Here is a 57,671-nt window from a genome sequence, read left to right as displayed (position 1 = left end):
AGGCTTGGCCCCTAAGGGTAATTCTTACAGTTGTTTTATAAGAATGGTCCGGTGTTTCTATGGGAAAATAGGTCAGTTCCAGGGATTGGATATTGCGGGCAATGATATTAACCCCTTCATTCAAGCGGCCCGGTGGATCGCCCCGGTTGGGTGTTGCACCATCAAAGCCACTGGCAGGAATGTCATAGATACGGCGAAGCAGTTCACCGTTCTTAACATAATAGGAGATCATCTTATCCCTGGCATAGGTGATCGGTATTCGTTTGTTGGCATCGGTCATGTGGTTGGGCAGACGAAACTTTAGTACGGTAGGACTGGTGTTGGTGGTTAGCCAGCGGGCTTCCCTTAGTTCCCTTTCCAAGCGGTTCATGGCAATTCTCATTTGGGCCAAGTCATCACTGTCACGGCTCAGGCGATGGTAGGAGGACAGGCTGCTTAACAGCAATCCGTAGGCAGCATTGACAACCAACACCAAGATAACCATGGCAATCATTACTTCGATAAGACTAAATCCTCTGTGGTTTAGGATCTTTCTTAGCATCATCGGCGGCATTTTTCGGTGTAAAGGGTCTGCCATTTTTCTTTTCCTGCTTCCTTATAATACACCGTTGCTTCTATGGTATAGCTTAGATTTGTTTCCCCTGGCCATACTTTCACTCGATAGGTAAAATCCCGCTGGGGATCGACCATATACTCAGGACCAAAGGGCAGCGGCTCTATTTCCGTTGGATAAGCAGGATCCGCTAGGTACAAGGCCTTAAATTCCAGCCAACCCAAAGCCTTTATTTCTTCTATTTTGGCCTTAGCTAGATGCAGGGCCGTTAATTTCCCTTGGTTTTCTATATTAGCGCGGTTTGTTTGAAATATGGTTGTATACACGGGCAATAAAACCAGCATTAAAATGAACATAACAACCAGTACTTCTATTAACGAAAAGCCTTTGATTTGATTAATCCCCCTTTGACCTGCCATGGCCTTCCCCCCTAGGTAGTGGCTACTCTAACCCTGCCTGTTAACACTGTGATATGTATGAAATAACCTTTCCCTGATTTTCGGTTTTGGATGGTTATGGTGCCCGCCCTTTGGGGGTTACCCTGAATTGTAAAGGTTAAATATTCTCTCATACCCTGTTGACTCAGGTTTGTATCCACTAAATCCACCTCTGGCGGAAAGTTCACGGTGCTTAATATTTGGTTGCCATGTTTGATCAGGTATTGTTCTTGGAATGGTTTAAATTCAATTTCATAGGAAGCATAGGCATCCTCACTTTTAGTGGCTAGTTGTTGGGTATATTGAATATCGGAGACAAGATTACGCACGGTGGTAATGGTTTGGTAGTGGGCTAAGATGTTGTTGAGCTTTGGAAATGCTATGGCTAAGATTATAGCAATAAAGAGAAGGGAAATAATTACTTCTACTAGGGTAAAAGCCTTTGCGCCAAAATTACCCATCTTTTTTATTAAAGCGAAATTCTGCATAACTTGTCTAGGGTTCCGACGGGGCCTTCTTGTTGCTGGCATAAACATGGTCTGTTGGCATTGCTTCCTCTTCTTCATTACCATAAATCTCTGTATCGTCGTGTTTGGCAAGAATATTGTCTGCTAATTCATTTTCCTTTGGCCCTTGGGACCAAATGGTATATTTTTGACTTTCTATTGAAAGATAATAGGCCTTGCCCCAGGGGTCTAACGCTTTGTCTGTGCCAAACTTCCCGCCAAGTACGCCATGTTCTTCCATAACCTCCGCAATACCCTTTGCATCGGTTGGATAGCTGTTATTTTCCGCATAATAAATATCCAGTGCATTTTTCATCGTTTTTATCTCAATTATCGCCCGGGTTTTCCTGGGTTTATCCAGTTGATTCGTTATTTTAGGGACAAATATAGTTGCCAGGATGCCAATCATGGTTACCACCACCAATACCTCAATCATCGTAAAACCCCGCATGTTTTTTAATTCTTTCAAAACGGAACCCCCTTTATCTATATAAACTACTGGATTGAGTCCATGATGCTAAAAATAGGCATTAGCATAGCGATCATGATCAGGCCGACAATCCCTCCCACCAGACAGATTAAGATCGGCTCCATTAATGTGGTCAGGCGGGTCATGGATCGGTAAACTTCCCTTTCATAAAAGTCTGTAATCCTTTTTAATGCAGCGTCTAATTTACCCGTCTCTTCCCCAACCTCTATCATATTGCTGACCATGGGCGGGAAGTAGGGGCTACCCTTTAAGGGTAGGGATAAGCCATTTCCTGCTTTCAGACTTTCGATCGTCTGGGAGATGACCTCCTTATAAGCTGTATTTTGGGTTTGCGACTGGATCATTTCTAAACCCGTCATCAGGGTAATGCCGCTTTCCAAAAGGATAGCCAGGGTTCTGCATATCCGAACAATATGGATCTGTTTGATAATGGTGCCGTAAACGGGAATGTGCAAGATGAAGTGATCAAATGCCACTTTGTACCGAGGACTGTGGCTAATTTTTTTATAAAGTGCCCCTAACATAAGCGGCAGTAATATTAATAAATACCAACTTTTTTGCAGCCATTCACTAAGTTGAAGAATAATAAAGGTGGGCATGGTAACCGGAGCTTGTAAATCGATGATAATTTGTGCAAAGGTAGGAAGGACAAATATGAAAATACAGCCAATGGTAAACATGGACATCGCCATGACAAACAGGGGATAGGCAATGGCCGTTTTAAACTTAGCCATTAATTCATGGGAACTTTCAAAATAACCAGCCAGACGGTGAAGTACCTGATCCAGAGAACCACTCATTTCACCAGCTTCGATCATGCTGATAAAAAAGGCTGGGAAAAATGCCTTGTGTTTTGCCAGGGCTTGCCCCAGGGAATTACCAGCCTGCAGGCTTTCGGCAATATCCTTTAGGCAGCTTTTTAAAGCCCTTTGCCCTGTCTGTTTTATTAATATATCAATACTTTGGGTAATCGGTAAGCCGGAGCTGTGCAAGGTAGCAAATTGCCGAGAAAATAGGGCTAACTCCTTGATACCTACCCGCCCTGGAAATATTGGAATTTTACCCAAGGGGGTATCTGCATGGGCAATTTGCCTTATCTCCGTAACAAAAAGCCTTTTACTTCTCAAAAGTTTGATCGCTGCATATTTATGGGCAGCTTTGATCTCACCTTGAACCGGATTTCCCGTGTAATCCTTGGCCATAAACTTAAAAAACAAAGGCAAAAGAATCACCTACAGAATTTTAAAAAATTGAAAAATATTTACAATTTAACCTGCATTTCAACAAAAAGCAATAAATTCCTGCCTGCGCAGGAATTTATTTTTAATTTTTTCTTCATTCGACACTGCCAGGCACCTAGTGTCGTTAAAATCCTTCGCCACCGCTCAGGATGACAGGCTGACCTCTGGTCACACGTTTTCGAACTTCTTCAAAGTTTCTCATCTTCTTTTGGTGCCTTGGACTGTTCCTTAACTGCTTAACGATCCTCAGAATAAGCCACCCGTATAATCTCTTGGATACTGGTTAAACCCTGCAGGGCCTTTTCCAGGCCATCAATTTTCAGGGTAGTCATCCCTCCTTGAGCGGCTGCCTTTCTCATGGTATCAAGGGGAAACCTTTCCACTAACAAGGTTCGAAGGGTATTATCTACCCGAAGCACCTCGTGAATCGCCATGCGACCCCGATAGCCAATGTGGTTGCAGCGTACACAACCCTCCGGTTTGTAAAATAAGCTGCCTTGCCAGGGAGTGTCCCTGAGGAAAAGATACTCCGGGGAATTAATTTCTGGCAGGTATTCCTCCCGGCAAAAGGGACAAAGTTTACGAACCAAGCGTTGGGATACCACCCCCAGAACAGAGGAGGCTACCTGAAAGGATGGCAAACCCATGTGGATCAGCCGGTCTAGGGCACTTAAGGCATCATTGGTATGTAAGGTCGATAGCACCAAATGCCCCGTATCGGATGCATTGCTGGCAATTTCAGCGGTCTCCTGATCCCTTATCTCTCCCACCATAATAATATCTGGATCCTGTCGCAAAAGGGCCCTTAACCCCAAAGCAAAGGTCATCCCAGCCTTTACATTGACCTGGGTTTGATTGACACCCTCTAAGCGGTATTCAATCGGGTCTTCGATGGTGCTAAAATTACTTCCTTCATTATTTAGTTCATTTAATACGGCATAGAGGGTTGTTGTTTTACCGCAGCCAGTTGGCCCAGTAATTAACACCATACCACTAGAAGCCCTTAGACATTGGCGAAAGCGTCCCAGATTATGGGGGGAAAAACTAAGTTGGTCAATATTAAATCTTTTTAGGCTATCTGAATTTAAAATCCGAATTACGACCTTTTCTCCGTAGACAGTGGGCATGGTAGAAACCCTTAAATCGTACTGCCAGTTTTCTTTCTCATATTGAATACGGCCATCCTGGGGCAATCGCTTTTCCGCAATATCCAACTGTGACATGATCTTAATTCTGGAAACCACGGACCTTTCAACTTCCGAAGCTAATTCCATAGCCGTCATTAATATGCCGTCAATGCGGTACCTCACCCTTACCCTCATTTCCAAGGGTTCTATGTGAATGTCACTGGCCCCTTGATCAATGGCCCGGTTTATAATTTGGTAAACTAACTGTATAATGGGGATTTCTTTATTTTCTTCCTGAAGCCAAACTGGCTTTATTTCCCTAAGCAAAAGTTCCTTCTTATAACGATCAAAGAAGTGGTCAATGGCTAACTCAATAAGATGCTCCTGGGCCTTCACTGGAACAATCTCACAATTGGATATTACTTTTAAATCATCAATGGCAATGACATTGGCCGGTTCCGCCATGGCCACTGTTAATTTGCAGTCTTTTTTCTCAAGGGGAAATATTTTATATCTGCGCAGGACATGTTCTTGGAACATCTTTAAGAGACTTTGATCAATCTCCTGTAGATTGATAACAGAATCAGATGCTTGCCCCTGGCAATTTAAGGCTTCCCGAAGTTGCTGTGAGTTAATGACACCCTTTTCAACTAAAATATCACCAATCAATGGTTCTCACCAATGGCACCTCTTTCCAAAAGGTATTGGTATATTATGTCAACAATGGCCTCGGGATCTAAATTATCCGTATTAACTGTATAATCCGCCATTTGATAGGCATTTTGCCGTTCCTCCAGCAGCTTCATGACCTTTTCTCTTAAATTTCCCCGGGCCAACAAAGGGCGTGTTCTTTTATTTCTCACTCTTTTGCAGATCGTTTCAGGAGAAGCCTGCAGGCAAATAAAAATACCATTGATTTTAAGCTTTTCAATATTTTGCGGATTAAGTACCAGACCGCCGCCAGTGGCTATAACCAGGTTTTCTCTGTTTGTTAATTTACTTACCAATAATGCTTCCTCGCCCCGAAAGCGTTTCACACCATGTTTAACAAAGATTTGTTCCACTGTAAGTCCAGTAACTTCCTCTATGGCGTAGTCCGTATCTATAAAATCATAGCCAAGCTTACGGGCCAGGCGTCGACCAGTTGAACTTTTTCCAGAACCCATAAAACCCACTAACACAATATTCTTCATAATTTACACCTGCCTAATCCACTGTCTCCAGTGGTTAAGTCTTTCACCATTCCCCTCCACGAGGACTGCCAAAAACAGCCCGTGGGATTCGCCAACTGTCAGAAAGCGCAACCTAAATCACCCTCCTATCTTGGCAAGCTGCTGCTGTAACCCCTGCCTCATGATCTCAACGGGAGCCTTTAAACCTGTCCATAATTGAAAGGCCAAAACTCCCTGGTAAAGTAACATCCCTAAACCGTTCATCGTTCTACTACCCTGGGCAGCAGCTTCTCTAAGGAATCTTGTTTGATCCGGATTATAGATCAAATCACACACCAGGTGTTGAGGTGTTAAGGCCTGAAAAGGAAATGGCGGAACCTGATCAACCTGAGGTGCCATGCCAAGGGGGGTTGCCTGTATCACCAAATCCGCCGTTGCTACACTTTGCTCCAATTCATTGCTTTCCCAGGGGATGGTATTGACAGTGGTGGCAGCAGCCTGGTTAATCTGACAAGCCAATGCTGCCGCTTTCTCCTGGCTGCGGTTGGTTATATCCAGTGCCTTGACACCTGCAAGTGCCAATTGTATCGCCACAGCCCGGGCAGCTCCCCCGACACCAATTAATATTGCTCTTTTACCCTGGGGTTGAAAATTGGCTTCACTGGCCAGAGACTGTACAAAGCCCCTTCCATCCGTATTGTAGCCAATCAATTTGCCATGATGGTTGACAATGGTATTAACCGCACCGATCAGCTTTGCAGCTGGTTCCAGCTCATCCAAGAAGGGTAACACACTTTGTTTATGGGGAACAGTTACATTGACACCAACAATATTTAAAGAGACAATACTGTCCACCGCCTGCTTTATATGATCTGTATGAACTAAAAAAGGTAGGTAAACCCAGTTTAAACCTAAGTGACCAAAGGCTTCATTATGCATAGCCGGGGAAAAGGAGTGCTCCACCGGATAACCAAATAAGCCACATACACGGGTGCTTCCATTAATTTTAGGAGCTTCCATAAATCCCCCTCCTAGATGTGAGAAAAGCTTGGCCTCTGACCAAGCAGTATTTAGTCTCGCCCTGTTTTAATACGTCCCAAAACTAGCTTCTCCAGTTTTCGATTGACCCTGGTTCCAATAAATTCTTTACCAGACAAAGGGGCCACCAGAATGGTATATAAGCCCAGGCGGTTACCTGCTAAAACATCGGTAAAAACTTGATCCCCCACCAAGGCAGTTTCTTGTATACTGGCTCCCAGCAAATCCAGTGCCCGCCTTAACCCTTTACGGCGCGGTTTTGCTGCTTTATGTACTCCTGGTACCTTTAAGGAGCCTGTAAGGGCATTCACTCTTTTTTCATTATTATTGGATACAAAACAAACCTTAAATCCCTGATCAATCAAGCTGCGAAACCATTTTTCAATTTTCGGGTCTAGATCCTTGCTGTCCCAGGGGATTAATGTATTGTCAATATCAAATAGGATAGCTTTGATACCTTGTTTTTTTAGATGACGAATATCAATATCAAACAAGGAGGGTACATATAGCTTGGGATAAAGCTTTGATAACATGATTTCCCCCATTTTACATATTTTTTGCAATCGTATGCTCTGCTTATTTTACCTTTATTTGGGATACCCCGTCAACTTGTGAAAACCAAGGGCAAGGACAAACACCAAATAAATCTGCCCCCCATACCATATATTGTTGAGTCAATTTATTAGGGGGGATTCATGGATGTTACCGGGCCTTTGGACGGTCACTGTCCTTTCGGTTGTAAACGGTGTAATTGCATTAGTTTCCTATATTGCTAACAACACTTTTCCCCAACCCTTAAATGAGGTGGAAGAGGCCCATTATCTGGCATTGCTAGCCAATGGTGACGAACCGGCAAGAAATGTTTTAACCGAAAGAAATCTACGTCTAGTTGCACATATTGTAAAAAAATTTGATTCCACCGGCGAAGATGTAGATGATTTAATCTCCATCGGTACAATTGGATTAATTAAGGCTATCAACACCTTTAAACCCGACAAAGGAACCCGTTTAGCAACCTATGCAGCCAGGTGTATTGAAAATGAAATCCTGATGCATCTGCGTTTTATCAAGAAGGTTAAGGCAGAGGTTTCTTTATACGACCCCATCGGTGTTGACAAAGAGGGTAATGAAATAAGTTTAATCGACATTTTAGGAACAGATCCTGAAATTGTTGCCGATACCGTGGAATTAACCTTTGAAAAAAACCGGCTTTTAGAAAAGGTGCGAAAACTAACAGCCCGTGAAAGAAGAGTATTGGAAATGAGGTTTGGCTTAGGGTCAACGGCTAGGAAAACACAAAGGGAAATTGCCCGTGCCCTAGGAATTTCCCGTTCCTATGTATCTCGGATTGAAAAAAGGGCCTTGAATAAATTAACGAAGGAATTTAACTCAGAAGGCTGCCAATAGGCAGCCTTCTTGTTAATATCCCAATTCTTCGCCAATGATTACTACTATAATATCTGTTAACATCGGTTTCCGTTTGATCACAGAATAGATGCGACAGATCCTGGTGGGACTTTGGCAGTTTGCACAGCTGCCTGTCACAGTACAGGGATTTTCATATTGCAGACGCTTGTTGTTTTTAGGGGCAGCGGTGGACTGTAAGCGATGGTGTGCTGCCTCCACGTCTTGACAAATTTTATTAACCCCCACAACAATAACTACTTTTTTGGGCCCGAAAGTAATAGCGGCTACCCTGTTGCCAACCCCGTCAATATTTACTAAACAACCATCCAGGGTAACAGCATTGGTACTGGCTAGAAAAACATCACAGATCTGTTGCTGCCGCATGACTTCCAGTTTTTCTGCAACGGAAAGCTGCGGATCACTATGTACTAAGGTTATTGCCCCCTTAGCCTTTACCTTTTCCACCAGTCCCAAGTCCTCTGCTAAGGTCATGGAACCACCAAAGCCAACCTTAGCACCGGAATTAATAAATTGTAAAATATGTTCCTCGGCTTCCCCCTTGGTGGCAAAATAAACTGCATCAAACTGATTCTTAATCAAGGCTTGTACTGCCCTTTGCCCCACCGTATCCCTATGCCATTGATGAACTGTCATAAAATCCCTCGTTCCTTTCTTAACGATTTACTTTTCTGCGGAGCAGGCTGCTTCATTGCATAATTGATGCTCCGTTTCGATCATTCGAACAAATAACTTGCTCAACTCGGGATCGTAATGCTTACCCGCTAACATGATAATTTCACTGCAGGCTTCCAGATAAGACTTTCCTTTTTTGTAGGGTCTGTCCGTGGTCATGGCATCAAAACTATCAGCAATGCGAATAATTCTCGCCCCTAAGGGTATATCATTGCCCTTTATCCCCGCTGGGTACCCTGTACCATCGTAGTTTTCATGATGGTATAGAATATAGGGCCTTACGATTTCCAGACTCTTAATCGGTCTTAAAAATTCACTGCCCCAATAGGAGTGCTGCTTTAGGATTTGCCATTCCTTTTCTGAAAGTTTTTCTGTTGTATTTAAGATGTTTATATCCACTTCAATTTTACCGATATCATGCAGGTAGGCCCCGTACTGGATTAATCGGACCTCGTCCTCATCAAGCCCACACCTTTGGGCCAGTTTTGTGGCATATTCCAAGACCCTTTCGGAATGACCATAGGTATAACGGTCCTTGGCATTAATGATGCTGAGCAGGGTTTTGGTAGAACTGAGCAGTCCCAACTCGGATTGGTCACAAATTCCCTTTAGTGAGTCCAAAACGTTAAAATAGAGTTCTATTTTATTCTTGCTGGTCTTCTTGGCCTTGTAAAGTGCTTGATCCGCCAGTTCCAACAGGTCATCCCCTGTTTTACTATGCTCTGGATAACTGGCTAAACCCATGGTAATGCTAAATTTTTCCTCGGGCAACTTCTTAAACTGTTCATTCTCCACAAAGTACTGTTCAATGCTTTCTTTTAGTTTTCGAGCAACCATAACTGCGGCTGCGGAATTGTGCCCCGGCAGCAATATGCAAAATTCATCCCCACCATAACGTGCGGCGATACTAGGCTGTTGAATTTGCTTCTGCAGTATTTGTCCTACTCCCTTTAAAACCGCATCCCCGGAAAGGTGGCCAAAGGTATCATTGTAAAATTTAAAGTAATCTATATCAAAAATCAGAAGGCTAAGAGGACTGTTGGAACCCTTGGACTCTTCCAATATTTTTCTAAAGTAGACATGGAAATAGCGATGATTATAGGTTCCCGTTAAACCATCTTTATTGGCTAACTCTAGCAAGTAATTTCTGCTATCTCTTTCAATACTTGATATACTGCCTATAAGCCAGGCACAAATAAACATGACACCTGTAAAAATGATATCTGATTCAAGGTTAGGGTTGGGAAATGAGTATCCATCGGTCCAAAAACCTCGAATGTATAATAAAATACCGCTTATTATTGCCAGGCAACAACCAAAAAACCTATTTTTTATAAAGGCTATGTAGGCAACAGGAATTATAAGTATTTCTTTAACATAAGTAATATTGTAATAGCCAATAAATGCAAATATTAACAGACTCAGAAATATAAAGCCGGAGTAAATTAAATTTAACTTAATGACCATGATACACACCAGTAAAATAAGTGCAAAACATATAATCAGGATAAAATTATCCAGGTAAAAGGCAAATATATCTTCTATGGACAAAGCCAAAGAAGCTTTCCAAGCTGTCATTAATAAAGCAAAGGTAAACACCATAAAACAAAGGATATAAATAGTTAGGCGAACTTCTTTTAAATTCTCTTCTCGTTTATTTTGCCAATCATTCATAATATCACTCTCTAATTAACGAAAAATATATTAGAAAAACAAAAGAGTGCATAACACTCTTTTGTTTTTCGTTTAGCTATTTTTTTAAAGCGTTGGGTAATTTGGGCTGATAATGGCCTGCTGAACATGCTGAAACAGCATTAACAAGTGCTGACAAGGTGAAGGCCATCGTAATTAGCGTAAACACTAAGGTTTTCAGCCTTTTCATAATATCACCTCCTCCAAAAGCAAAAGGTAAAGAGAAAACGATCTGCTAAATTCATTAGTGCATGTCCCCAGTTAGTAAGCATTAAATATTGCCAAAGCAGAATTATACTGACAGAATAATTAATTAAGGGCTGAAAGTTATTAATACCTGCGAAAAGTTGTAAAATGTAAATTAACCCTACAAAGATTAAAGCCAAAACCCGTAGCGTTTTTCTTTGTTGTTGTCCTAATGGTTTTTGAGGAGATTCAACCGGAGCCTTCAAATAGACTATTACAAGTCCAAGTATGAAAATAGTTGAAACAGTCAATATCATGTGGTTATTTACAATATTTATTGTAAATAATGCAAAGTAAGCAATAACATTATAAATTAATACTGTAATCAGCAAACAATTTAAGGGATCATTACTATGTGCCCCGCCAGCCGTTTTTCTTATAAGCATAGAAGCAACTAGCATAAAAAAGATTTGAAATTGTAAACCCAGTAGAAATCCTATTAGCAGAGTGAAAATGATACCAAAGAAAGTGCCAAAAAACACCTCTGCCCCATAAATAAGTATTTCTTTTTGATCTTGATCCTCGATATTATTATGTTTTATTAGGTATTGAGCTGCCTTTTCCCCTATAGACATTAGACTATCTCCTCAACTTTATTACATAGGCTAGGATTAGTAATAATAGGATATGAGGTAACCCTGAAAGAAACCACCAAAGGGGTTTGCTAAATATTGTTTCAATATAATTTACTAACAGTATCTTGGAAAATATTAACACAACTAAAAGTTCGGAAACATAAATTATGGCGAAAACAATTATTAGACTAATCAACATTATTGAAAGTTTTTGTTTGTAGTAATAACTTAATAAGCCCCCTGTGACACAGATAAGGATCAAAGAATGTATACCAAAGCTAATGGGAAGCTTTCTGATAAGCAGGGTGAAAAATGCGTATATTATAGAAATAATCAGTAGCTCTTTTTTGGTGTGGTTTACTTTGGAAAAGGCAAATGTAAAGATAAATATTCCAAGAGCTTCTAAAAATGCTAATAAAATATATAATATTAACGGTATTTCACTCATAAATTATGTCACCTCTTCCAAAGCTGCTGTTTATTACCGAGTTGTTTATTACCGAGTACTGTTAATTTCGCCAATCCTTACCTAATTCCTTCTTCATTTGCAAGTATTTTACTAATAACCACACTTTATTGTCAAAATATTTCATCTATTGCGATTAATTATGAGATTTGTCAGTAATTACCTTCCATGACCCGTTTGTAGCTTGTTGAAATTTCAATTAAAAAATTGTAAGATGTTCATTGGTGACCCAAGCCACCCTAGGTTGAATTGTTGCTTTTTTCGTACTATTAATTAACTTATATATTTCAAAAGGGGGGATATCTAAGTTATTGATAGTCCTATCAATCAAAATTTTAGCAGAAGGTGAGGCACAACGATGAGGAAAATCGGACTATTAACTAGATTAATTATTGGTTTAACCCTGGGTATTATATTAGGCTATGTATCGAAGGAATTTTTACATTTTGATGCTCTGGTCCGTTTGCTGGCAACCTTTAATGGTCTCTTTGGCGGGTTTTTATCCTATGTAATTCCTCTGATTATTATTGGTTTTGTCGCCCCAGGTATTGCTGAACTGGGTAAGGGTGCCGGGAAACTTCTGGGTATTACTACTCTGTTGGCCTATGCTTCCACTGTTATTGCCGGTACCTTTGCTTTCCTGGTGGGTACTGGATTATTACCAAGGATTGTCAATGCAGTGGGTGGACAAGCTTCTAACCCAGAAGATGCATTGGTGAAGGGCTTTCTCCAAATTGATATGCCACCCATTATGGGCGTAATGACAGCATTGATCACTGCCTTTTTGTTTGGTCTGGGTATGGCTTACATTAAAAGCAAGTCTTTATATCAAGTGACGAAGGATTTCCAAGAAATAATCGAAAAGGTTATTCAAAGTGTGATTATTCCTTTACTGCCCCTCCACATTGCCGGTATTTTTGCCAACATGACCTATGCCGGTGAAGTGGCCAAGATCATGAAAATCTTTGGTTCCGTATTTGCCATCGTTATTATCAGTCATCTGGTAATGCTGTTATTCCAATACACTGTGGCAGGTACTGTTTCCGGCAGAAATCCCTTTACTGCCTTGAAGAACATGGTACCAGCTTATCTAACTGCCATTGGCACTCAGTCTTCCGCAGCTACCATACCGGTAACCCTGCGCAGTGCTAAAAAGAACGGCATCTCGGATGGTGTAGCAGATTTTGCAATTCCCTTGTGCGCGACCATTCACTTATCCGGTAGTACCATTACATTGACCATGTGCGCCATGGCTGTGATGATGATGTCCGGTACAAATGTAAGTTTCGCTATGATGTTCCCTTTCATTTTAATGCTTGGTGTTACCATGGTAGCAGCTCCCGGGGTTCCCGGTGGTGCCGTTATGGCAGCCTTAGGCCTGCTTCAATCCATGCTGGGCTTTAACGAAGCACAATTGGGCCTGATGATTGCTTTATACCTCACCCAGGATAGCTTTGGTACTGCCTGCAACGTAACGGGCGACGGTGCCATCGCCCTACTGGCTGACAAATTTGCTAAGGGAACAGCAACAGAAACCCTGCAAGAAAAGTTTGCCTAATAGAAGGATTAAAGGAGCCGCTTGGCTCCTTTTTTGTTCATAAACTTTAATGATTAAAGAAATAATACTATAAGCACTACAAAAGGAGTGATGTGGATGGATATTCGTGAGGTAAAGGTGAATGCGGCAGGTGAAGTTACAGATGTAATGATCAACGGAAATACATATAGTATGGAAAAGGCAGTTGAGTTTGCAAAGTCAGGAAAAATTAAAGGAGCCAAAATTGAGGCCAGACACAATGGCGAGCATTATATTTCCCACCTAGGAGATATGGAACTAACTCAATTGCCCCGGTTTGTTTAGCAAACCCCAGGCTAATCACCAAGGCCACCACAAAACAAGAGGAGCAAGCGCTCCTCTTGTTAATTATTACGGTAGCTGGCTTTGTGGGAAACCCGGGTCATCAGGGTGGCCAATGTCTTTCTTTCTTCATCGTTTCCTTCGTCCCACAATTCTTTCATTAAACGCTGTTCATGATTCGCTGGATCCATGTTATTTGCAAAAAAATCGCCTAGTCGAAAAGCTGCGTTGTTAATGGTCTCTTCTTCCATACCGACTCTTTCCCCTAAACCCACTGCATCTCCTAATATTTCCTTCCATTTGTGCCAGTTGTGTCCAAGCTCCATGAATTTCACCTCCCGCCCATTATTTTATCCGATAATTAAAATCAAATTCCTTGGAAAAAGAAAAAAGAGGCTAAAGCCTCTAACCTAAACGCAATTTATATTCCGAACACACTATGAAGATACAGAATTTAACTAGAGGGTCTATATTCATCAAGCCGGGGCCTGACGGCTACAGCTAGACCAAAAAGAACATCTTCTAAAGCTAAATTTGGATTTTCCTTGACTTCTTATTAGGGTAGGATTTGTTTTTTTGTTGATTTTGTTGATTTTGTTGATACAGATAACACATTAGACCAAGGGCAACTAGCATTGTTATAACGGAAGATACCTGGGCAGCTTTGAAATCCATTAGGGTTCTTAGGCTATCCCCCCGCCAAAATTCCAGGGTAAATCTGCCCATTGAGTAAAGTACAAAATAACTTAGGGCAATGAACCCCGGAAATAATCTACGCCTATAGACCATTAATAGTATACCTAGGGCCAAGAAATCCCAGGCAGCTTCAAACAGAACGGCTGGAAAAAGAGGCTGGGCACCGAAGGCATAGTAGGCATCGGTGCCTGCCGGATAAACAAGACCGAAATGTTCATGGGGCAGTCCATAACAACAACCATTTAAAAAACAACCAATGCGGCCAATGGCTTGCCCCACTAAGACACCTGGGGCCAAGGTATCCATCATTGCCCACAGGGCTATGTTATGCTTGCGGCAGTACCATATGACTGCCAGCAAACCACCCAATATGGATCCTTGTACAGAAATACCACCCTGCCAAATAGCCGGGATCTCTAGCAAGTGCTCTGAGTAATAGTCCCAACTAAACATGACTTCCCAGACCCTGGCTCCAATTAATCCTCCTAGAATAGCATAAAAAGCTAAATCCATGATTTCTTCAAAATATCTTCCTTGCCACTTAGCCACTGCTAGGGAAACTGCTAAGCCTGCTATAATCGCCAGCGAAAGCATAAGCCCAAAGGAACGAAGGGGGAAATCCCCTATATAGAAAAGTACCGGGTGCAAAAAATCAACTCCTTAGAAAATCGAAGTGGATATTTTATGTAAACTAACTGCCAAGACCCTTCGCTATGGCTCAGGATGACAATGGCCCTAGGTGCCTGGCACCGTCGATTATAACGGCTGCAAACACAAATCCCCCGTCCCAAGAACGGAGGATTTAAGATAGCTATTGAACGGAACAGTCAAGAAAATTCCCTACAAGATAGCGTTTAATTTCTTCTCTAGATCTGCTTTACCAGTAAAACCAATGACCTGATCTGCTTTTTCTCCATTTTTAAAGAAGATAATGGTAGGAATACTCATCACACCATACTGCTGGGCCAGTTCTCTGTTTTCATCCACATTTACCTTGGCAACCTTTACCTTACCAGCAAACTCAGTGGATAATTGCTCCACCACCGGTGCAATGGCACGACAGGGGCCACACCAAGCTGCCCAGAAATCTACTAGTACGGGAATGTCAGATTTAATAACCTCAGCTTCAAAATTAGCACCATTTAGTTCTAATGCCATGAAAATCAGCCTCCTTGTATCATATGTTGCCTTAAGTCTTTTTCACCAAACACATATTTATGATACTATATTCGTTCTTCGCTAGCAATAATATTCTATAAAACTTTTTTAAGTTAGCTCTGATTTCTTAAACATCTGAATAAAGTTCAATATAAATTGCAATTCTTTTTCGTTTAAATTACAAACCAAACCCAAAACGGCTTGAACATTGGGATGGATGAGCAGTTCCCTTAATTCTGGGTTCATTAAACTGACCATCTGATCCACAGCACCGGGCTCCATGATGAAATAGCATGGAGAAACTCCCATCACTTCGGATAACTTTTCAAGCGTCTTTAAAGATGGCTGTACCTTCCCCTGTTCGATTTGCCCGATTAGGCCGGCGGTTACTCCAGCTAAATTAGCAAGTTGGGCTTGGGTCAAACCGTATTCTTCCCTTAGGTGCTTTAATTTATACCCCAGAGAACCCTCATGTCCCATTAAAGCAGTTGCCGGCACACCTAACCCTTCTGATACTCTTTTTAATGTGTTGACAGCTGGATACACCGTACCCCTTTCAATTTCACTTAAGTATGATAGTGAGATCCCTATTTTATCTGCTAGTTCCTGTAGGGATAAACCGCTTTCATTACGGATAATTCTAATTTTCTCTCCCAGTCCAAGACCAGAATCCGTAATTTCACCCTCAACCAATTGAGTCTTAGAGACATTTAAGGCAGAAGCTAATTTGTCTATTGTTTTTAAGGACGGTCTCTTAGATCCTCGTTCTATCTCGCTTAAATAGGATAACGATAGTTTTGCCCGGCGAGCCAGGTCCTGTAACGTATAGCCTCGTTCTTCCCGTAAGGCTCTAATTTGATCCCCCCGCACGATCATGCCTTTATCCCCCATAATCCCAAAAATATACTAACATTCTACGATAATTTTGAAGCAGCGTCAATGAGACGGTAAGAGAATTTCCTCCACGATCTGCCGAAAAACCGGGGCGGCCGAAACACCGCCACTTACCCCTTCTTTAACCAATACAGTCACAATATACTTAGGTTTTTCATAGGGAGCATAGCCAACAAACCAAGCATTGACCTTATCTGATTCAGCAAAAATTTCCGCAGAGCCAGTTTTACCGGCACTGCCAAAGCCTGTTACAAAGGCTTCTTTGCCAACCCCTTGGGTAGTAACAAGTCCTAGTAATCTCTGTAATTCTTTGGCAGTCTCATTGGAAATAACCTTACGGCTTTCCCCCATCGAAAAATGCTGCGTATATTTTCCTTTTTCGTTTTTAATCCCCTTGACCATTCTTGGTTTTATGTAAACTCCATTGTTAACAATGGTATTTAACATCGCCGTTAGCTGGACAGGTGTTGTTAAAACAGGGCCTTGGCCTATGCTGCTGTTAACTAAATTATAAGGTTGAGCGATTAAATCAAGTTGCTGTCTCTTATCCTTTGGCACTGGGTAACCAATAATATCTTGGGATTCCAGACCAAAGGCCCGGGCATAACGAATGAGTTTTTCCGCCCCTAGCTTCAAGCCAAGTTCAACAAATACAGGATTACAAGACTCTGCAAAGGCCTCTTCAAAGGTAATGGGGCCATGGCCGGTTTTGTGCCAACAATTGATCAGGTGGTCATTCCCACCTAGACAAACAAAGGTATCAGTCGGTTTGACAATTTTTTCTTCCAGGGCTGCTGCTGCCACAACCATTTTAAATATAGAGCCTGGTTGATATAAGGCCGTGCATTGATCTAAAAAGGTATCTTCATCCCCCGGTAAGTATAAAGAAACATTCGCTGGGTTAAAGTTTGGCCTACTGGCTAAGGCCAACAAATCCCCGGTCCCGGCATCCATTACTACCACTGCGCCCCGCTCTACCCGCTCAGCCATGATTTTTTCTACCACCTGCTGAATATGGATGTCAAGGGTCGTGACTACATCCTGTCGTCCCGTATCCTGTGTGCTTTCCCTTTGAATGCCCAAACCAGAAATTAAGTTGCGATATACATCAACGTAGGCCCTGGTAATACTGGCTGGTTCATCGGCTTTTAATTGAGCCTCATAATAGTATTCCAAGCCGGTTTTACCGATTAGGTCCGACATGGTATATTTCTTGTTGCCCAAACGATTAAGTTGTTCTAGTTGATCCTGTTCTGAAATTCTCCCCAAGTGTCCTACAACATGGGAAGCCAGTGGTGTTTCCCCATAGCGAAAATAAATATCTTCCACCATAAGTCCAGGAATCTTTAGGTTTTTTATGGCCGTTATTTGTGTTTGGTTAAGCCGATAGGAAAGAAACCCGCTGGTTCCGGTAAAATAAGGTGCCAGTTCCTGGGTTGCACAGCCAAGGATGGTGCTTAATTGCTCGATCACCTCTTCTTTATTTTTAATAACCTGTGGGTAAAGAACAATCCTTGGTATTTTTTCTCCCCTATTGAGGGAATTCACCCCATATCTGTCTAAAACCTGCCCCCTTGGGATCTCTTCCATGGCAACCTTGAGGCTTCGTTGGTCCAGGGCCTTCGTATTGTATTCGTCACCGTGGATTAGTTGAATAACACCAAGATGTACCAGAAGAGGTAGAAATAGAAATAAAATAAGGTAAAAGGTTTTAACCAGTCTTTTTTGCAAAAAATAGCCCATTGGTTAACATTCCTTTGGTGAGTATACTTCCTATTAGCTTCACCAAATTTTGCCATCTTTATCCCTTATTCTATTCTCCTTAACATTGACATGGGCTCAATACCATGCTCAACTGCTAATTCAACAATCTGCTGAGGATGAGGAGCAACCGCCAAGGGTTCTCCGGTCTCTCCATCAAACATTGCCGTCACCTCAAGTAGTTTGTTTTCACCTGCAGGAGTAAGGACTTCTAATTTATCCCCGACTTTAAAGTTATTTCTTTGTTCTACAATAATTCTTTTGGCAGCATCATTATAAGCCAATACCAGACCCACGAAGGCCGCCAGGCGGGTATAGCTTTTTTGTCCCGGCTCAACGGTAGCAGTTTTGCCTTGATCTCCCAACAAAAAACCCGTGGTATATTCTCGGTGGCTTACTTTACGAATTTCATCCAGCCACTTTTGATTCATTTGATAGCTCGATGGATGATGGATAAAGGAATCAAGGGCTTGCCGGTAAGCCTTAACCACGGTGGCCAGATAATGAATGCTCTTCATGCGTCCTTCAATTTTAAAACTGGTGATGCCTGCCTCAACCATCTGAGGCAGATATTCCATGAGACATAGATCCTTACTGCTCATGAAATAAGTTCCCCGTGCATCTTCTTCCACTGGGAAATATTGTCCTGGCCGCTTTTCCTCTACCAAGTGATACTTCCACCGACAGGATTGGGCACAGTCACCCCGGTTGGCATCTCTGCCGGTCAGATAATTGCTGAGTAAACAACGACCTGAGTAAGACATACACATGGCTCCATGAATAAAAGCCTCAAGCTCGATGTCAACCCGCTGGTTTATTTCATGAATTTCCGGTAAGGATAACTCCCGGGCCAAAACAACCCTTTCAACGCCTAACCGTTTCCAAAATGCAGCACTGGCCCAATTGGTTGTATTTGCCTGGGTGCTTAGGTGAATTGGCAGCTTTAGCTGCATCCTTAAAATTGTATCAATAATGCCAGGATCACTAACAATAACTCCATCTGCCCCGGCTATTGCTAAAAACTTTAAATATTCCGGCAGATTTGTCAAATCCGCATTGTGGGCAAGAATGTTGATGGCTACATAAACCTTGACCTGGTGCCGGTGAGCAAACTCGACCCCCTTAAGCAAGGAGTCATTATCAAAATTGGCAGCACCAGCCCTTAAACTAAACTGCTGCCCTCCCAGATAAACTGCATCTGCCCCATAAAGAACGGCAATCTTTAATTTTTCTAAATCTCCTGCCGGAGCCAGGAGTTCTAATTTTCTCAAACGGATCACCTCAAATATTTTTGTTTATTGGCATTATGCTCGGCTAAGGTTTTACTAAAGACGTGGGAACCATCCGGTTTAGCCAGATAATAAAGGTAGTCCGTTTGGGCCGGAGTAACAGACGCCAGCAGTGCTTCCTTACCAGGTGAAGCAATTGGTCCCGGTGGTAACCCAGGAATTTTATAGGTATTATAGGGTGAATCTACCTCTAAATCCTTATAATATATTTTTTCCCTGTGTCCCCCAAGGGCATACTCCACCGTGGCATCGATTTGCAGCCTCATACCAATCCTTAGGCGATTGTGAATAACGCTGGAAATTAACACCCGATCCTGATCTACCTTCGCTTCCCGTTCAATCATGGAGGCAATGGTCACAGCCTGGTGTAAAGACAAATTCATGTTTTGGGCCTTTTCTTCCAATTGAAGATCCTTAATTTGACGCTCCATGCCCGCTAGCATTACGTTAATAATATCTTTCTCCGTGCTATCTAAACCTATATGATAGGTTTCTGGGAATAGATAACCCTCTAATCTCCTTTCTCCAGCTGGTAACTCCTTCATAAAAGAGTATTGGAATTGACCCTGTTTTAATAAATCCTTAAATATTTCTTCCTGGATGAACCCTTTGCTGGCCAATGTATCGGTAATCTTGGCCAAGTTATATCCCTCAGGTATGGTAAAACCCTTGGAAGCGATTTTACCGTGAATCAGAATATGTAAGATTTCCTCCACAGACATGGTTGGATTCAGCACAAAATAACCCGCTCTAATTTGATTATCCAATTTTTGATAGCGGGTATAAAGTTTAAAAGTCTGAGCATTTTGGATCAGACCTTGCTGTTTTAATAATATAGCAACTTGTCCTGTGGTCGTATTAGGGGCAATCCGAACCAAGGTATCCACCGCTTTGCCAGCCGAATCAACTGGTTCCAACGTGCTACGTGCAAAATCAAAACAGGCACCTACCAGTACTAGCAAAACTAAGAAGTATATTCGTTTTTTTGCACGGTATTTTTTAGCCAAAAACAACACAACCTTATATAATTTAACCAATTATATCATTTATCTACTAAATCAGACAAGGAATGCGTTCGCAATGTAAAAAGGGAGTGTCGCTTGCCTACAAATTAGTAGTTTCGCAACATTCCCTTTTCGCTTACTTAATTTATTCTTTTACTGGTTTCCTCTGGCAGGATTGGCTCAAACAAAACCATGGGATCAGCCAATCCCTTAATCACTTCATCCAGGACCAAGTTCATATGAACCCCTTTGGTGGCTACCACTGGTATGATGGGCTTGGTGCGGTAAATCCGCTGCAGCAGTTTTAAGGTGGTAGAGGTAACATCCCGTGGGGTCTCATCAATCTTTGTTACCACCAATACGTCTGCTTCATCTAAAAGAAAGTTACCAGCTTCCATGATAATTTCTCCCTTTAAGCCAGCAGGTATGATGGTTACCAATACATCCGCCAGTTTGCGGCATTCCTCGGACTTATAGCCATCGTTAATGCCCACCGCCTCAATCAAAACCACATCTGGCAGTGCTGCCGTCTGGGGAATATCCCTTTGCGAAAGGTTACCCAATTCCAATACGGAGCGCACCTTATTTAATTCTTCTAAAGCCTTGCGTGCATTTTCAATCAGTTTGTTCTTTTCCTTAATTTGATTAATGGCATTACGGATAACTCTATCAATATCCGAGATAATATCTCTGCCTGGTTCAGGAACAGCAATGGTAAGGTAACTAGGGTCTATTCCTTTATGCAAATAGGGTTTTTCATCCTGTACACCGGAGCCAACTGCCAAGGGCTTGTAATTCCTATTCTTTAAACCTTTATAAAGTTCGCCCAATATGGTTGACTTTCCGCCATCATTCCGACCACAAATTACTATTTTTTTCACTGGGCCCCCTCCTTGACCACAATTATCCTTAGGTAAATTTATATGTCCGAGGGCCGGGAAATTTTCCATTAATTTAAGGAAATTTTTATTAGCTAATGATTATGGCAGTTGTACCAATTGGTGGTGTTTTACATGTATGGTTATAGATGCTACTATACATTTTTAACAAAATTAAGTTGTGCAGTAACCGTTCCTAAATAAACCCATATAATGTCATATATACCAAAAGGGCCTATGTTTTGTAGGTATTAGGAATATTTAGGAGGATGATTTATATGAGTCAATCGGCTGATGTAGTTTATCAAGGATGTACCCAAGTGGTTTGCGAAGCTATCTCCCATGTGAAGCCGCCCATGTCGAAGATAGTGGGAGAAAATTTTGATGCAAAGGTCACTCACTATATCACTTTTTGTGATAAGATCCTAGTCAAAGGAACAATCGAAAGGACCGTATTGTATTTGCATCCACATCATCACAAGGAAAATCAATGCTGCAACCAAAAGGGCCACAATAAAAATGACTGTCATGATGAATGCAAAAACAATAGTATAAACTGCAAGAAATTTTCTTGTAAGCAAGTGGATTGCTATGGAGGTATCGTTCATTTCTTTGAAAATATTTATGAATTTACTGCAGTTGTCAACGTTCCCGGGATTAGGGCCGGAGATATCTGCAAGTTTAATGTCTTTGATGTTAAGATAAAAGATGTCAGCGACTTCTTTGTACTGGATTGTGATAAAAATGGCCTGGTTACCAAAGGTAAAGAATTTTTCTTGTTGGATATAAGAATCAAATGCAAAGGCAAAGGAAAGTGCCACAAATAAATCATACAGCGGTCATGAGCCATGAGCTTACAACTAAGTCTCATGGCTCATGACTTTTTCCATATCCAAGTCCAGCCTAACGGCAATAAAAAAAGCACCTCCCACTATCTAGGAAGTGCATTTTTTGATATTAACATATTTTTAATTTTTTCACCTTATGAGGACATTTAGAACCCTTTGAGCCCTTAGAATGCTTAGGAACTTTCCAACCATTGGAGCATTTACTACCTTTTGACCCTTTGGAACATTTACTACCTTTCGATCCCTTTGACCCTTTAGAGCATTTACAGCCCTTGGATCCCTTCGACCACTTGGGACCCTTGGAGCATTTACTACCTTTCGATCCTTTGGAACCATCCGAATCCTCGCATCCATCACTACCCTTGGAGCCTTTGGAACCATCGGAATTCCAACAGGAATCCCAGGGGTTATTTTTCATAAACATTCTTTTTAGTTCATCAACGTTTTCATCGCAGAATAATTGTCTTAATTCATTCTCATTCAAATCCCTCATCATAACACTCCCTTATGAAAAAATTCCCTATGCGATATAGGTTTTCATACATAATATGGGTTATCTTACGTTTTGTGCTAAATGAGAGAAATGAAATTGAATTATATTCGTTAAACTTCTGTATACTGGGTCACATTCCAATTGATGCTTTATAAAATGTTAATAAGATTTGGTGAAAGGACTGTTGTATTCTATGAATGAAAGTACAGCAAATATACCAGCCTATTCCCTTTTTATTAACCCGAAAGATCTGCAAGAGTTAAATCGCGATATATGGCGTAATGAACATGTGCCAGCCCAGTTAAAAACAAACCAAAACTCTTTTAAAATCGAGATTGCCTATCGGGGTGCCCTCACCCGGGAATTGCCCAAAAAATCCTACCATATCCTTTTTAAAAAACCTGGCCGCTTTTTAGGAGGCAGGGAGATCCATTTAAATGCTGAATACCTTGATCCTTCTTTGCTTCGTAATAAACTGTCTTTTGATTTTTTTAGAGACCTCAACCTACTAAGCCCCGCTGCCAAATTTGTTCTATTAAAGCTAAATGGATCTTTCAAGGGTGTCTACCTTCATTTAGAATCCGTTGATGATCTGTTTCTAAAGAACAGGAATTTACCAGCAGGGGCTATTTACTATGCCCGTAATGATGATGCAAATTTTTCCTTACTCAACCCGGATAACTATGAAGTTAAGAAATCCCTATTGGACGGATACAAACAAAAATATGGCTCCCCATCGGATGATGGCTTTCTCCGTGAACTGATTTTCAAAACCAACACGGTTCCCCGGGCGGATTTTGCCAAAGAAATCGTTAAACATATCGATATTGAAAAATACCTGCGCTGGTTGGCAGGAGTAGTATGCACCCAGAACTACGACGGTTTTATTCAAAATTATGCCCTGTACCGTAATTCTGTCACTGGCTTGTTTGAACTTATCCCCTGGGATTATGACGGCACCTGGGGGCGCAGTTGTCATGGCAAGGAAATGGCCTACCATTACGTTCCAATTCAAGGCTCCAATACCCTTACAGCACGGATCCTTGATATCCCCGCATTTCGTCACAGCTATCGTAGATTATTAGAGGAAATCCTAGAGACTTCCTTTACCAGGAACCTGCTTGAACCAAGAATTACTTCTTTATACCATCTGCTGCGACCCCATATCCCCTTGGACCCGTATAAAAAGGATGATATAGAAGGGTTTGATGCAGAACCTGAGTATATTATTCGTTTTATCGTAAACAGGAACCATTATTTAAAGGAGCAATTCGTGGCATTAAAATAATTTAGAAAGGCTTGGACGATAGAAAATGCATCGTTTTATTGAGTTTTTGTTCCCGCATTTATTAAACTATCTGGTCGATCCCTTTTTCATAAATTTGTCTGATCATCTCATCAATCTCAGGATCACTAATGGCCAGATCCTTAATTTCGTAGCGTTCGGAAATTTGGTTAATTAATTGGGAGGCGGATATTTGCCGGCGGTTAAAGCGCAGCCATTTGCGGTTACCCTCTTCACGGATAACTTCTGCTCCCGCCACAGAAAACCCTGATTCTTCACTCTCCAAGTCAATAATTAGCAGACGATGCTGGCCAAATTTTTCCTTAATCTTGGCCAGTTCACCGTCATACATAACTTGGCCCTTATCAATTAAAATCATGCGCCGGCAGAGTTTTTCTATATCGGACATATCGTGGGTGGTTAAAATAACCGTGACGCCCCGTTCCTGATTAATTTCCTTAATAAAGGTACGCATTCTTTCCTTGGCTACCACATCCAGGCCAATGGTTGGCTCATCCAGAAAGAGGATCGAGGGATCATGCAAAAGGGACGCAGCTATATCTGCCCTCATTCTTTGGCCCAGGGAAAGTTGGCGCACGGGAGTCTGCATAAATTCCCCCAGCCCTAAAATCTCAGCAAAGGTGTCCATGTTTTTCCGATAGCGCTGCTGGGGAATTTGAAATACCTGCTTGAGGAGTTCAAAAGATTCAATGGCAGGCAGATCCCACCAAAGTTGTGTCCGCTGGCCAAAGACTACACCAATTTGCCTGGCATTTTTTTGCCTTTCTTTATAGGGTACGATACCATTGATCAAAATGTCTCCGGAGGTGGGTACTAATATTCCCGTCAACATCTTGATGGTGGTGGATTTGCCGGCACCATTGGGTCCGATATACCCAACCACTTCTCCGGCCTTGATGGTAAAGGAAATATCTTGCACTGCCATTTTGCTTAGATACTCCCGGTGAAAAAGGCTGCGTACAGCCCCCCACATACCCTCTTGCCGCTTGGCCACATCATACTGTTTGTATAAATGCTTAACTTCAATCAAACTCATGATTTCCTCCGTTCTTAGGAGCCAGCACTCTTATAATGATTTAAACCATGCATCCAAAAACGCAAACAGAGCCAAAAGAAAATCGGGCCTACCACCGGACTTAAAAACCCCCAATAGGGTGCATACCCGCCGCCGGTCTTATCCAATAAAAGCAAGGAAGGCAGGTAATTGACAAAGGCAAAGGGAAGGATAAAGGTGACTACCCACTGTACCCCCGGAGGGTAAATGGTCAGGGGATAGTTCATGAGGCTTTTGGCGGGCCACATGACTGCCCAGTATAATCGTTCCGACCGGGTGGTCCAAAAGGCGATGGCTGATATAAGGATTAAAAGTCCACCCTGGATCAGGGTGCCGCCAACCACTGCTCCCCCAAAAACAAGCCATTTCCAGAGGGGCCAGTGCATTTGAAGGTGATGGTAGGCCAATGCCACAGCGATCGTACTAAATAAAAATTGACCAAAGGCACCCACATCAAATTTCATGGCCATGAAATGAAAAAAGGGGTGCATGGGCCTTACTAAAAAACGGTCAAAGGTACCGTTAACAATATATTGATCCAACCCCCTAAAATGAAAGAAAAAAACCATGCATACACCCCAGGATAAAACCGCCAGGGCAAATAAAAAAATCAATTCCCAAAAGGTCCAGCCCTCTATGGCACCAAAGGAATATAGTAACACCCACATGGTAATAGCCGTACCGGCATAGGTCATGGCCCAACCCAAAATATTCATGACAAAGGCATAGCGATACTGCATCTGGGCACGGATGCTGGCACCTACCATATATAAGTACATACGAATGTTCCTCAACCAAATCTGCGGCATGAATCTTAGCCCCCTTGTACGACTACTTTCCTCGATGCCTTTAGCCAAACATAGCGTAAAACTGCATAAAACACAATTAGCCACATCACTTGCCCCAAGAGGGCATGGATCAAAGCCTGTCCAGTAAGTTCACCGATAAAAATAGAGTTGGGTACAAAAAAGATGGCTTGAAAGGGCAGCCATCCGGCCAAAGTGGCCAACCAGCCAGGAAAAAACCACAAGGGAATTACCGAACCAGAGAATAGTGAAATAGAGAAATAAAAAATATCTTCTACCCCACCTGTTTCCACCAGCCAAAAGCTAAACAGGCCAAAAGTTAGTTCAATACAGTAGCGTAACAAATAGCCCAAGACCGCCGACACCACAAACATACTCCATTGGTAAAGGGAGCTGGGCAAGGTGGTATCCAGCAGATAAAACAACAAGCCATAGAGAGGCAAAATTGCCGTTAAAAAATAAAAGGCAATGCTGCCAAAATCAGAAAACAACATACGCAGCGGGTAATCGTAAGGGCGCAGCAGTTCCATAGCAATATCCCCTGTGCGCACCCGCTCCTGTATCTCCCAAAGGGGTGTCCCGGCCCCATGTATCCCCTGCAGGGCTTGACTAATCAAGATATAGCCTAACATGGCCTCAAAGGATACCTCTTCCACTGTATCCTGCCCGCCATATAGCCCATACCAGATAAAACCCCACATGAACAATAACATAATATTTGAAATTACCCTGATCCAGGCATCAAAACGATAGGCCACTGCCCTTTGAAAGGATTTGCGGGAAAATTCCCAGTACAATCTTAAACTTCCCATTGTCTCACCTAATCTAAAGTATACTGATCAAAGAATTCCACGCCGTTAACAGCATCAACAAAAAATGAAAATGGAGGTCCTACCCCCATCCGCTTCGCAGGGTTCAGGATAGCCTCTTTTATTCGTTTCACCCTGTTAACGATTATGTAAAAACTATACTAGTAAAAAGCTAATCCCGTCAATTATTGAATAAAGCACCTTGCCAAAGCAAAGTGCTCTACTTTTCTCTCAGTCTCAGGTTAAATCTGTGCTAAGGTACGCTTTAAAAACTCCCTGGTACGTTCTTGTGTTGGGTTATTAAAGATTTGTTCCGGAGGTCCTTCTTCTGCTATAACTCCCTTGTCCATAAATACTACACGATCAGATACCTCTTTGGCAAATCCCATTTCGTGCGTGACAATTAACATGGTCAGACCAGATTCGGCAAGTTCCTTCATTACTTTCAGGACTTCTCCTACCATCTCAGGATCAAGGGCTGATGTTGGTTCATCAAACAACATCACATCCGGTTCCATAGAGAGTGCCCTGGCAATAGCCACCCGTTGCTTTTGACCACCTGATAATTGTCTTGGTTTGGCGTTAATATATTGATCCATACCAACAACCTTTAAATATTGCATGGCTATTTTTTCCGCTTCTGACCTAGACCGTTTTAGCACCTTTATTTGTCCGACTACACAATTGTTTAAAACGTTGTGATTATTAAATAGGTTAAACTGTTGGAAGACCATACCCAACTTGGTACGGTAAGCATAGATATCATGCTTATCATCCAAAATGTTTTCCCCTTTATAAATAATTTGACCACCACTTGGTTTTTCTAATAAATTAACGCAGCGAAGAAGGGTTGATTTGCCAGATCCAGATGAACCAATGATACAAACTACTTCTCCTTTGCTAACTGAAAAATCTATATCTTTTAAGACTTCGTGGGCCCCAAAGGATTTACTTAAATGTTGAATATCAATTATCTTTTCCATATGCTCCCTCCTCCGTCTATTTAATTTTGTTTTTTACGCAGCTTGTCTTCCGGCCTTTCTAATTGCATTTGATTACCTAACAGAATGTAATCATCGGGACCATCCAACCGCTTCTCAAAATAACGTAAAATTCTCGTTACTGTGTAGGTCATAATAAAGTAAATAATACACGCCACAAAGAATGATTCAAAATATCTAAAGTTGTTTCCTGCAACCGATTTTGTTTGGAAGAATAATTCCGAGACGGAAATTACGTTAAGCACCGAGGTGTCTTTGATATTAATAATAAATTCGTTGCCTGTTGCCGGTAGAATATTACGAATGACCTGTGGTATGACTACATTCGTCATTGTTTGAAAATGATTCATACCGATGGCATGGGCTGCTTCAAATTGTCCTTTATCAATCGATATAATACCACCACGAACGATTTCTGACATATAGGCCCCTGTATTAATCGATACGATAAAAATTGCTGCTACCAATCTGTTCATATCCACACCAAATGCTAAGGCAGAACCATAATAAATTACCATAGCTTGTACAATCATCGGTGTGCCACGGAAGAATTCAATATAAGCAGAAAGTAAAGCATTGATTACTTGGAGAGTGATCCGTTTGGCCCCACGTTCCGGCAGGGGAATGGTACGTATAACTCCTATTAGTAAACCGATGATAGATCCTATAATAGTACCAATAATAGAAATTAATAGTGTTATTCCCGCACCTCGAATGAACATTGGCCCGTAGTCTGCAACAATTTTTACGATCCATTCAAAGCTCATTTTTCTCCCCCTTATGATAAACGTCATAAAACCGGGTGCATTTTAATGCGCCCGGTTTCACTTAATCTTTATTTAGCTGCCGGTTGATTTTTAATAGCAGTATCCATGATGTTTGTACGTTCCTCTTCTGAGATACCTGCTAAGATGTTATTGATTTGTTCGGTTAATTCACTGCCCTTTTTAATACCTACTGCAATTGCTGTATCATCATCGGATGTATTAAAACCTTCATTAAATTCTACCATAGCAAATTTTGGGTTAGCTGCTGAGGCACTAACACCCTCTGGACGTTCCGATACATACCCATCAATAATTCCTGACTCTAAAGCAACCCTCATGGTTGGGAAGTTATCCATTGCCGGCTGTTTGGCTACACCTTCAATTTGATCGATTACTGAATAGTGGAAGGTATTTAATTGGGCCGTTACTTTTGCCCCCTTGAAATCTTGGATGGAGGTAGCAGCTTCATAATTGCCACCTTTTTTAACAACCATAACTAAATCCGATTTATAGTAGATATCTGAAAAATCAATGGTCTTTTTACGTTCCGCTGTTGGTGACATACCTGCAATGATAGCATCAATTTTACCGGATGTTAATGCTGGTACCAGACCATCCCATTCCGTTTTAACAATGACTAATTCTTTACCCAATCCCTCTGCAATCTTTTTAGCAATTTCTACATCGTAACCGCCTGCATACTCGCCACTGCCATCAATCTTAACACCACCGTTGGAATCATTCATTTGTGTCCAGTTGAATGGTGCATATCCACACTCAAGTCCTACCTTAAACGTTCCGCCTGCAGCTGACTCATTATTCGTCTTGGGGCTGCTAGATCCACAGCCTGTTACTAGTAAAAGCATCGACAGAGACATTGCTAATAATAGTAGCACCTTTTTTCTCATAATTACTCTCTCCCCCTATTATAATAAATTAAATATACTATTCGATACTCATTCGGTCAACATAAAGATTTTGAAAAAGTAAATTGCAAAAATATTCTTTACATTTTTTAATATTATCATCATTTATTCGTTAGATCAAGAAAAAAACCAGCCATCATAAACAATTAAATAGGTGCTAGCATTCCATATATATTCCTCTTATCCATAAATTTACATACACAAGAATAACCGCAATGCTTATTGCCTGCGGTTATTCTTATAACAAATTGATAACCTTATTTTAATATAAGCTATCCTATATTTTATGCTACCTATATAGCTTAGCTACTCTCTTAAACTCTCGGTTTAAGGGATATTATTCTGTAGGTCACCGTTAGTCTCACTTGAAGGATCATTGCTCACCTGTAACTTAGGGTCTTTAAGAATGGTTCCCGGCGGTGCTATTCCCTGTGAGATAATTTGATTCCTTGCTTTATAAATACTGGTTGGCAATCTTTCGACCTTAATCACTTTATTGTCTTTCATAACGATGCGTTCTCCAGTGGCCCTAAAACCCTGGCCACCTTGCTGCCGCACCACCCGATCCCCCATGGGTATCCCACGATCCTCTTCAACGATCGTTTTGGGATCGTAGGTCTCCTCAATCCAGCTGCGAATGACTACATCCCTTTTAAAATCTGAATTGCCAAAGATTTTAATGGTTAGAGTACCTCCCTTAACATAGGATTGTATATACAGCCAGTAATCGGTATTATTCTTAAATTTAAAATCAATGGCATCAAATACTACCGTAGCATCCCTGCCAATGGGGATATAGGTAATTGGTATGCTATGATTTTTTCTTTCAATGACCTCTAAGTTAGCCAGCAGCACAGCGTTATAAAGTGTGGTGGAAACCTGACAAACACCGCCACCCAGTCCGTCCACCATCTCATTATTAATAATTACCGGAGCATTTTTATAGCCTGCCTCGGTACTGCGTGGCCCCACAACTTCATTAAAGGAAATAACTTCCTGGGGGCTAACTGTCAACCCATCAAGAGCCGCCGCTGCCACACTCACATTATAGGCTCGATTAACTTTGCTGGGGTCAAATTGGGTAGAAAACATTCCTAATAGCGTATCCACCCCCATGGACTGGATTTCTTCTGTGGTTCGTACTGGCGGTACCTCAATTAATTTCAAATCAATGGGTGATTGACTGCCAGCCAATAACGATTCCTTAATGTTTAATTCTAATTGTTCGATATCAATTAATCTGCCATTATGGCCAGGAGATATTTCCACTGTTTGATCTGAATTTATGATTAAACCAGCCTCCCGGGGTGGTAGAATAATAATCTCTGCTACCTCCGTCACATTTCTTTCCAATAACTCTTTGTCTAAGGAGATTTCTGGTTTTAAATAGATCCCCCGAAAAGCCTGCCTGCGCTCTAAAAACTTTTGCCACGGGGATCCTTGACGTCCAATGGCCATAGCCCGTTGGACCTCTCTTGAACAGTCTATCTTTAATCCCACTTGATCCATCGGCAATACCCAGGTTAAATCGTCGTATTTTACTTTGATTGGCTTTTTAAATTGTTGTTCCAGCTTTTGCATCGAGAGTAAGGCTTGGTTATAACTAAGCAGGGACATGTCCTGATTCTGTATATATATGCCGGGTAATATTTTATTTTGAGGTGCAAAACTCATTTGAGAGGCTATCAAAAAAACGACCATCATCATAATAACTGGTAAGGATATTAAAGCAAATAGCTTTTTTCTTTTTGGCCCCAAAGCAATCCCCCCCTCCGAACGTAGAACTTATCCTAGCTATATCTTACTAGGGACATGCATTTGCTATTCCTATAAAAGTGCTGGAAAATAGAAAAAAACCAGACAGATTAAAATGCCCTTTAAGAGGATCCATTTTAATCCAGTCTGGTTTTCTTTAATATTTTATTTACTCGCCGTCCTCAGCGGTTACCATCTCTTCCCATGCATCGGCAACCTTTTCCCACTCTTCATCACTTTCAATATCTACGAGAATTTCATTATCGTCTTCGTCCTTGGCAAATTTTAGAATAACTGCCTCGTCAGTCTCATCTTCTACAGGTAGTAAAATTGCATACTCGGAACCCTCTACTTCTATAACGTCGATAACGTTAAAATCATGTTCAGCTCCATCTTCATCAATAAGGGTAATTACTTCATCTTGTTCCGGCATAATCTGCACCTCGTTTCCAAAAGTTGTCTGTATTGTATCCAAAAAAACATTTTCTGTCAAGAAATTCCTAATTAATAATGGTTTACTTTGCCCCAGCGTCTAAGTAACCCTGCAAAATAACCGCAGCAGCCATTTTGTCAATGACTTTCTTTCTTTTGCTGCGACTGACATCCGCTTGGATTAACATTCTCTCTGCGGCCACTGTACTCAATCTTTCGTCCCAGGTCTTAATTGGCAAATCAATATTTTCTTTTAAATCTTCAATAAAGGCTAACACCTTTTCACCCTGGGGACCAATGGTGGCATTCATATTTTTGGGCATGCCCACTAAGATTTTCTCCACCGCATATTCGTCTATTATTTGGCATAAACGATTAATATCTTTTTCTAAGGTATTCCGGCGAATAACTTCCAAACCCTGGGCCGTCCAACCCAAAGGATCGCTTAAAGCAACCCCAATGGTTTTGTCACCCACATCCAGGCCCATAATCCTCATCTGCAAATCTCCATTTCTATATAACTTTGATAGCAAAAAGCGGACATACTGCGCCACAGTAACCACATAGGCGACACAGTTCCCCGTCTACTCTTGCCTTCCCCCCGTGTAACTTCAGGGCCCCAGCGCCACACTTTTGGACGCAGGCACCACATCCCTCACACCAATCATCAATATGCAAACGCCGTGGTTGCCTGGCTACCCTTTCCTGTAGATCCTCTGGTATATAAGTTTGGCTAAAAAAGCGAGTATTATAATCTACTTCGTTAAAATTTTGCATACCGACAGCAATGGAAGCCAATTCTGGGATACCCAAGACAAAGTTTAATGCCTCTTGGGAATTGGCAAGTAAATTGCCCCCTCCCAAGGCTTTCATGCCATAAATGCCCTTTCCTGCGGCATGGGCCATTTTTATAGCAGACAGCATCTCCGCTGCACTGCCATCGGCAATACCCACCCCTGCCCTATTAATAATGGGATGAATGACCTCAAGCTCTGGCATGTCCACCGCAGCCCTGACCGCTGCCACATGGTGGGTAGAGATTCCCACAGCCCGTACCAAACCTTTGCTCTTGGCCTCCAGTAGATACTCAATGGCCTCCCAATGCCCCTTGATGGTCAGTAGGGATTCCTGTTCATGAAGCATAAAAATATCAATGTACTCCCGGTCAATGCCTCTAAGGGCAGCCTCCAAGCTTTCCTTCATGCCATCTCTGGTATAGGCATAGCACTTACTGCAAATAATCACTTCTTGTTTTCTATTTTTTATGGCCTCACGAATATATGGATAGGTGCCATACAATTCGGCAGTATCCATAAAATTAACACCCCGGTCCAAGGCACTGGCAATCACTGCCGCTCCTTGCTCCACTGGTAAATTAGCCTGCAAGGGTCCAATGGTCAGAGCCCCGAAACACAAACGGGACACCGTTAACCCTGTGTCCCCAAGCTCTCTATATTCCATATTACACCTCCAACAAAAACAAACCCCTATGAGGGGTTATTTCTGCTCCAGGTAGTTTTTAACAAGTTCTTCTAGCAGCTCGTCTCGTTCCAATCGACGGATCATACTGCGAGCATTCCCATGACTAGTGATATAGGCTGGATCACCAGATAATAAATAACCTACCAATTGGTTTATGGGGTTATAGCCTTTTTCCTTTAATGCGGCATAAACAGCCAGCAGTATTTCACGGGCCTGGTTAACTTCTTCCGCCTGGACTTTAAACATTACTGTTTCTTGTGAAAAATCTTGAGCCACGGCAAAGACCTCCCAGTCCTAATATTTCCTAACATAGAAATATTAATTCAACATTATCTTTCATTTTCCTTTTATATTTCTAAAATAAATTAATATTGTATACCTTATACAAATCCCCCCTAAGCTGACAATAGCGGTAAATACTACTGTCTCCCAGGGGGGATTTGTTTATACTGTAATTAATAGGACATTAATCTAAACAGATGCTGCAGCAGTGGGTTGACGTAGGGTGTTCCCTCTTGCCGCGAGGTTTCCCTTTTGACATCTTTTCCATTTGCAATGGGTTCCTGCATTTTTGCTTTAACCTTGGCATACTCTTGATGAACACTTTCCATTTGCACTGAGATGGTTTCGGCTGCTTCCTGCATCTTCTGCATAAAAAGCATAAACTCTGCCATTTCCTCTTTAAAGCCTGGCCGGCGGTTTAAACCCATCATCAGTAACGTTCCCATAACTTGAATATGATCAACGCTTAAGTTTAAGTTAAGGCCTGGTATACCAGTCTGTACCGGCAACCCCTTTGACGGGGAACCGGGCCTCCTAGGTTGAAAAAACATCAAGACCCCCCCTTCCTAAAAACACAAGATTTCTGATCTTTCATCATATGACTTTTTGGAAGAGAAGGTTACAAGTATAGCCTTCCGCTTGATGGCATGAACCATGGGCCTTGGAGGTCAGGCTGCCGTATTTACATAGTTTATGCAAATACCGCCATACCCCTTTTCTGGGAAAGATAGCCCAACGAATTTGCAGGTGCTATCGTTATCCCCCTCGCGGATGCAACACACCTTCCTTAGCCCTGTATTTTAACAAACATTATAATATAGGAAAGGAGAGACATTCGTCCCTCCTCCAATGTAAATTATATTAAGCCCTTGGCTCTTCACCAAACCATTTTTTATAAATCTCAGCATACTTACCATTCTCTTTTATCTTTTTCAACCCAGCATTAATATCCTCCAAAACTTTCTGCTTATCCTTAGGCACAGCAATACCATATTGCTCAGAAGACATGATATCGCCCACCATTTTCACATCTTTGTTCCCCTGTTGAATAAAATAAGCGGCAACCGGATAGTCAATAATAACCGCATTTGCAGCACCATTTTTCAATTCCTGAAGGGCTTGATCAGCACCAGTAAAGTAAGTCACCTTGCCTTTATCGGTGGCTTTTTCAGCCTCCATGGCACCGGTAGTACCACTCTGTACAGCAATGGTCTTACCTTTTAAGTCCGTAATACTCTTTACATCATTCTTGCTGGTCTGCACAACAACAATTTGCCCGGCTTTATAATAAGGTTCACTAAAATTAACTGCCTTTTGGCGATCGGGTGTAATCGTCATGGCAGTAGCAGCACAGTCAATCTGACTGCTCTGCAATGCAGGAATAATGCCGTCAAAGGCCATACTCTGAAACTCCAATTGATAACCCATTTCCTCTGCAAGGGCTGCAATCAGATCCAGGTCAAACCCCACATACTGCCCACTGGCATCAGCAAACTCAAAGGGCGGAAAAGTTGCATCCGCAGCAGCCACTAACTTCTTCTTACCACCATCCTGGGCAGGTGACTTGGCTTCCTCCTTACCCGTACAACCTACCGCTGCCAAAGCCAAGGTAAGAATAGCCAGGCAAATTATCCCATACTTAAATACCCTCTTCAATACTACTTCCTCCCTAGAGTTATTCTGTTTTTATCAGACAAGACAAAATTCGACAAATTATTACACACTCCTTCTTATGATCTGCAAATCCCATAAGAAATATTCCCTTGGGGGACAAGGGGACAGGTTAAGACCATTGAAAAAGGAAGCACAAGGGGACGGTTCTTTTGTGTTGTTCCATAGAGCAACACAAAAGAACCGTCCCCTTGTGCTCTGTACTCTCTTGGCCAACTGAAAAGCGACAGAGAGAATTTCCCCCTGTCGCTCTTTGCTATTTCATTTGTTTTTCTACTACCTGGTGCACGGTGTCAATGGCTTCCTGTAATTTTTCTGGGTTTTTGCCCCCTGCTTGGGCCATGTCTGGACGACCGCCGCCGCCACCGCCAACCATTTTGGCAATTTCTTTCACTAAATTACCAGCATGCAATCCCTGACCATGGAGGTCTTTGGTCACAGCCGCCACTAAATTCACCTTTTCACCGGCGGTACTTCCCAATAGGATCACACCACTGCCCATTTTATCCCGGAGCATGTCCACCATACCCCTTAAATTGTCCATATCCGGGGCTGCTACCACGGAGGCCAGCACAGACACTCCCTTTACTTGCTTAATGCTGCCTAAAATATCCTGCACCTCGGACTTAGCTAGTTTCGTCCTGAGTGCCTCAATTTCTTGCTCCAGGGCTTTGTTCTGCTGAACCAGGGCCTCTGTACGGCGTACCACTTCCTGTACCGGGCTTTTAATCACAGCAGCGATTTCTTCTAGTTGTGCTTCCTTGGCCCCAAGGTATTTTAATACACCAAGGCCTGTCACTGCTTCAATCCGGCGCAGCCCGGCACCAACACTGGTTTCATTAAAGATTTTAAACAGACCCACTTCGGCAGTGGACGTTAAATGCGTACCACCACAAAGCTCCAGGCTGAATTCACCCATTTTGACTACTCGCACCTGCTTGCCATACTTTTCACCAAAGAGAGCTGCTGCTCCCATTTCCTTGGCCTTGGCCAAAGAAGTTTCAAAGGTTTCGATGGAATAATTAGCTAATACAGCTTGGTTGACAATCTCTTCTATGCGTAGAAGCTCTTCCGGGGTCACAGCTGCATAATGGGTAAAATCAAAGCGCAGGCGATCTGGCTCTACCAGGGAACCGGCTTGATTAACATGTTCACCCAACACTTCTTTTAGTGCTTTATGTAATAGGTGAGTGGCTGAGTGGTTCCTGGCAGTGTCTTGACGCCTTGGTTGCTCAACCTTAACCTTCACCGAGTCGTGCCTCTTGAGTACACCGGAGAGCACCTTGCCACGGTGCACAATTAAACCCTCAACTGGCTTGTTAACGAAGCTAACTTCAACTGACAGGTCGGGTCCTATTAACATGGCATGGTCTGTTATCTGGCCGCCGGACTCTGCATAGCAGGGGGTAACATCCAGGATGATTTCTACTTCCTCACCAGCCACTGCGGATAGCTCTTGCAAGCCATCTTTCAAAATCGCCATGACGTTGGAATCTGTATCTAAGGTACTATAACCGTTAAATCTAGTATCGCCTAACTCTTCCCGTAAGGCCTTATACAAAACACCCCGTTCAGAGATGTACTCAATTTCCTGCCGAGCACTGCGAGCCCGCTTGCGTTGTTCTTCCATGGCGGCATTAAAGCCATCCTCATCCACCGTTAACCCCTGTTCAGCGGCAATTTCCTGGGTAAGTTCCAGGGGGAAACCAAAGGTATCATATAGCCTAAAGGCATCATTACCAATTATTTCACTGGCTCCGCTGGCCTTGGCCTCACTAATCAAGGTAGCAAGGATATCACTGCCTGCGGCCAGAGTTTCCAAAAATCTTTCTTCTTCTGTATGGATTACCCTTATTACATGGCCACTCTTTTGCTTCAGTTCGGGATAGGCATCCTGCATTTGCTCAATGATTGCCTGGGAAACCTTATAAAGAAAGGGTTCATGCACCCCTAAGACTCTGCCAAAACGAACGGCCCGACGCAGCAAACGACGGATTACATAACCACGCCCCTCGTTGCCAGGTAAAGCACCATCGCTAACCGCAAAGGTAACTGCCCGACAGTGATCGGCAATTACTTTTAAAGCTAAATCCGTGTCCGCAGCTTGGCCATATTTATGCCCTGCCAGATTGGCTGTAAAATCCATAATTTCCCTAAAAATATCGGTGTCAAAGTTAGAGGCTACACCCTGCAGTACGGACGCAACACGCTCCAGTCCCATGCCTGTGTCAATACCTTTGCTTTCTAGAGGAGAATAATTTCCCTCTTCGTCCCGGAAGAACTGGATAAAGACAAGGTTCCAAATTTCCAGGAAACGGTCACAATCGCAGCCCACCTGACAATCTGGGGCACCGCAACCCCTGGCTTCCCCTAAATCCACATAGATTTCTGAACAAGGGCCGCAGGGACCAACACCAATCTCCCAGAAGTTGGTATCCTTTCCCAGGCGAACAATTCGTTCGGCAGGTACACCCACCGTCTTATGCCAGATTTCAAAGGCCTCATCATCATCTTGGTAGATGGTAATCCATAATTTATCCTGGGGTAAATTCAGTTCCTTGGTAATAAATTCCCAAGACCAAGGAATGATGCTTTCTTTAAAATAATCACCAAAGGAGAAATTCCCCAACATCTCAAAAAATGTATGGTGTCTGGCTGTACGCCCAACTGACTCAATATCCGGTGTGCGAATACATTTCTGGCAGGTTGTTACCCTTTTATATTCCGGTACGGCTTGTCCCGTAAAGTAGGGTTTGAAAGGTACCATACCTGCAGCAGTCCAAAGAATACTCGGATCATTATGAGGTATCAGTGAAGCACTGGGCAAAATTTGATGGGCATGCTGCTCAAAAAATTTCAGATATTTCTCCCTAATCTCTCTTCCGGTCAACAATTTATATTACCTCCTGTTTGGTGAATAAACCAGGTTAATCGGCATCTTACTACATTATCCTTCAAATATTTATATTATAGCAATTTTATCTAGTGGTCAAGCTAGCGAAGGTGCTTATACACGTTCGTTCAAACTTTTTAGATTTCTTTTCTCTCTAAATTAATTTTTGCCAGACAAAGGAAATCATTATTTTTACCATGGCCGCCAGGGGAACCGCCAATAGCATACCTCCAATGCCAAATAAATGGCCCCCAGCCAGTAAGGCCACAATGATGGCCAGGGGATGTAAACCAACCCGCTGCCCTAAAATTCTAGGAGAAATAATGTTGCCCTCTAATTGCTGAATAATAAAAACAATAACCAATACCTTAAGGACCATCCATTTCGAATGCAACAGTGCCATTGCCAATGCCGGCACAGCACCAATTAGGGGACCAAAATAGGGGATTAGTTCCGTAACTCCTGCTATAATACCAAGCATAGCAGCAAATTCAAGGCCAATCAGCATAAAGGACAGGCTAGTTAAGACACCAATGATCAGCACTACCGTCAAATGTCCCCTGATAAAACTAGCAAAAACAAAGTCTATTTCTTTAGCCAGATAAAAAACATCAGCCGCTATTTCCTTAGGAATAATGGATCGTGCCCAACTTTTCAGCAGATCCAAATCTTTCATTATGTAAAAGGCCAAAACGGGGGCTAATACAACATTAAAAAGGTTACTCAGGATGGTCATCAGTAAATCGATTGATTTTCGAACCACAGCCAATAGCTGTGACTCAACCCAGCGAATTCTTTCATCTACAATCTGCTGCACCCCGGGAGGCACGGAACTGTGGTCAAAGGAATGTTGAATGTTTAGTACCATTAACTTCACTCGGTCTGTGTAAAGGGGAATACTTTCAACCAGCCTTTCCAATTGGTTAACCATTCTAGGAACACCATACATGAGCAAGCTGGTAACAATAATGATGACACCCAAATATAAAATTAATATGGCTGCAACCCTGGAGGCGCCCCGTCTTTGCATACGGTCAACCATAGGGTTTAACATATATACCAACACAACGGCCAAAATAAAAGGGACAAATAGTCCTCGGACGAGATAGAGAAAATATAGAATAAGTGAAATTAACAAAGAAAGAAAAAGATAACGATAGGTACACTTTTCCTTCCACCAGGCCATAGTTTCCTCCTTCGAGCTAAAATAATGGGTCAATGCCCGGTAGTTAGAAAAGCTTGGCTCGTTTGCCCTTAAGGGTGCGCCATACCCTAAAGGGCATCACCTAAAGGTCCCAGGCAAGAGCCTATAGCGCACCCTCTTTAGGGCACAAGCGAGCCTTAGCTTTTCTGTCCTGATAAGGTGCCGACCAGCGGCATGAGAGTCTTATACGATCATCCTTACAATCGGATGCTTTCTGATTAGTATAAAAAAGTGAGGACCGATGTCCCCACTACTTTCATTTACCTGATTATATCATTTACTTTTCTGGACATACCCTTCATCATCCTTTGGGCACGACGACTGGCATTACGGGTACTATTCATTATTAATCGTTCTGGCTTGCGTTGTGGTTTAAATACCATGCCCAGTGCAGCACCAAGCAGACTGCCAGTAATAACTCCCCGCCAAAATCCCATCTTTAACTCACCCCCTAGGACTTAATACAGGCCTGTATTGTGTGGGTCAAAGGAAACCAAACTGCCATCTTCAGCCACTTCGAAAACATCTACACCTTCTCTGTTCATACGGTATTCCACACAGCAGTCCCAGCAATAATACTGATCAATGCCAACTTTTCCGGTGGCTTTACCTCCACAAACCGGGCAATTCACTTTATAGGGCCCCCTTAGCTAACTAAAATCTGCTGTAACTATTATTACCATGTAATCAAGTAATCATGCACTTAACAAAAATTTTAATCGAAGATAGCCAAATTTCTTAAATTAAAGGAATTGTCTAAACTTTTGTATAATTAAAACCATTAACTCATTCCACTTATACACAGAGGTGCTAAGCATGAATGTATTTAAATTTGTGTCCCCGGAAATTATCTTTGGCCCGGATACCATCTGGGAATGTGGTATCCATGCCGTGCGTTTGGGAGCCAAGCGTGTCTTTGTGGTAACCGATAAAGGGGTACGTGCCAGTGGATGGTTGACTTGTGTATTGGAAAGTTTGGCTAAGAACGGTTTGGAATATGTCGTTTGGGGAGATGTCTCCCCAAATCCTAAAGATTATGAAATCAATTGCGGCAGCATTCAATACATCGAAAATAGCTGTGATTCTTTACTGGCTGTGGGGGGAGGCAGTCCGATTGACGCGGCCAAGGCGGTGGCTTTGCTGGTTTCCAATGGGGGCAAGCTTTCGGAATATGAAGAAGTAGATAGTATTACCCGTCCCTTACCGCCCATTATTGCGGTTACCACCACAGCCGGTTCAGGCTCTGAGGTTTCCCAATTTTCCATCATCCTTAACGCACCGGAAAAAAGAAAAATGACCATTGTCTCCAAATCCCTCATACCCTACGTTTCCATTCATGATCCTAATCTTCTAGAAACCCTAAGCAATCAGTCCATGATTTATTCCGGGGTACATGTTTTGACCCATGCGATCGAGTCCTATGTCTCAAAGGGTGCCACCCCCATGACGGATTTATTTGCCATCAATGCCATCAAGCTGTCAGCCAATAGTTTACGTCAGGTCAAGGGTGGTTCCCGCAGCAAAGAGTTAAACCACTGCCTGGCCATGGCCAATCTCAATGCCGGACTGGCTTTTTCCAATGCAATTTTAGGAGCAGCGCATGCCATCACCCATCAGATTAGCGGTTGGTTTGACATACCCGCAGGAATTGTAGATGCCGTGCTGTTGCCCCATGTGGTAAAGTACAACTTGTCAGCCAATCGGGTAAAATATTCCAATATTACGGAAGCCCTGGGGGAAAATATTACTTCCATCGAAGATGGCTCCGATCGGGTTATTGATGCCATCGCGAGTTTATTTAGAGAACTGGAATTACCGGATAAGCTTTCTGATTTGCATGTTAATCTAAATCTCTATCCCATCCTTGCTCAGAATATAATTAAAGACATTTGTTTAGTGGCCAATCCTAAGCAAATGGAATTAAATGATGTCATCGCATTACTAAGAAGGGCTTATTGATATGGATAAAACAGCGTTAAACGAAAAGCTATTAACAAAGTTAACGGGTGTACGATCTACTCGACTTAATCATTATGTTGAACTGAGAAAGACCATCGAAGAAGTAACGAAACAAAACAAAAGATTAGAAATCATCAACGAAATTGCTCGCAACATCACGGTGGCCATGTCCTATGAGGAAATTATTGATCGGACAGCGGAACCACTGAAGGAAGTAATATCTTATGATTTGCTTAGTTTTTGCTTATTGGAAGGAGAACAGCTGATCATTAAGTCTGGCATACCCAAGGATCAGGTCATCCTAGGGGTTGGAACTGTACTAATTAGAGAAAACTCCGCACCCTGGCAAGCCATGGAGGAAAAGAGATGCATTATGCGTCAAAACATCTGGGAAGATCCAGAAGCGTGCAACGAAGATAAGGATTTAATGGCAGTGGGTATCCGTTCCGTAATTATGGCTCCTCTATTAATTAATGATACGGTGATTGGTACACTGAATTTTGGCAGTAAAAAAACCAATGCTTATTCTCCAAATGATTTTATATTTGCCCAGCAATTAGCTGACCAATTGGCGGTATGTTTACAAAACAGCAGGCTTTATCTGGAAGTTCTGAAAAGGCAGGAACAATTGGTGCAAACGGCAAAGCTTGCCGCAGTGGGGGAAATGGCCGCGGGTGTTGCCCATGAGCTCAATAGCCCTCTGACAGCCATTTTGGGGGATGCTCAACTCTTATTAAGAAGACTTGACCAGGAACATCCCGGCTACCACCTATTAGCGGATATTAAAAATTGTGGGACCCGATGCAAAAGGATTATTCAGAGCTTATTAGCTTTTTCCAGGCAGGAACCTTATTCTAAAGATCAAATTTCTCTCAACGAGGTGGTAGAGAACAGCTTGGCTTTGGTCTCTTACCAGATCGAAAAAAATAATACGAGTATTCATACGGACCTTTGCCACGCTTTGCCGCTCGTACTGGGTAATAAGCAACAATTGGAGCAGGTGCTGGTCAATTTTCTACTTAACGCCAAGGATGCCTTGCGTTCCTTGGACCAAGGGGTGATTACCATTCGTACGGGTTGTTCACCTCGGGAAGCTGATACAAAGGAAGTGGTTGTTTCCGTTCAGGATAATGGCTGCGGCATAGAACCAGAAACGATGGGTAAACTCTTCAACCCCTTTTTCACCACCAAGGAACTTACCAAGGGCACCGGACTTGGCTTATCCGTTAGTTTAGGTATTGCCAGAAGTCATGGGGGAAGGATTGTTGTACAAAGTGAACCAGGTCAAGGCAGCACCTTTCGTCTCATTATTCCATATGGCCTAAGGGGGGAGAATAATGGGTAAACCAGTTAAAGTATTGGTGGTTGATGATGAAGTGGAGGTTTGTAATTTCTTTCAATTCCTTCTTGCAGAGAAAGGGTATGAAGTTGTTACCGCCTACTCCGGCAAGGAACTACCTGCCAAGCTTCTCATGCATACCTTTACCTTGGCTTTTGTGGATTTAAGATTAACGGATACGGATGGCATAAAGATATTAGAACAACTTAAAGTCCAACAGCCGGACTGTCGGGTTATCATCATGACAGGTTACAGTACCGTAAAAACAGCTGTGGATGCCATTAAGCTGGGTGCCTATGATTATATTGAAAAACCCTTTGATGACATTACAGATTTAGAGCAACTAATTGCCACCGCGTTGGAGGATCATCAAAAAGCCTCCTTACCAATCGAAGGTTTTGTAGAAGAACTTCAGAAAAACGGCATCATTTGTTCACCAAACAGTCCCTTATTAAATACCTTAACCTTGGCGAAAAAGATTGCTGCAAAAAACATTACCGTACTGATTCAGGGCGAAACAGGTGTTGGAAAAGAGGTTGTGGCTCGCTATCTGCATAGCCAAAGCCTGCGGGCAACGAACCCCTTCATTGCAGTAAACTGTGCTGCATTCACTGAAAATTTATTAGAAAGTGAACTTTTCGGGCACGAAAAGGGTTCCTTTACCGGAGCAACCGGTGTGCGCAAGGGGATTTTCCAAATTGCCAATGGAGGTACCTTGTTATTAGATGAAGTGGGAGATGCCAGTTCAGCCATTCAAGTCAAGCTCTTACGAGTTTTGGAAAACGGGGAATTTTTACCTGTGGGGGGTGAAAAATTTAAGAAGTCGGATGTCCGGGTCATTGCGGCTACCAATGTTCCATTAAAAGATGCAGTGGCTAACAAGCACTTTCGTGAGGATCTTTTTTATCGATTGAATGTAGTAACATTGGATATCCCACCCTTACGAGAGCGAATCTGTGATATTGAGCTTTTAGTTCGCCATTTTATGTGCAAATTTTATGGTCTGGAAAATGGCGAAGCGCTAAAAATAGAGCCAGCCGCCTTCGAACGGCTGCTGCATTACCCTTGGCCGGGTAATGTGAGGGAATTAGCCAATGTGATGGCCCGGGCAACGGCATTGGCAGAGAAGGGCATCATTACAGCAGAGACACTACCTGATCAACTGAGATTTCCAGGAGATCATAAATCTTATGCACAGCTCCATTTATCAGCGGGGGAAGATGTGGAGGAAATCGTGCAGGAATTTTCCTCTATTTTAGGTGACCGCCTGGCCCAGCATCCCATAGACCTTAATGATTTGAGCAAAAAGTTAAAGCATGCACAGTATGCTATTATCAAAAGAGTGGTTCAGGAAGGTTTAGCTAGAGTGCAGGGAAACCGTGTAGAGGCTGCTCATCAGATGAACTGCACCATCCGGGTTTTAAGGTACTATTTAAATGAGAGAGATTGAAGTTTAGCATGGGCCGATAAATCGGCCCATGCCGTTTTTTGGTCCCTTTTTATTGAGTTGAAACATAAGGAATCTTACCTAAACAAGCCATAAATCTATATATTCACTCAATTGAGTATTTTGCGACAATTGGCATAGGAATTGCTTTACTAATTACTAGATAAATTTGATCAAGGCTAAATTGTTCAACAAAAGCACTTTAGTTTTTGAGCGTGGTTAAACAAAGGAGGTAGTGTCGTGTTAAAAGATTACGTACTGGCCACATCGGTAGCCGAAGCCTTGGAAGTTCTCAAAACCTATGACGGGAAGGCCAGGGTTATTGCCGGCGGTACCGACGTCTTGCTGGATCTCAATGCCGGTAAACTGTCTGTCGATTGCCTGGTTGATGTGACGAGGGTTGCTGAATTAAAAAAGCTAGAGAACATGGCTGGGCAAATTGTCATTGGTGCTGCGGTAACCCACAGTGAAGTAAAAAAATCCGATTTAATCCAAAGCAACGCCCCCCTGTTGGCTGATGCCTCTGGGTCAGTTGGCTCCCTGCAGATTCGCAATACCGCTACGGTGGTAGGTAACGTTTTAAACGCACAGCCCGCAGCGGATGCTGCTGTGGCACTGGTTGCCCTGGGTGCTGAGGTAGAAATCCAAGACCCTTCGGGTACCACTTATCGACCCGTCCAAGAACTGTATGCAGGCGTGGGCAAAACCACGATTGATTGTACCAGACAAGTAGTAACCGCCGTAAAATTTCCTGCCTTAAAACCGGGACAAGGTTCCTCCTTTGTTAGACTGGCCCAGCGGGGTGCCTTGGCTCTGCCCATGCTAAACGTAGCGGTTGTGCTTTCTCTGCAAGAAGAAAAAATTGAATGGGTTCGTATTGTTATGGCACCCGTAGCCCCGCAGCCCTTGCGTGCCAGCATGGCTGAAAAAATACTGCAGGGGCAGGTTGTTACAACGGAACTGATCCGCTCAGCGGCTAAAGCAGCCTGTGCTGAGTCAAGTCCCCGGGATAGTGCAATACGCGGTTCTGCTGAATACAGAAAGGAAGTTTTAGAAGTTATCGTCAGACGGGCGTTGGAAAAGGCCCTTGCTGCGGCTCAATAAATTGATTGTAAGGACATTCATTCGATAGGGAGGTATAACGATGCAAAAAAAAGTCTTGCAATTTAAGCTTAACGGGGAATCCTTGGCGGTTCTGGTTTCCCCTGCTGACACATTAGTTGATGTCTTACGAGATCAACTTGGTTTAACCGGCACCAAAAAGGGTTGCGGTAAAGGTGAATGTGGGGCCTGCACCGTAATTATGAACGGTAAAAGTGTCAACTCCTGTATCATTCCCGCTTTACAGGTTATGGATGCTGAAATAGAAACCATTGAGGGTATTGGCAAACCCGAAAAATTACACCCGTTACAGGAATCCTTTATTGATTTAGGTGCCATTCAATGCGGCTTTTGCACGCCGGGAATGATTATGTCAGCTAAAGCATTGTTAGATATTAATCTTTCCCCAACCACAGCGGATATTAAAGAGGCCATTGCAGGTAACATCTGCCGCTGTACCGGCTACACCAAAATTGAAGAGGCTGTGTTGGCTGCCGCTGATAAAATGAAAATTAAAGAGGATCGGTAAGGGAGGGAAAAGAATTGAAAAAAGATTATGCCGTGGTAGGCAAGAGTGTACGTAAATTGGATGCGATGGAAAAAGCCCTCGGTACAGCCACCTATACCACTGATATAAAGCTGCCAGGTATGTTGTACGGCAAGGTTTTACGGAGTCCTCACCCCCACGCCAAAATTGTCAAAATTGATACCCATAAAGCGGAAGCACTGCCGGGTGTCATGGCTGTGGCTACCCATTTGAATACACCCAAGGTAAAATTTAATACATCGGCTACCTCCACCTTCACGATCCCACCCCTACAGCCAGTTGAAGATCAGTATATTTTTGATTCGGTGGTTCGATATGTAGGTGATGAAGTGGCTGCGGTGGCTGCGGTTTCTAAAAGTGTTGCCGCGGCAGCCTTAAAGCTCATTGAAGTGGAGTACCAGTTATTACCCGCTGTGTATGACCCGATAGAAGGCATGCAGGAGGGTGCGCCGGAAATTCATCACTGTGAGGTTGGTAAGAATATTCCCGGCGAAAAAATTCATATGGAAATGGGTGATATTGAAAAGGGGTTTGCAGAAGCAGACTATGTTTTTGAACATACCTTTAAGCTCCCGGTACAAAAGCAAGCCCAACTAGAGACCCAAGCAGCGGTTGCCCAGGTGGCTGTGGATGGCAAAGTAACCGTGTGGTCCACCACCCAAACACCCCACCCAACCAGAAGGATTTTAGCTACTATTTTTAGTTTACCCTATAGCAAAGTGCGTGTGTTAAACCCACCCTATATCGGGGGTGGTTTCGGTGTACGGATTGGTTTATCTGCTAAAGCCGAGCCCATTGCTCTGGCCCTGGCTATGCTGGCTAAAAAACCAGTAAAAGTTGTTTATGATCGGAAAGAAGATTTTACCTCTTCGGATACCCGTCACTCCGGTTATATTACGGTAAAAACCGGTGTAAAAAAGGATGGTATCTTTACTTCTCGTAAAATATCAGCTACCCTTAATACAGGTGCTTATTGCAGTTGGGGTGCGGAATTGCCCGGTGTGTTAGGTGCTATGGGCTTATCCCTGTACTATTGCCCCAACCAAATGTATGACGGCCATAGTGTCTACACCAATATTACACCAGCCGGAGCCATGCGTGGCTTTGGTAGTCCCCAGGCCATTTATGCGGTAGAATCTCAAATGGATATTATCGCAGATGAACTGGGCTTTGATCCTATCGAAATGAGACGCAAAAATATCATGCGTCCAGGTAAGGACTGGGTACTGCCCTATCCATGCCTTAGCTCTGGTTTGGAAGAGTGCATGGATCGGGGTGCGGCAGAAATAGATTGGCAGCGCAGGGGAAAACCAACCCAGCAACACAGTACGAAACGCAGAGGAATTGGCATGGCTGCGGGTACTCACGTCTCCAACTCCTGGCCCTTCTGTGTTGACTATTCCAATGCCTATGTAACCGTGCAACAGGATGGTTCGATTCACCTGGCCAGCGGTGTGCCAGATATGGGTACCGGCACCATAACCACCCTGAGCCAAATGGCTGCAGAAGTAATGGGCGTCGCGTTGGATCAAGTTGGTATTACTATTGCTGATACCGAATCGACCCCCTTTGAAATTGGCAGTCACGCCAGCCGTACCTGTTATGCTTCCGGTACTGCCGTAGTGGCGGCAGCGGAAGATGCTAAAAAACAAATTCTTGAAGATGCGGCTAAAACTTTAAACACCAGTCCGGAAGATTTGTATATTGCAGATGGTATTGTATATTCACGATCTAATTCGGAACTAAAGCTCCCCTTAAGTAAGGTAGCGGTAGAAGCCCACTTACGCGGTAAACAGTTTATTGGTGTGGGGAGAATTATTCCTAAGAATGCACCGCCTTATTTGGCTCACTTTGCTGAGGTAGAAGTAGATATTGAGACAGGAAAAGTAACCGTCCTTAAAATGGTTGCCGCCCACGATGTGGGGAAGGCCATCAATCCAGTCATTGTGGAGGGGCAATTAGAGGGCGGTTTGGCCATGGGCTTAGGCTATGCCATTAGTGAAGAAATTAAATTCGATGGCAAGGGTACACCATTAAATGATGGCTTTCATAAATATATGCTGCCTACAGCCGTGGACATCCCTGAATTGAAAGCAATTATCGTGGAAGCAAATGACCCCAGCGGCCCCTTTGGTGCAAAGGGGGTTGGCGAAACAGGTTTGATCGCCACTGCTGCTGCCATTTCTAATGCTGTTTACGACGCCCTCGGAATCCGCTTCTTTGAGATACCGTTAACGGAGGAGCGGGTCTACAAGGCTCTTAAAGAACGTAAGTAATCAAATATTAAAAAAGGGGCACCTTTTATTCAGGCAGGTGCCCCTGCCTATTACAGCTTGAGAGAGACAAGTAAAAATCAAATCGGATATCCTTGCTGTAGAAAACGCTATAGGAACCGAGATTATTCTGGTCTCCGGCGGCATGTCGGTGGACCCAGGCTGTAACACCTCTGGACATTCGTCAATCTGGTGCTGAGGTGCGGGGGATGAATGGATGTATTTATTGAAAGGTTGATTTAAATGGACAACATTGTACTGGTTAAAGGGGCGGGTGATTTAGCCACAGGTGTTGCTTATCGATTGCATAAATGTGGCATGTCCGTTGTGCTTACAGAAATACCTCGGCCAACGGTGGTAAGGCGCAGCGTTTCCTTTGCCGAGGCAGTATTCGAGGGCAGTCATACCGTGGAAGGAGTTACCGCCAAGTTGGTACAGCATTGGCAGGAGGCTCAAGCTTTGCTGGAACATCAACAAATACCCTTATTAATTGATCCCAATGCTCAAGATGCCCTTAAACTAAAACCAGCCGTACTGGTAGATGCCATCATGGCTAAACGCAACACCGGTACTCAAATAACCGATGCACCCATCGTGCTCGGTCTGGGGCCGGGTTTTGTTGCAGGTGTAGATGTTCATGCCGTGGTAGAAACAAATCGCGGGCATTACTTAGGCAGATTATTACGAAGGGGAACAGCCGAACCCAATACCGGGGTACCCGGTCCAGTAAATGGTTATACCAATGAACGTTTATTAAGGGCACCGGCGGAGGGTACATTTGTTTCTTGTGTAGCCATTAACAGTACCGTACAAGCCGGCGATATCTTAGGTTATGTAGCGTCTCAACCAGTAATAGCAGAAATTAATGGTATCCTGCGGGGGTTAATTAAGGATGGTATTTTTGTTCATAAGGGCATGAAAATTGGCGATATTGACCCGCGGTGCGAAAATAGACATTGTTATACCATTTCAGACAAAGCATTGGCCATAGCTGGGGGAGTGTTGGAAGGAATTCTATATTTTAAAAACAATTCAGTTGCGAAGGAATAAGAGAGGTTCCAACGGCCTGCGGAATAATAACTTAAAATGGTGTGACGAAACCTTGCTTGGGCCCGTCATTATTTTAAATAGCCCCTCACAACAGTGGTGCTGAAATCCATCAGCCATCGGGGTCATCGAGGAGGATTTTGATGAAAAAAATTATCACCACACTCATAACCTGCTGTTTCATCTTGGGCATCACCACCGGCGTATGGGCTGAAGAAGCCAATGAAGTTACCTTTCCAATGAACGCTAAAAAGTATATCGTTAATGGAAATGATAAAATGATGGATAGTACCACCTTTACCGAAGCCGGTAGAATCTACGTCCCCTTTCGTTATTTAGGTTACAGCCTGGGTGCCGACGAAAAAGAGGTTTCCTATGACGCCTCCGGCAACACAGTTTCTCTTCAGCTAAATGGCCAAGCCATTGTGGCCACCCTAGGCAGTAAAATCCTTCAGGTTAATCATATTGATGTCCGGATGGACGTTGCACCCCTCTTGCGCAATGGTCGTGTCTATCTGCCCGCCCGTTACATTGCCGAAGCGCAGGGGTATACTGTCCGCTGGGACGCCAACACCAATAGCGTCTTGCTCTCTAAAGAAGCTCTCTCAGAAAACCAGCCCCAGATTACCACCAAAAAAATTCAATCTGAAACGGATACATTAATCGTAGATATGGAACTACCCGTTATTCGTGGTTTGAAAAATACAGAATTGCAGGAGTCCTTAAATAAAGAAATTCTGCTTAACGCCACCCAAAACCAAGCAGACCATGAAAAACAAGCCCTGGAAGATAAATTAGCCTCACAGTCTGGTGAATATCCCTATCGAACCCATTCCTTGTATTATAAGTATCAAACCTTTCCAACCAAAGATATGCTTGCTTTGATCATTATGTCCAGCGATTATACCGGCGGTGCCCATGGCAGCAACTACCGACAATACATTAATATCGACGTCAAAAATGGCAAACGAATCACTCTCAAAGAATTATTCAAGGATGATGTTGATTACAAACAAATCATTAATCGAGAAGTGGCCAAACAAATTAAGGCCAGTGAGGAAAGGGGCGAATCGTTCTTTTTCCAGGGAGATCTGGCCTTTAAAACCATTCGTGATACCCAGGGCTTCTATATCAAGGGAGATAATCTAGTAATTTGCTTTGATCAATATGAAATTGCACCTTATGCCTCTGGTTTTCCGGAGTTTGAAATCCCCCTTAGTCAATTAAAGTCCTACCTGCATGTAACATAAAAACACAAATGGGTCAGACTTGAACAATTCAAGCCTGACCCAATTTTTTATTTTAATTTTTTTTCAATGGTCCCGCCGCCCACTAAATAATCGCCTTGATAGTAGACAACTGCTTGTCCTGGCGTGATGGAGCGTTGGGGGTTTTTAAAAACTACCTTGACCAAGCCATCCCCAATGGGTTCAATAACAGCCGGGGAAGGTTTACTATTGTAGCGAACCTGGGCCTCCAATTCTCGTGGCTCTGTAAGGTCTGCAAAGAGGATGAAATTATTTTCTGAGGCAATTAGTTCGGTGCCCCAGATGGCATCCTCCGGACCCACTGTCACTACATTATTGACCGGGTCAATATCCACCACGTAGATCCTTTCTCCTGTGGCCAAGCCAAGTCCCCTGCGCTGTCCAATGGTGTAAAAGGGAATTCCTTTATGCTCACCAACAACATTGCCGGCTAAATCCTTAAAGGGACCTGGCTGGATGCCACCCTGGAAACGCTCGTCCAGGAAATTACGGTAGTTATTATCGTGCACAAAACAAATTTCCTGACTCTCCGGTTTGGAGTAAGTGGGCAGTCCCAAATCCTTTGCGATGGCCCGCACCTGTTCCTTGGTATAATCAGCCAAGGGCATCAGTGTATGGGCAATTTGATCCTGTGTAAAGCTATACAGGACATAAGTTTGATCCTTTTTCTCATCCAACGCCTTACGTACGGTATAACGCTGGTACTCTTCACGATAGCCCAATCTGGCATAGTGGCCGGTGGCAATGTAATCAAAACCCATCTGTCTGGCCTTTTGTAATAAGGCCTCAAATTTTACAAAACGATTGCAAGCGATGCATGGGTTTGGTGTACGCCCTTGAAGGTATTCGTCAACAAAGTACTGAATGACCTTTTTTGTAAAAAGGTCCCTGAAATTAAGCACGTAATAGGGAATACCAAGGACATCTGCTACCCTGCGGGCATCATCCACAGCCGTCAGGGAACAGCAACCTACATAATCGTCCCCCACCACTGTGACTTCGGGGTCCCATATTTGCATGGTTACACCAATAATATCATAACCCTGCTGTTGCAAAAGTGCGGCGGTGACCGAACTGTCCACCCCGCCACTCATTGCTACCAGAACTCTTCTTTTGGTTGCCAAAGGGCATCACCTACGCATTTTGTTTTTTCATGTAGTCTTCAATGGCTGCCTTTAAAGCATCTGCAGCTAAGTTGGAACAGTGCATCTTGGCTGGGGGCAGCCCTTCCAAAGCTTCTGCCACGGCCTTATTGGTAATTTTCAGGGCCTCATCAATGGTTTTGCCCATGGCCATTTCGGTTACCATGCTGCTGGTGGCAACGGCCGCGCCACAGCCAAAGGTTTTAAACTTGATATCTTTTATAACATTATCCTCAACCTTAAGGGTTATTTTCATGATGTCACCGCAACTGGGATTGCCAACCTGACCGGCACCATCGGGATTCTCAACTTCACCAACATTACGTGGACTGGTAAAATGATCCATAACCTTTTCAGAATACATAATTAAGTACCTCCTCATTCCCCATTCAAAATATTTTTAGTATTCCTCTTCAAACTCCCCATGGTCATGGTGGTGATCATCATGTACTGTGCAGGTACTGCAAGCACAGGGATTGCATCCCTCGCCAAGTGGGGACATTTCTCTTAATCTCTCAATGATTGGGGGCAGTACTTCCAAGAAATATGCCGCATCTTCTTCCGTATTGTCTTTACCCATGGTCAAACGCAGGGACCCATGGGCCACTTCTTGGGAAAGCCCGATGGCAGTTAACACATGGGAAGGTTCCAATGAACCGGAAGTACAAGCAGAGCCACTGGAAATAGCAATGCCCTTCATATCCAGCATTAATAGCATGGATTCCCCTTCAATAAAGCGGAAGCAAAAGCTCACATGGTTGGGCAGGCGTTCCTGTGGGTGACCGGTCAAGATGGTATTGGGGATTTTATCCAGTACCTCTTTAATCATACGGTCTCTGTACTTGCTTAAACGTTCCGCATCAGCATGCATTCTCTCGGTTGCCAGTTCAATGGCTTTACCGAGACCCACGATGCCCGCCACGTTCTCAGTGCCCGGGCGACGCCGACGTTCCTGCCCGCCACCGTAGGTAATGGGCTGCCAGAAGGTTCCCCTGCGAATATACATGGCAGCAATACCCTTGGGACCATAGATTTTATGTCCGGATAAGGTAAGTAAATCTACTCCCAATTCATCCACATTGACGGGGATCTTGCCCACACTTTGCACCGCATCTGTATGGAAAAGAATCTTTTTGGCCTTGGCAACTTCACTGATCTCACGGATGGGCATGATGGTACCAATTTCGTTGTTGGCATGCATCACGGAAATTAAGATCGTTTTATCCGTAATGGCATCGGCAACCTGTTGGGCTGTCACCCTGCCGTACTCATCTAAGGGCAAAACCGTTATCGAGAAGCCTTCTCTCTCCAGTTGTTTACAGCAGGCCAAAACCGCACTGTGCTCCGCTGCGGTGGTAATAATATGATTGCCCTTTTGGCGATTGGCATAGGCAACGCCACGTATGGCCATGTTATCCGATTCTGTACCGCTGCTGGTAAAGGTAATTTCCCCTACACTGGCAGCACCAATGGCTGTGGCTACCTGTTGCCGGGCTTTTTCAACTGCTTTGCGAGCTTCACGTCCAAAGGCATGGATACTGGAGGGATTACCAAAATGCTCGGTTAAGTATTTCATCATCTCTTCGACAACGGCAGAATCCACCGGAGTAGTTGCCGAATGGTCGAAATAAACTTTTCTCATAATTTGCTCCTCCTTGATTACCTTGAGTACTTGTTTGCCTTGAATATGTATTACGACTTCGTTATATTATCTTGAGCCTTTTGCGCTTCCAAGCACATATCCTCCAGGGTAATGGAATCTAATACCTCTGCTATACTATCTCTTACCCTGGCCCAAATATCCCTTGAGATACAATAATTTTCCTTTTCGCAATAGGTCGGTTCAAATTCACTGACACAATCCAGTGGTGCGATTGGGCCTTCCAAGGCCCGAACAACATCCCCAACCTTTATATCGGAGGGAGGCTTGGCCAATATATAACCGCCCTGTGCGCCCCTAATACTTTTTACCAGGCCCATTTTTCGTAAAACCGCAATTAACTGCTCTAGGTAGTGTTCAGATATATTTTGCCGCTCTGCCACTACCTTTAAGGGGATTGGCTCGGACCCGTAATGCATCGCTAGGTCAAACATTGCCTTTAGTCCATAATGCCCCTTTGTGGACAGCCGCAAGCTACATCCCCCCTTACTAATCCCTAGTAAACCACTCGGTTTTCTGGGTTTATAATAACATGTTATTTTTTTACTTGTCAATATTAATTCCGACCAAAATGCTCAAGATTAAAACGGAGGAAATCTAATAGGATAAAATAACACTATTTTGGTGTTTTTATGCAGAAAAGTTCAATAGTCGTTGTTAGTAATTTGGCTCTTTCCTGAAAATGGCCATGCCTTGGGCATTACGCCCTCCGCTATGTCATCCTTCGCTGTTGCTCAGGATGACAAAAACCTGCTAACAGCCAACGGCTAACTCCCTGACCACCGCCCCGGCCATGACCAGACCGGCTGCTGCCGGAACAAAGGATATACTGCCAGGTGCCAGGGAATTATTTTGCTGTTCCGAGCCCACATTCGACTTGTATTGTTTTGTTTTAGGTGTGAGGGGGGATTCCGTGGAAAAAACAACCTTGATCCCTTTATGGATATCATATTTTCTCAATTCCCGGCGAACAACCCTGGCCAAAGGATCTACGGAGGTTTCTGAAATATCTGCCACCCGAAAGGCTGCCGGGTCTAGCTTATTGCCTGCACCCATGCTGGATATTACAGGTATATTCTGTTGATAACATCTTTGAATAATGTCAATTTTTCCCGTTACATTGTCAATGGCATCCACCACATAGGAATAGCCCCCTGCTAAAAGCTCATCACCCTTCTCCGGGGAGTAAAAGAGCCGGAGGGGATTCACCTTGGCACCGGGATTAATGAAGCGAACCCTGTCTGCCATTAAGTCTACTTTAAACTGCCCAACGGTGTTGTCCATGGCATGTAACTGACGATTAATGTTGGTAATATCCACCGTATCAAAATCCACCAGCGTTAACTCACCAACCCCAGCCCGGGCCAGGGCTTCCACTGTATAGGAACCAACTCCGCCGATGCCAAAAACAATCACCTTGGCTGCTGCCAGCTTGGCTAAGCCCTCTTCCCCTAGCAGCATTTCTGTTCTGGAAAATCGATGTTCTTTCACCGGTACCTCCTAAGACAAATTAATTTGGCAGGTATTTCGGAAAGGTTACGGTAAAGGTACTTCCCTCACCTGGCCTGCTATTTACTAGAATCGTTGCCTGATGTTGCTCGGCAATCCACTTGGCAATGGCTAACCCTAAGCCACTCCCCCCTACGGGACGAGATTGATCGGACCGATAAAAGCGTGAAAAAATCTGTGCCAATTCACTTGGTTCAATACCGATGCCCGTATCTTTGACCTGAATTTGTACCCCGTCAGGGGTACAATGTACTAAAAGTTCCACACTACCCGGTCTCATTGTATACTTAAAGGCATTATCCACTAGTATAAGTATCAGTTGCTTGACATAATCAGGGTCTGCCAGAATCATGCTGGCACGACAATCTTCCGCCAGGGAAATCTTAAAATCTAAGCCCTGGGCTAATAGCTTAGCCTGTCTCCCCACCTGTTGGACAAGCTTCTCCAGGGCCACCGGCTTTAGCGGCAGAGTAAGTCCCGCATCCGCACGGGCCAGCACCAACATGTCTAACACCAACCGACTCATTCGTTCCGCTTCCGAGGCAATATCGTCCATTGCCTCCTGCCGAATAGCCGGGTGCTGGTCACCCATTCTCCTTATTAAATCGATGTTCCCCCGAATGGTAGTTAACGGGGTTTTTAACTCATGGGAAACATCGGCCACAAATCTTCTTTGTGCCTCATGGGACTCTGCCAACTTTTGATAGGCTATTTCCAGGCTATCCAACATATTATTTAAAGTTTCCACCAACCGCCCCAGTTCATCCTTTGGCCCTTGATAGGCAATACGTTGCTGTAAATCTAAATGATGGCGAATGGAGGTTGCGGTTTGGGAAATATCCTCCACCGGCCTCAGGGCTGCCCGGGCTAACCACCAGCCAATCGTTCCTGCGGCTAGAATCATCAAACCACTCATAAACCAGAGCAGCCATCTAAGTCTGGTCAAAGCTGCCTGTACCCCCGAAAAGGGTTGTCCCACTTGCAGCAAGCCCACAACCCTATTTTCGGCCAACAGGGGGTAGTTATAAATGCGCATCCTTTGGTTACCTAATTCAAGCCAGCCGTAGAAACTCTCGCCATTCTTTGACTGCTGCAGGGTTGCCCTACTCAGGGGTAAATTATTGTTAAACAAATTACTCGATTTTGCCACCAAGTTACCATTTATATCCACTACTTGCAAGTAAGTATTGGGATAACCAAATACATCAACATCGGGTAAGACAAATTTTTGCGGCTTTAGCAAACCAGGTTCTACCACCTTAATCGAACGTATCACCCCGACGGCCCGACCCGCTAAATCACGATCGATTTCCTGCGCCAGACTATAGGAAAGGAAGGTATAAATGATGATGGAGAAAGCGATTAGGGTTAGGCTGACAACCGTACTGTACCATAACGTAAGTTTAAGTCGGATGGTCATTACCCCTGCTCCTTTAGGACATAGCCAACTCCCCGGACAGTCTGGATTAGTCTAGACCCGTGGTCTTCTATCTTTTGGCGCAGCATATTAACATATACTTCCAGAACATTGGAGCCTCCGGTAAATTCCAAACCCCAGACCCGGTCGATTATTTGCTCCCTGGTTAATACCTGGTTCGGGTGACGCATCAACAGTGCCAGCAAATCAAACTCCCTGGGAGTAAGGATCAGTAAATTACCTGCCCGGCGCACCTCCCTGGCCTCTAAATCGATTTTTAGGTCAGAAAACTGCAATACCCTTTGGGCAGTTGTCCCCCTTCTGAGCAAAGCCTGTACACGGGCCATTAGCTCTGCCAATGCAAAGGGCTTCCCTAAATAATCATCGGCCCCTAAATTTAGGCCCTTTACTTTATTCTCTACCTCATCCCTGGCACTAAGGATTAAAATAGGGGTGAAATTTTCTTTTCTAAATTTCTGACATATCTCCCAACCATCCAAACCAGGTAACATGATATCCAAGATCAATAACTCCGGGGGGCTGGCCTTGACCATATTCATGCCAGTATAACCATCATTCGCTACCTCCACCCGGTATCCCTCGTAGGTTAAAACCCGCCGCAGCATTGCTGTAATTTTCGGGTCGTCATCAATTACCAAGATTCTGGCACCCATTAACTCCCCCCACTTTGCCTTTAATAATTGTTACCTTTGGCTGCTCTTATCCCCCATTATTACCTCAATTTGCCTCATTTGTCCAGAACGGATAATTCCTAGGGAAACCTTTTCACCCACCTGGGAATCAGCCACCGCATCGAGCAAATCCTGGGTTGTAGCAATCGCTTTTTCTTTAAACTTGACGATTACATCCCCCTGCCTTAGACCAGCGACGCTGGCGGGGCTATTCGGGGTAATACCGGAAACGGTGACACCACTTTGATTCTGCGCAGCTTGCATATTTACTCCTAAATAGGGGTGTGCCACTGTCCCCTTGGTGATCAATTGATTGTATACGTCCACTACCGTTGTTGCAGGAATGGCAAAGCCAATCCCTTGGGCCTGGACATTTACGGCCGTATTAACTCCCACCACTTCTCCTTGCAAATTAATTAATGGCCCACCGGAATTACCCGGGTTAATGGAGGCATCGGTTTGTAAGAGGTTGCGGAAATTATGGTCTTCTATACTTATGGGCCTTCCTTTCGCACTGATAACGCCCACCGTAACGGTATGATCCAAACCGTAAGGGTTGCCAATGGCAATAACCCAATCCCCTACTTCCGCTTGGTCCGAGTTGCCCAGTTTAAGGGTATTTAATTTGTTGTCAGGGTTAATTTTCAAAACGGCTAGATCCAGTTCCCTATCCGCCCCAATTACTTTGGCCGGATAACTCTGATTGCTTGTTAAGATAACCTCAATTTGGGAAGCACCTTCAATAACATGGTTATTGGTTATGATATAGCCGTCTTCAGAAACAATAAAGCCAGAACCCATTCCCCTTTGTACCTGTGTACTAGGCATGACCTGGTTACCAAAGAACTGCCTGAAAAAGGGATCATTTAAGTAAGGGTTGGCGTTGACATTGGTTTGTATTATCGTTTCAATTTTTACCACTGCCGGCGCGGTTTGTTTTACCACATCGGAAATATTGGCTGGCCGGATCAGCCCCTCTGTTTGCTGCTCAGCCATGGCTGGCCGATTGACGATGGCAAGCAGGTCTGATCGATTACTTGAAAAGTGGATACCAATGACAAACAACAAAACCACCAGTCCTAATTTAGCCAAAACAGCTCCATAGTTTTTGTTATGCATATCCTTTTCCTCCCTCATTTGTTCTATCCTCATCCTAACGCTGCAACCTTAAATGATCCTTAAAAACGGGAGAAATAAAAAAACACCCTCAAAGGTGTTTTAACCTGACTTTTGCAGTTAAATGGATAAAAAACTAGCCCGAAACCCTATAACTAAAGGGTTTCGGGCTGTTTTGCTTTTTCTGAAAATCATAGCGTATTTTTACCCTTTTTGGTACCGGCAAAAACTTTTTTTATTTCTC

General features: G+C 43.4%; 59 protein-coding genes (1 of these 59 running past the window's edge). 13 read left to right on the top strand and 46 right to left on the bottom strand.

Translation table 11 applies throughout. The features are described 5' to 3' along the window. The 9 genes from AC1U9Z_RS09950 to AC1U9Z_RS09910 all read right to left on the bottom strand — a co-directional run. Positions 1-577 carry the 5' portion of a PulJ/GspJ family protein gene (locus AC1U9Z_RS09950; protein WP_479957303.1) on the bottom strand. Its footprint begins 62 nt before the window's first position, so 577 of the gene's 639 nt are visible here — the first part of the coding sequence; the start codon lies at positions 575-577; the stop codon falls past the left edge of the window. Further along, positions 541-972, bottom strand: a complete 432-nt coding sequence (locus AC1U9Z_RS09945; RefSeq protein WP_479957302.1) for a type IV pilus modification PilV family protein — start codon at positions 970-972, stop codon at positions 541-543. Before AC1U9Z_RS09945 ends, AC1U9Z_RS09950 begins: the two co-directional genes overlap by 37 nt. 11 nt (positions 973-983) lie before the next feature. Next, positions 984-1,556: a hypothetical protein gene (locus AC1U9Z_RS09940; RefSeq protein WP_479957301.1), complete on the bottom strand. Its 573-nt coding sequence runs from the start codon at positions 1,554-1,556 to the stop codon at positions 984-986. After that, complete coding sequence (locus AC1U9Z_RS09935; protein ID WP_479957300.1) at positions 1,486-1,965, bottom strand: type II secretion system protein GspG; 480 nt, start codon at positions 1,963-1,965, stop codon at positions 1,486-1,488. Before AC1U9Z_RS09935 ends, AC1U9Z_RS09940 begins: the two co-directional genes overlap by 71 nt. Positions 1,966-1,991: 26 nt before the next feature. After that, positions 1,992-3,203, bottom strand: coding sequence for a type II secretion system F family protein (locus AC1U9Z_RS09930; RefSeq protein ID WP_479957299.1), 1,212 nt, complete (start codon positions 3,201-3,203; stop codon positions 1,992-1,994). A gap of 260 nt (positions 3,204-3,463) precedes the next feature. Beyond that, positions 3,464-5,023 carry a GspE/PulE family protein gene (locus AC1U9Z_RS09925; RefSeq protein ID WP_479957298.1) on the bottom strand — a complete coding sequence of 520 codons (1,560 nt, stop codon included), beginning with the start codon at positions 5,021-5,023 and terminating at the stop codon, positions 3,464-3,466. Next, complete coding sequence (locus AC1U9Z_RS09920; protein ID WP_333531255.1) at positions 5,020-5,547, bottom strand: shikimate kinase; 528 nt, start codon at positions 5,545-5,547, stop codon at positions 5,020-5,022. The genes AC1U9Z_RS09925 and AC1U9Z_RS09920 overlap by 4 nt, the downstream gene beginning before the upstream one ends. Positions 5,548-5,664: 117 nt before the next feature. Continuing rightward, positions 5,665-6,546: a shikimate dehydrogenase gene (aroE, locus tag AC1U9Z_RS09915; protein ID WP_479957297.1), complete on the bottom strand. Its 882-nt coding sequence runs from the start codon at positions 6,544-6,546 to the stop codon at positions 5,665-5,667. A gap of 50 nt (positions 6,547-6,596) precedes the next feature. Further along, positions 6,597-7,097: a YqeG family HAD IIIA-type phosphatase gene (locus tag AC1U9Z_RS09910; RefSeq protein ID WP_333531253.1), complete on the bottom strand. Its 501-nt coding sequence runs from the start codon at positions 7,095-7,097 to the stop codon at positions 6,597-6,599. Between the two features lie 166 nt (positions 7,098-7,263). Between AC1U9Z_RS09910 and sigK the strand changes: the two genes are divergently transcribed. Further along, positions 7,264-7,971 (top strand): RNA polymerase sporulation sigma factor SigK, encoded by a 708-nt coding sequence (gene sigK, locus AC1U9Z_RS09905; protein WP_333531252.1) that lies wholly within the window; start codon positions 7,264-7,266, stop codon positions 7,969-7,971. A gap of 12 nt (positions 7,972-7,983) precedes the next feature. Here sigK and AC1U9Z_RS09900 read toward each other — a convergent pair whose 3' ends face one another. The 4 genes from AC1U9Z_RS09900 to AC1U9Z_RS09885 form a co-directional block, all read right to left on the bottom strand. Beyond that, the gene (locus tag AC1U9Z_RS09900) at positions 7,984-8,625 is read right to left on the bottom strand and encodes a lactate utilization protein (protein ID WP_479957296.1); all 642 of its coding nucleotides are present in this window, start codon (positions 8,623-8,625) and stop codon (positions 7,984-7,986) included. A gap of 27 nt (positions 8,626-8,652) precedes the next feature. Further along, positions 8,653-10,338 (bottom strand): bifunctional diguanylate cyclase/phosphohydrolase, encoded by a 1,686-nt coding sequence (locus tag AC1U9Z_RS09895; protein WP_479957295.1) that lies wholly within the window; start codon positions 10,336-10,338, stop codon positions 8,653-8,655. Positions 10,339-10,414: 76 nt separating this feature from the next. After that, positions 10,415-10,546 (bottom strand): cyclic lactone autoinducer peptide, encoded by a 132-nt coding sequence (locus tag AC1U9Z_RS09890; protein ID WP_479957294.1) that lies wholly within the window; start codon positions 10,544-10,546, stop codon positions 10,415-10,417. A gap of 4 nt (positions 10,547-10,550) precedes the next feature. Beyond that, complete coding sequence (locus AC1U9Z_RS09885) at positions 10,551-11,177, bottom strand: accessory gene regulator ArgB-like protein (RefSeq protein ID WP_479957293.1); 627 nt, start codon at positions 11,175-11,177, stop codon at positions 10,551-10,553. 824 nt (positions 11,178-12,001) lie between these two features. On the opposite strand from AC1U9Z_RS09885, the gene AC1U9Z_RS09880 reads away from it, so the two are divergent. Together AC1U9Z_RS09880 and AC1U9Z_RS09875 are read left to right on the top strand one after the other, a co-directional pair. Then, the gene (locus AC1U9Z_RS09880; protein WP_479957292.1) at positions 12,002-13,201 is read left to right on the top strand and encodes a dicarboxylate/amino acid:cation symporter; all 1,200 of its coding nucleotides are present in this window, start codon (positions 12,002-12,004) and stop codon (positions 13,199-13,201) included. Between the two features lie 96 nt (positions 13,202-13,297). Beyond that, positions 13,298-13,504 (top strand): DUF3892 domain-containing protein, encoded by a 207-nt coding sequence (locus tag AC1U9Z_RS09875; RefSeq protein WP_333531246.1) that lies wholly within the window; start codon positions 13,298-13,300, stop codon positions 13,502-13,504. A 59-nt stretch (positions 13,505-13,563) separates the two neighbouring features. Here the strand turns inward: AC1U9Z_RS09875 and AC1U9Z_RS09870 are convergent, their stop codons facing one another. The 8 genes from AC1U9Z_RS09870 to AC1U9Z_RS09835 form a co-directional block, all read right to left on the bottom strand. Next, positions 13,564-13,827, bottom strand: coding sequence for a DUF3243 domain-containing protein (locus tag AC1U9Z_RS09870; protein WP_333531245.1), 264 nt, complete (start codon positions 13,825-13,827; stop codon positions 13,564-13,566). 202 nt (positions 13,828-14,029) lie between these two features. Next, positions 14,030-14,845 carry a prolipoprotein diacylglyceryl transferase gene (lgt, locus tag AC1U9Z_RS09865; RefSeq protein WP_479957291.1) on the bottom strand — a complete coding sequence of 272 codons (816 nt, stop codon included), beginning with the start codon at positions 14,843-14,845 and terminating at the stop codon, positions 14,030-14,032. 192 nt (positions 14,846-15,037) lie between these two features. Further along, on the bottom strand, positions 15,038-15,355 hold the full coding sequence (trxA, locus tag AC1U9Z_RS09860; RefSeq protein ID WP_333531243.1) for a thioredoxin: 318 nt from the start codon (positions 15,353-15,355) through the stop codon (positions 15,038-15,040). Between the two features lie 108 nt (positions 15,356-15,463). Then, entirely contained in the window at positions 15,464-16,231 is a 768-nt protein-coding gene (locus tag AC1U9Z_RS09855; protein ID WP_333531242.1) for a helix-turn-helix domain-containing protein, read from the bottom strand. A gap of 60 nt (positions 16,232-16,291) precedes the next feature. Beyond that, positions 16,292-17,992, bottom strand: a complete 1,701-nt coding sequence (locus tag AC1U9Z_RS09850; protein ID WP_479957290.1) for a peptidoglycan D,D-transpeptidase FtsI family protein — start codon at positions 17,990-17,992, stop codon at positions 16,292-16,294. 65 nt (positions 17,993-18,057) lie between these two features. Continuing rightward, complete coding sequence (locus AC1U9Z_RS09845; RefSeq protein ID WP_333531240.1) at positions 18,058-19,281, bottom strand: peptidase U32 family protein; 1,224 nt, start codon at positions 19,279-19,281, stop codon at positions 18,058-18,060. Positions 19,282-19,286: 5 nt separating this feature from the next. Continuing rightward, positions 19,287-20,315, bottom strand: coding sequence for an endolytic transglycosylase MltG (gene mltG, locus AC1U9Z_RS09840; RefSeq protein ID WP_333531370.1), 1,029 nt, complete (start codon positions 20,313-20,315; stop codon positions 19,287-19,289). 128 nt (positions 20,316-20,443) lie between these two features. After that, complete coding sequence (locus AC1U9Z_RS09835; protein ID WP_333531239.1) at positions 20,444-21,184, bottom strand: P-loop NTPase family protein; 741 nt, start codon at positions 21,182-21,184, stop codon at positions 20,444-20,446. 275 nt (positions 21,185-21,459) lie between these two features. On the opposite strand from AC1U9Z_RS09835, the gene AC1U9Z_RS09830 reads away from it, so the two are divergent. Then, positions 21,460-22,008 (top strand): SPOCS domain-containing protein, encoded by a 549-nt coding sequence (locus AC1U9Z_RS09830; RefSeq protein ID WP_479957289.1) that lies wholly within the window; start codon positions 21,460-21,462, stop codon positions 22,006-22,008. 707 nt (positions 22,009-22,715) lie between these two features. Beyond that, positions 22,716-23,810 carry a CotH kinase family protein gene (locus tag AC1U9Z_RS09825; RefSeq protein ID WP_479957288.1) on the top strand — a complete coding sequence of 365 codons (1,095 nt, stop codon included), beginning with the start codon at positions 22,716-22,718 and terminating at the stop codon, positions 23,808-23,810. A 61-nt stretch (positions 23,811-23,871) separates the two neighbouring features. Here AC1U9Z_RS09825 and AC1U9Z_RS09820 read toward each other — a convergent pair whose 3' ends face one another. The 17 genes from AC1U9Z_RS09820 to AC1U9Z_RS09740 form a co-directional block, all read right to left on the bottom strand. Then, complete coding sequence (locus AC1U9Z_RS09820; protein ID WP_479957287.1) at positions 23,872-24,864, bottom strand: ABC transporter ATP-binding protein; 993 nt, start codon at positions 24,862-24,864, stop codon at positions 23,872-23,874. Positions 24,865-24,878: 14 nt separating this feature from the next. After that, positions 24,879-25,691, bottom strand: a complete 813-nt coding sequence (locus tag AC1U9Z_RS09815) for an ABC transporter permease (RefSeq protein WP_333531234.1) — start codon at positions 25,689-25,691, stop codon at positions 24,879-24,881. A 5-nt stretch (positions 25,692-25,696) separates the two neighbouring features. Beyond that, positions 25,697-26,485: an ABC transporter permease gene (locus AC1U9Z_RS09810; RefSeq protein ID WP_479957286.1), complete on the bottom strand. Its 789-nt coding sequence runs from the start codon at positions 26,483-26,485 to the stop codon at positions 25,697-25,699. A 254-nt stretch (positions 26,486-26,739) separates the two neighbouring features. Then, positions 26,740-27,480, bottom strand: a complete 741-nt coding sequence (locus AC1U9Z_RS09805; RefSeq protein ID WP_333531232.1) for an amino acid ABC transporter ATP-binding protein — start codon at positions 27,478-27,480, stop codon at positions 26,740-26,742. A 20-nt stretch (positions 27,481-27,500) separates the two neighbouring features. Beyond that, complete coding sequence (locus AC1U9Z_RS09800; protein WP_333531231.1) at positions 27,501-28,265, bottom strand: amino acid ABC transporter permease; 765 nt, start codon at positions 28,263-28,265, stop codon at positions 27,501-27,503. Positions 28,266-28,333: 68 nt separating this feature from the next. Further along, complete coding sequence (locus AC1U9Z_RS09795; RefSeq protein ID WP_333531230.1) at positions 28,334-29,173, bottom strand: transporter substrate-binding domain-containing protein; 840 nt, start codon at positions 29,171-29,173, stop codon at positions 28,334-28,336. A gap of 345 nt (positions 29,174-29,518) precedes the next feature. Continuing rightward, a complete protein-coding gene (locus AC1U9Z_RS09790) occupies positions 29,519-30,949 on the bottom strand; it encodes a VanW family protein (RefSeq protein ID WP_479957285.1) in 1,431 nt (476 codons plus the stop codon). 166 nt (positions 30,950-31,115) lie between these two features. Next, a complete protein-coding gene (locus tag AC1U9Z_RS09785; RefSeq protein ID WP_333531228.1) occupies positions 31,116-31,379 on the bottom strand; it encodes a DUF1292 domain-containing protein in 264 nt (87 codons plus the stop codon). Between the two features lie 82 nt (positions 31,380-31,461). Further along, positions 31,462-31,875, bottom strand: coding sequence for a Holliday junction resolvase RuvX (ruvX, locus tag AC1U9Z_RS09780; RefSeq protein WP_333531227.1), 414 nt, complete (start codon positions 31,873-31,875; stop codon positions 31,462-31,464). A gap of 16 nt (positions 31,876-31,891) precedes the next feature. Beyond that, complete coding sequence (locus tag AC1U9Z_RS09775) at positions 31,892-32,839, bottom strand: aldo/keto reductase (RefSeq protein WP_333531226.1); 948 nt, start codon at positions 32,837-32,839, stop codon at positions 31,892-31,894. Between the two features lie 36 nt (positions 32,840-32,875). Continuing rightward, the gene (locus tag AC1U9Z_RS09770) at positions 32,876-33,136 is read right to left on the bottom strand and encodes an IreB family regulatory phosphoprotein (protein ID WP_333531225.1); all 261 of its coding nucleotides are present in this window, start codon (positions 33,134-33,136) and stop codon (positions 32,876-32,878) included. A 179-nt stretch (positions 33,137-33,315) separates the two neighbouring features. Further along, entirely contained in the window at positions 33,316-33,693 is a 378-nt protein-coding gene (locus AC1U9Z_RS09765) for a hypothetical protein (protein WP_479957284.1), read from the bottom strand. 310 nt (positions 33,694-34,003) lie between these two features. Further along, positions 34,004-34,798 (bottom strand): basic amino acid ABC transporter substrate-binding protein, encoded by a 795-nt coding sequence (locus AC1U9Z_RS09760; protein ID WP_479957283.1) that lies wholly within the window; start codon positions 34,796-34,798, stop codon positions 34,004-34,006. Between the two features lie 271 nt (positions 34,799-35,069). Beyond that, positions 35,070-37,703 carry an alanine--tRNA ligase gene (gene alaS / locus AC1U9Z_RS09755; RefSeq protein ID WP_479957342.1) on the bottom strand — a complete coding sequence of 878 codons (2,634 nt, stop codon included), beginning with the start codon at positions 37,701-37,703 and terminating at the stop codon, positions 35,070-35,072. Positions 37,704-37,860: 157 nt separating this feature from the next. Further along, positions 37,861-38,892 (bottom strand): AI-2E family transporter, encoded by a 1,032-nt coding sequence (locus AC1U9Z_RS09750; RefSeq protein WP_333531222.1) that lies wholly within the window; start codon positions 38,890-38,892, stop codon positions 37,861-37,863. 278 nt (positions 38,893-39,170) lie between these two features. Next, positions 39,171-39,347, bottom strand: coding sequence for a YtxH domain-containing protein (locus AC1U9Z_RS09745; RefSeq protein WP_333531221.1), 177 nt, complete (start codon positions 39,345-39,347; stop codon positions 39,171-39,173). Positions 39,348-39,368: 21 nt separating this feature from the next. Continuing rightward, positions 39,369-39,542 carry a hypothetical protein gene (locus AC1U9Z_RS09740; RefSeq protein WP_333531220.1) on the bottom strand — a complete coding sequence of 58 codons (174 nt, stop codon included), beginning with the start codon at positions 39,540-39,542 and terminating at the stop codon, positions 39,369-39,371. Between the two features lie 184 nt (positions 39,543-39,726). Here AC1U9Z_RS09740 and AC1U9Z_RS09735 point away from each other — a divergent pair, with 184 nt between their 5' ends. The 8 genes from AC1U9Z_RS09735 to AC1U9Z_RS09700 all read left to right on the top strand — a co-directional run bounded on the left by AC1U9Z_RS09735 (position 39,727) and on the right by AC1U9Z_RS09700 (position 49,873). Beyond that, complete coding sequence (locus tag AC1U9Z_RS09735; RefSeq protein ID WP_479957282.1) at positions 39,727-40,869, top strand: iron-containing alcohol dehydrogenase; 1,143 nt, start codon at positions 39,727-39,729, stop codon at positions 40,867-40,869. Between the two features lies 1 nt (position 40,870). Next, the gene (locus AC1U9Z_RS09730) at positions 40,871-42,214 is read left to right on the top strand and encodes a GAF domain-containing sensor histidine kinase (RefSeq protein ID WP_479957281.1); all 1,344 of its coding nucleotides are present in this window, start codon (positions 40,871-40,873) and stop codon (positions 42,212-42,214) included. Next, positions 42,207-43,658, top strand: a complete 1,452-nt coding sequence (locus tag AC1U9Z_RS09725) for a sigma-54-dependent transcriptional regulator (protein ID WP_479957280.1) — start codon at positions 42,207-42,209, stop codon at positions 43,656-43,658. Before AC1U9Z_RS09730 ends, AC1U9Z_RS09725 begins: the two co-directional genes overlap by 8 nt. 237 nt (positions 43,659-43,895) lie before the next feature. Continuing rightward, complete coding sequence (locus AC1U9Z_RS09720) at positions 43,896-44,759, top strand: FAD binding domain-containing protein (protein WP_479957279.1); 864 nt, start codon at positions 43,896-43,898, stop codon at positions 44,757-44,759. Between the two features lie 40 nt (positions 44,760-44,799). Continuing rightward, positions 44,800-45,285: a (2Fe-2S)-binding protein gene (locus tag AC1U9Z_RS09715; protein ID WP_333531215.1), complete on the top strand. Its 486-nt coding sequence runs from the start codon at positions 44,800-44,802 to the stop codon at positions 45,283-45,285. Between the two features lie 14 nt (positions 45,286-45,299). Continuing rightward, on the top strand, positions 45,300-47,579 hold the full coding sequence (locus tag AC1U9Z_RS09710; protein WP_479957278.1) for a xanthine dehydrogenase family protein molybdopterin-binding subunit: 2,280 nt from the start codon (positions 45,300-45,302) through the stop codon (positions 47,577-47,579). Positions 47,580-47,819: 240 nt separating this feature from the next. After that, positions 47,820-48,626 (top strand): selenium-dependent molybdenum cofactor biosynthesis protein YqeB, encoded by an 807-nt coding sequence (yqeB, locus tag AC1U9Z_RS09705; protein ID WP_479957277.1) that lies wholly within the window; start codon positions 47,820-47,822, stop codon positions 48,624-48,626. Positions 48,627-48,766: 140 nt separating this feature from the next. Continuing rightward, positions 48,767-49,873 carry a stalk domain-containing protein gene (locus AC1U9Z_RS09700; RefSeq protein ID WP_479957276.1) on the top strand — a complete coding sequence of 369 codons (1,107 nt, stop codon included), beginning with the start codon at positions 48,767-48,769 and terminating at the stop codon, positions 49,871-49,873. Between the two features lie 47 nt (positions 49,874-49,920). Here AC1U9Z_RS09700 and mnmA read toward each other — a convergent pair whose 3' ends face one another. From mnmA to AC1U9Z_RS09660, 8 genes are all read right to left on the bottom strand, one after another. Further along, entirely contained in the window at positions 49,921-51,015 is a 1,095-nt protein-coding gene (gene mnmA / locus AC1U9Z_RS09695; RefSeq protein ID WP_479957275.1) for a tRNA 2-thiouridine(34) synthase MnmA, read from the bottom strand. Positions 51,016-51,025: 10 nt separating this feature from the next. Further along, a complete protein-coding gene (nifU, locus tag AC1U9Z_RS09690; protein ID WP_479957274.1) occupies positions 51,026-51,397 on the bottom strand; it encodes a Fe-S cluster assembly scaffold protein NifU in 372 nt (123 codons plus the stop codon). A gap of 36 nt (positions 51,398-51,433) precedes the next feature. Next, entirely contained in the window at positions 51,434-52,675 is a 1,242-nt protein-coding gene (gene nifS, locus AC1U9Z_RS09685; RefSeq protein ID WP_479957273.1) for a cysteine desulfurase NifS, read from the bottom strand. A 50-nt stretch (positions 52,676-52,725) separates the two neighbouring features. Next, on the bottom strand, positions 52,726-53,166 hold the full coding sequence (locus AC1U9Z_RS09680) for an RrF2 family transcriptional regulator (protein WP_479957272.1): 441 nt from the start codon (positions 53,164-53,166) through the stop codon (positions 52,726-52,728). Between the two features lie 280 nt (positions 53,167-53,446). After that, positions 53,447-54,154: a tRNA threonylcarbamoyladenosine dehydratase gene (locus tag AC1U9Z_RS09675; RefSeq protein WP_479957341.1), complete on the bottom strand. Its 708-nt coding sequence runs from the start codon at positions 54,152-54,154 to the stop codon at positions 53,447-53,449. A 49-nt stretch (positions 54,155-54,203) separates the two neighbouring features. Beyond that, positions 54,204-55,622, bottom strand: a complete 1,419-nt coding sequence (locus AC1U9Z_RS09670) for a sensor histidine kinase (protein ID WP_479957271.1) — start codon at positions 55,620-55,622, stop codon at positions 54,204-54,206. Continuing rightward, positions 55,622-56,293 carry a response regulator transcription factor gene (locus AC1U9Z_RS09665; RefSeq protein WP_333531205.1) on the bottom strand — a complete coding sequence of 224 codons (672 nt, stop codon included), beginning with the start codon at positions 56,291-56,293 and terminating at the stop codon, positions 55,622-55,624. The genes AC1U9Z_RS09670 and AC1U9Z_RS09665 overlap by 1 nt, the downstream gene beginning before the upstream one ends. A gap of 30 nt (positions 56,294-56,323) precedes the next feature. After that, positions 56,324-57,430, bottom strand: coding sequence for a S1C family serine protease (locus AC1U9Z_RS09660; RefSeq protein ID WP_479957270.1), 1,107 nt, complete (start codon positions 57,428-57,430; stop codon positions 56,324-56,326). Positions 57,431-57,671 lie beyond the last annotated feature (241 nt).

This window comes from Desulfotomaculum sp. (genome assembly GCF_982386235.1).
This window is presented reverse-complemented; position numbering and strand designations above follow the sequence as displayed.

Coding starts and splice junctions, on each gene's coding strand:
- AC1U9Z_RS09735 (WP_479957282.1), top strand. CDS start 39,727: ATGAATGTATTTAAATTTGTGTCCCCGGAAATTATCTTTGGCCCGGAT.
- AC1U9Z_RS09785 (WP_333531228.1), bottom strand. CDS start 31,379: ATGCCGGAACAAGATGAAGTAATTACCCTTATTGATGAAGATGGAGCT.
- AC1U9Z_RS09795 (WP_333531230.1), bottom strand. CDS start 29,173: ATGAGAAAAAAGGTGCTACTATTATTAGCAATGTCTCTGTCGATGCTT.
- AC1U9Z_RS09675 (WP_479957341.1), bottom strand. CDS start 54,154: ATGCTGCTAGGGGAAGAGGGCTTAGCCAAGCTGGCAGCAGCCAAGGTG.
- AC1U9Z_RS09800 (WP_333531231.1), bottom strand. CDS start 28,265: ATGAGCTTTGAATGGATCGTAAAAATTGTTGCAGACTACGGGCCAATG.
- AC1U9Z_RS09750 (WP_333531222.1), bottom strand. CDS start 38,892: ATGGCCTGGTGGAAGGAAAAGTGTACCTATCGTTATCTTTTTCTTTCT.
- AC1U9Z_RS09885 (WP_479957293.1), bottom strand. CDS start 11,177: ATGTCTATAGGGGAAAAGGCAGCTCAATACCTAATAAAACATAATAAT.
- aroE (WP_479957297.1), bottom strand. CDS start 6,546: ATGGAAGCTCCTAAAATTAATGGAAGCACCCGTGTATGTGGCTTATTT.
- AC1U9Z_RS09875 (WP_333531246.1), top strand. CDS start 13,298: ATGGATATTCGTGAGGTAAAGGTGAATGCGGCAGGTGAAGTTACAGAT.
- AC1U9Z_RS09900 (WP_479957296.1), bottom strand. CDS start 8,625: ATGACAGTTCATCAATGGCATAGGGATACGGTGGGGCAAAGGGCAGTA.
- AC1U9Z_RS09775 (WP_333531226.1), bottom strand. CDS start 32,839: ATGGAATATAGAGAGCTTGGGGACACAGGGTTAACGGTGTCCCGTTTG.
- AC1U9Z_RS09825 (WP_479957288.1), top strand. CDS start 22,716: ATGAATGAAAGTACAGCAAATATACCAGCCTATTCCCTTTTTATTAAC.
- AC1U9Z_RS09910 (WP_333531253.1), bottom strand. CDS start 7,097: ATGTTATCAAAGCTTTATCCCAAGCTATATGTACCCTCCTTGTTTGAT.
- trxA (WP_333531243.1), bottom strand. CDS start 15,355: ATGGCATTAGAACTAAATGGTGCTAATTTTGAAGCTGAGGTTATTAAA.
- AC1U9Z_RS09660 (WP_479957270.1), bottom strand. CDS start 57,430: ATGCATAACAAAAACTATGGAGCTGTTTTGGCTAAATTAGGACTGGTG.
- AC1U9Z_RS09880 (WP_479957292.1), top strand. CDS start 12,002: ATGAGGAAAATCGGACTATTAACTAGATTAATTATTGGTTTAACCCTG.
- nifU (WP_479957274.1), bottom strand. CDS start 51,397: ATGTATTCTGAAAAGGTTATGGATCATTTTACCAGTCCACGTAATGTT.
- AC1U9Z_RS09805 (WP_333531232.1), bottom strand. CDS start 27,480: ATGGAAAAGATAATTGATATTCAACATTTAAGTAAATCCTTTGGGGCC.
- AC1U9Z_RS09745 (WP_333531221.1), bottom strand. CDS start 39,347: ATGGGATTTTGGCGGGGAGTTATTACTGGCAGTCTGCTTGGTGCTGCA.
- AC1U9Z_RS09665 (WP_333531205.1), bottom strand. CDS start 56,293: ATGGGTGCCAGAATCTTGGTAATTGATGACGACCCGAAAATTACAGCA.
- ruvX (WP_333531227.1), bottom strand. CDS start 31,875: ATGAGGATTATGGGCCTGGATGTGGGTGACAAAACCATTGGGGTTGCT.
- AC1U9Z_RS09715 (WP_333531215.1), top strand. CDS start 44,800: ATGCAAAAAAAAGTCTTGCAATTTAAGCTTAACGGGGAATCCTTGGCG.
- yqeB (WP_479957277.1), top strand. CDS start 47,820: ATGGACAACATTGTACTGGTTAAAGGGGCGGGTGATTTAGCCACAGGT.
- AC1U9Z_RS09820 (WP_479957287.1), bottom strand. CDS start 24,864: ATGAGTTTGATTGAAGTTAAGCATTTATACAAACAGTATGATGTGGCC.
- AC1U9Z_RS09855 (WP_333531242.1), bottom strand. CDS start 16,231: ATGATCGTGCGGGGGGATCAAATTAGAGCCTTACGGGAAGAACGAGGC.
- AC1U9Z_RS09920 (WP_333531255.1), bottom strand. CDS start 5,547: ATGAAGAATATTGTGTTAGTGGGTTTTATGGGTTCTGGAAAAAGTTCA.
- sigK (WP_333531252.1), top strand. CDS start 7,264: ATGTTACCGGGCCTTTGGACGGTCACTGTCCTTTCGGTTGTAAACGGT.
- AC1U9Z_RS09725 (WP_479957280.1), top strand. CDS start 42,207: ATGGGTAAACCAGTTAAAGTATTGGTGGTTGATGATGAAGTGGAGGTT.
- AC1U9Z_RS09945 (WP_479957302.1), bottom strand. CDS start 972: ATGGCAGGTCAAAGGGGGATTAATCAAATCAAAGGCTTTTCGTTAATA.
- AC1U9Z_RS09895 (WP_479957295.1), bottom strand. CDS start 10,338: ATGAATGATTGGCAAAATAAACGAGAAGAGAATTTAAAAGAAGTTCGC.
- AC1U9Z_RS09815 (WP_333531234.1), bottom strand. CDS start 25,691: ATGCCGCAGATTTGGTTGAGGAACATTCGTATGTACTTATATATGGTA.
- AC1U9Z_RS09730 (WP_479957281.1), top strand. CDS start 40,871: ATGGATAAAACAGCGTTAAACGAAAAGCTATTAACAAAGTTAACGGGT.
- AC1U9Z_RS09700 (WP_479957276.1), top strand. CDS start 48,767: ATGAAAAAAATTATCACCACACTCATAACCTGCTGTTTCATCTTGGGC.
- AC1U9Z_RS09830 (WP_479957289.1), top strand. CDS start 21,460: ATGAGTCAATCGGCTGATGTAGTTTATCAAGGATGTACCCAAGTGGTT.
- AC1U9Z_RS09765 (WP_479957284.1), bottom strand. CDS start 33,693: ATGTTTTTTCAACCTAGGAGGCCCGGTTCCCCGTCAAAGGGGTTGCCG.
- AC1U9Z_RS09850 (WP_479957290.1), bottom strand. CDS start 17,992: ATGGGCTATTTTTTGCAAAAAAGACTGGTTAAAACCTTTTACCTTATT.
- nifS (WP_479957273.1), bottom strand. CDS start 52,675: ATGAGAAAAGTTTATTTCGACCATTCGGCAACTACTCCGGTGGATTCT.
- AC1U9Z_RS09890 (WP_479957294.1), bottom strand. CDS start 10,546: ATGAAAAGGCTGAAAACCTTAGTGTTTACGCTAATTACGATGGCCTTC.
- AC1U9Z_RS09670 (WP_479957271.1), bottom strand. CDS start 55,622: ATGACCATCCGACTTAAACTTACGTTATGGTACAGTACGGTTGTCAGC.
- AC1U9Z_RS09870 (WP_333531245.1), bottom strand. CDS start 13,827: ATGGAGCTTGGACACAACTGGCACAAATGGAAGGAAATATTAGGAGAT.
- AC1U9Z_RS09940 (WP_479957301.1), bottom strand. CDS start 1,556: ATGAAGAAGAGGAAGCAATGCCAACAGACCATGTTTATGCCAGCAACA.